We start from the raw sequence: 57,671 nt of genomic DNA, 5'->3' as shown, positions 1-57,671 counted from the left end.
TTATATTTCAACCGGTCTAAAAGAAAATAAATTCGGTATTCCATCTGATAGCGTATTTGCAACCTATCAATATGCGGCGTCACTGGCCAATCTGGATGTGGTCGGGATTGACTGTCATATCGGTTCACAGCTCACCGAAACCCAGCCTTTTGTTGATGCGCTGGATCGTGTCATTGTCATGATTGACCAGCTCAAAGAAATGGGTATCCACCTCAAACACATCGATATTGGTGGTGGTCTGGGGGTGACTTATAAAGATGAAACCCCGCCATCGGTTGAAGAATATGCCAATGCGCTACGTCCAGCATTAGAAAAATTGGGCCTGAAAGTGTATATGGAGCCGGGGCGTAGTATTTCTGCCAATGCGGGTGTATTGCTGACCAAAGTCGATCTGCTCAAACCGACCAATCATCGTAATTTTGCCATCATTGATGCGGCGATGAACGACCTGATTCGTCCGGCTTTATATGAAGCATGGATGGACATTCAGCCAGTGACGCCGCGTAATGATGCTGAAACTAAAGAATGGGATGTGGTAGGTGCGATCTGTGAAACCGGTGATTTCCTCGGTAAAGAGCGTGAATTGGCAATCAAAGAAAATGATGTACTGGCAGTCTTGGGCGCAGGTGCCTACGGTTTTGTGATGAGCTCAAACTACAACAGTCGCGGCCGTGCGGCTGAAGTGATGGTTGATGCAGATCAGGCACATCTGATTCGTGAACGTGAGACGATTGAATCACTCTGGGAACGTGAGCGTTTATTGCCTTAAGGACTAAATCGAGATGTTATTAGAATTTACCAAGATGCATGGTCTGGGCAATGACTTTATGGTGGTTGATCTGATCAGCCAGCGCGCTTATTTGGATCCGGTCACCATTCAGCGCTTGGCCAATCGTAACTTTGGTATTGGTTTTGATCAGCTGCTGGTGGTTGAACCACCAGACGTACCGAGTGCAGATTTTAAATACCGGATTTTTAATGCCGATGGTTCGGAAGTAGAACAATGTGGCAATGGCGTGCGCTGTTTTGCCAAGTTTGTACATGACCGTCAGTTGACCAGCAAAACCAAAATCAAGGTACAGACGAAGTCTGGTATTGTTGAACCGGAATTGGGTGCCAATGGCTGGGTGCGGGTCAATATGGGCTATCCGAAATTCCTGCCACAGGACATTCCATTTTTGGCCGATGCACCGGAAAGCCTGTATGACATTGAGCTTGCTAGCGGTGAAAAGCTGAGCATTGATGTGGTGAATATGGGTAATCCACATGCGGTGACGATTGTACCGGATGTGATTGCTGCCGATGTGGCACGTATTGGCCCACAAGTTGAAGCGCATGCGCGTTTCCCGGCACGGGTCAATGCTGGCTTTATGCAGATCATTGATGAAAAACATGCGCGTTTGCGTGTGTATGAACGTGGGGTCGGCGAGACTTTGGCCTGTGGTACAGGTGCCTGTGCCGCAGCCATTTCCGGTATGCGCCGTGGTCTGCTGTCGAGCAAGGTTGAAATCGAGCTGGCAGGTGGCAAGTTGCAGATCGAGTGGAAAGAAGGCGATGTGGTCTGGATGACCGGACCAACGGCGACCGTGTATGAAGGGCGTCTGGATTTGCGTTATTTTCAGGGTTAATCGGCATTAAGTTTTAAAAAAGCACCGTGCTCAGAACGGTGCTTTTTTTATGTTAGGATGAAACTGAAATTTAATATGCATGATTATGCCTTCATGAATCAGCTTGTATTTTTACCGGGTGCATCTGGCAGCCAAGGTTTTTGGCAGCCGTTAAGGGCAGCATTAACCGAATATCCAGATCAGCAGGTCATTGCCTATCCAGGATTTGATGGGGTGACGCCAAATGTAGCCATTCAAAACCTGTATGATTTGCAAGAACTAGTAAATAGGCAGATTCAGGATGACTCCATTCTGATTGCCCAGTCGATGGGCGGTGTACTGGCAGTTGGGTTAGCGCTTAAGCATCCGCAAAAAGTCAAAGGGCTGGTATTGTTGGCGACATCAGGCGGTTTAAATTTGAAGAGATTTCACTGTGCCGACTGGCGAACAGATTATCGTGAACAGTTTAAAGCAGTACCGAACTGGTTTGTACAAGATCACACTGAATTTAATCCTGATCAGCTCGCCGGTCTTGAAATTCCCATTTTGCTAATTTGGGCAGATCATGATCCTCTAAGCACCATTCAAGTAGGACAATACTTAGAAAAAATATTTAAACATGCAAAACTGCATATCATTCAAGGCGGAAATCATTTCTTTGCCAACACTCATGCAGATCAGGTGGCAGCACTGATTCAAGATTATCTGGAGCAATTTTAAATGGAGCATGCAGTGACTGTGCCCCCTCAACTTTTGCTCAATATGTGGCTGAAAGAACGTGAAATCCAGAACCAGTCTAAACATACCTTGCAGGCCTATGCTCGTGATGTCTCGGATTTTTTAGAGTTTTGCCAGCGTGAGCAGCTCAATTTAAATGATGTAGAAGCCACAGACCTGCGCCAGTTTCTGGCTGAAAAAGTCGAACAGCATCAGCTGAGTCCCAGCAGTCTTCAGCGCATGCTGTCGTCCATTCGCCAGTTTATGAAATGGGCAGAGCAGGCCCAGCATCTCGCTTTTAATCCGGCTGATGATTTTCAGTTAAAGCGCCAATCGCGTCCTTTGCCGGGCATGGTAGACATTGAAACCGTGAATCAGATCATCGATCAGCCTGCGCCTGAAAATGAAATCCAGCAGCAAATGTGGCTCCGGGACAAAGCCATTCTGGAGTTGCTGTATTCCAGTGGGTTGCGTCTGGCCGAATTACAAAACCTCAGAATCAAAGATATCGACTTTAACCGGCAGTTGTTACGTATTACTGGTAAAGGTAATAAAACCCGGATTGTGCCTTTCGGCTCCAAGGCCAAAGCAAGTGTCATGGCCTGGTTACAGCTTTATCCACGCTGGAATGGCGACTTTGTGCCAGAGGCGAATGTATTTATTACCCAGAAGGGCAATCCACTGGGTGCACGCCAAATTGAAAATCGGGTCAAGTTTCAGGCGCAGCGCGCAGGCGTCAATGTGGATTTACATCCGCATTTGTTACGTCACTGCTTTGCCAGTCATATGCTGTCGAATAGCCGCGACTTACGTGCGGTTCAGGAAATGCTGGGCCACAGTAATTTAAGCACCACCCAGATTTATACTCACGTCGATTTTGATCATCTGGCACAAATTTATGATCAGGCGCATCCGCGTGCACAGCATAAAAAGGATTGATCATGCGCCAAGTGGTAGAAAGTAAGAATCATGAATATATTTTTTTGGCATAAAACTTTCATATTTAAATTTTAAAATGGAATTGAACTGAAAGCTGGCGTTCTGTTGGGCATTTCACTATTGTCTTATTCGTTAAATGCGCCATTTCAGGTATAACAAGAACGAGTAATTAATATTTAAAATGAAGTATGACTGAGCAAAGTCTCAGCATTTGGCGGATGGGAATTGATATGGACACAATAGTGATTGCAGATATAGAACAAAAATATGCACAGTTAAGCGCAGCTCAAAAAGAAATGTTTGCAGGTTATGGTTTGCGACAAATCAAGCATTTTGTGGACATTAGCTTACCGAGTCTTGCAGCGACTTTACCTGAAGGTGCCATCATTCAAGGGATTAATGCCGATGGTAAAGTTCAGGCATTTAATGCAATGACAGGACAATACTATTTATGGATTTCTGATTTACAGTGGCAAGTGTCGAATCGTGCCACCCAAGCGGTCGATTTAAAAGAAGATGCGATTGCGATTTGGACAGTTTTTGAATTATCAGACTATGAATTGGTGGATTTAAGCCATATTCATCGTGATTTTTTAGCACAGGTAACTGCCTAAACTCCCTAGTATCTCGGCTTTACTCAAGAAAAAGGTTGTCTTTAAACAAGGCAACCTGATATTTTTCTTATCGTCAAACTTGCGATCTATCTATCTGCAACATAGCGGGTGCTTTAAGCTGGCTATGATTATTTAGCGCTGGAATTAAAAATACGCCGTCGCCATTCTTAATCCATTCGTTTATAAATCTTCTAAAGGCAATTGGAAACTCTGTTTAATAATCTGACTAGGTAAATCGGTTTTAACACTGGTAATACCATTTTTTTTAGTCAGATGTGTCGACTGGAATTTACGGTAACTTTCTAGATCAGGCACCACGACTTTCAGCAAGGCATCACTTTCCCCCAAAATGATATAGCACTCCATCACTTGAGGCAGTTCTTTCATGGCCTCAATAAAGGTGTCAATGGTTTCAGCATCTTGACCGACCAGCCAAATCCGTGAAAACAAAATCAGCTGAAAGCCAATTTTCTGTTGATCGACAATGGTGGTGTAATTCTGAATCACACCCGCATCTTCCAGTAATTTGACCCGCCGCAAACAGGAGGAAGGTGAAAGTCCAATTTCCCGCGCCAGATCATTATTTTGAATACGGCCATTGGCTTGTAAATGTCGAATGATATTTTTATCAATTCGATCAAGTTTTACCCGCACAGACTTGGTGGATATTTTCATAAATTAGAATAATATTCGAAAAATAAGACTTATTATAAAATAAATTGAAAGCCAATTTTGTAAAAAATCGCAGATACTTGTTTCACTTTCTGGAGTTTGAAAGGAAAAGGAAATGTCTGTATTTGTACTCTTTGCACTGACCGTGCTTCCCCTGATTTTTACGCCTGGACCCGATATGTTATTTATCCTGTCTCAAGTAATGGGTAAAGATGCAAAAGCAGGCATGATGGCGACTGTCGGTGTGTGTTGTGGTTATCTGGTACATTCGATTCTGGTCGCACTCGGAATTGCCGCGATTATTGTGTCCTTTCCGGTGCTGTTTGAAACGATTCGCTGGCTCGGAATTGCTTATCTGCTGTATCTGGCCTTTGGCCTGTTCAAGTCAGTATTCAGTAAAAGTGTGCTGAACATTGAGAAAAAGACATCAGCTAATCCGATTCAAAAAGGTTTTTTTACTGCGTTATTAAACCCGAAAGGCATGCTGATTTATTTTGCGATTTTGCCGCAGTTTATTGATAAATCGGCCAATACTGTCAGTCAAGGTTTGATTCTGTCCTTTATTTTTATTGGTCTGATTTTTGTGGTGTATTGTGGCTTAAGTATTTTGTTCAGCAAAATCAGCCAGAAAACCCAGATTGATGAACGTAAACAAAAATGGGTAGATGGAACTTCTGGTGGTTTATTGGCGCTTGCAGCAAGCTGGCTCATCATCAATTAAGCCCGATTCAAAAAAGCATACTTTTCACAGTATGCTTTTTTATGGTTAAAAGCATTTGAAAAAGAGATGACTTTCCTGGCGTATCTATAAGTGAGCGGGTTGCTTATTCAGTCAATTGGTCTTTTTAGTGGGCCAAATCCGTTTCAAAGAAGATTTCTGTCTAAAATGACAAATATGATTGTGGGTTCATCCTGCCAGTTTTGCTGCCAACTACTTTCATTTTATTTTGCGTACAGCTTTTCAATCAGAACTATTGATGTGACTAATCAAATAAAAAAATAATATAAATCAATGCTTAAATTTTAAGTAAATGTTTATACATTTCATTGTAATAAATGGATAACAATTAATTGTGAACGCATCGTTCAGGTAAATTTACGCATTTTTACAGCTCTTTGTTGAATTGTGACTTGACCGAAATGCCGTACACATTGCAAGATAGGGCACCTAAAAAAATTTAAGTGAAGAGTTACACTAACTTTTCTCAACATTTACATTTGCTAAAACAGCCGAGGATTACATGAAGGCTCTTGTTGCTGTAAAACGTGTGGTTGATGCCAACGTTAAAGTTCGTGTTAAACCGGACAACAGTGGTGTTGACTTAACCAACGTTAAAATGTCAATTAACCCATTCTGTGAAATCGCAGTGGAAGAAGCGGTTCGTTTAAAAGAAAAAGGAACTGTTTCAGAAATCATTGTTGTTTCTATTGGTCCTAAAGAAGCGCAAGAACAGATCCGTTCTGCAATGGCGCTTGGTGCTGACCGCGGTATTCTGGTTGAAGCTGATGACAGCCAGCTCGGTGCGCTAGAAATTGCTAAAATCCTGAAAGGTGTTGTTGAAGCTGAACAACCACAATTAATCCTTCTAGGTAAGCAAGCCATTGATGACGACTCTAATCAGGTTGGTCAGATGCTTGGCGCTCTAATGGGTGCGGGCCAAGGTACATTTGCTTCTGAAGTGAAAGTAGATGGCGACAAAGTACAAGTAACACGTGAAGTAGACGGTGGTTTACAAACTGTTGAACTTGCACTTCCAGCCATTATTACCACTGACTTGCGTTTGAACGAGCCACGTTATGCAGCGCTTCCAAACATCATGAAAGCGCGTAAAAAACCGCTTGATAACAAGTCGCCTGCAGATTTTGGTGTAACGACCACAACTAAACTGAAAACAGTAAAAGTTGAATCACCTGCAGAGCGTAAAGCTGGCGTACAAGTGAAGTCTGTAGACGAGCTTGTAGAAAAATTGAAAAACGAAGCGAAAGTGATCTAATACAGAAGGATAAAAATCATGAGTATTTTAGTTATCGCTGAGCACGACAACAAAGCATTAAACGCTGCTACTTTAAACGTTGTTGCTGCGGCGCAAAAAATCGGTGGTGATATCACTGTATTGGTTGCTGGTTCTGGCGCTCAAGCAGTTGCTGATCAAGCAGCGAAAGTTACGGGTGTAAGCAAAGTCGTACTTGCTGATGATGCTGCTTATGCAAACCAGCTGGCTGAAAACGTAGCGAAACTGGTTGCTGAATTAGGTAAAGGTTATAGCCATATTCTTGCTGCTTCGACTACCACTGGTAAAAACATTTTACCACGTGCAGCTGCGCTTCTTGATGTGAGCATGATTACGGACATCATCGCAGTCGATGGTCCTAAAACATTCAAGCGTCCGATCTATGCAGGCAACGCGATTGCAACTGTAGAGTCAGGCGAAAATGTCGTACTGGCAACTGTTCGTGGTACAGCATTTGATGCTGTTGCTGCTGAAGGCGGTTCTGCCTCTGTAGAAGCTGCGACTGTTGCTGGCGATGCAGGCATTTCTAAGTTTATCAACGAAGAAATCGTAAAGTCTGAGCGTCCTGAATTAACAGCTGCTCGCATCGTGGTGTCTGGTGGTCGTGGTGTGGGTTCTGGTGAGAACTATCACGCGATCCTTGATCCATTGGCGGACAAGCTTGGTGCTGCACAAGGTGCATCACGTGCTGCAGTAGATGCTGGCTTCGTTCCTAACGATATGCAGGTTGGTCAAACCGGTAAAATCGTTGCACCTGACCTGTACATCGCTGTCGGTATTTCTGGTGCAATTCAGCATTTGGCCGGTATGAAAGAATCTAAAGTGATCGTTGCGATCAACAAAGATGAAGAAGCGCCAATCAATGCAGTGGCTGACTACTGGTTAGTTGGTGACTTGAACACTGTTATTCCTGAATTGGTTTCTAAAATCTAATTCCTGAATACAGTTTAAAACGCCTCTTAGTCTCTGTACCAAGAGGCGTTTTTTATTGGAAAATTTTTAAAGATACTCGGCAGTCGAAACTAGAGTATGTGATTTGGATGAAAAGTGATAAAATCCTGCTTTGCTTTTTCTCCTGTTTTGATCATGTCCTTTTCCAGAACCGCTCATATCCTGTTTATTAGTTTCCTGCTGATTGCGCTCTATGTGAGTATTTGTGTGCATACTGCGTTGAATGCACCGCTGTCAGTAACCCAGTATTTATTCAGTGAGTCGGGCGCTTTTGAAGTGCTTAGTCCTTGGCTATGGTACTTGCTGGCCATGCTGTGTCTGCTAAATACTGAAATTAAACTGAATACCCGGATATTTACCGCTGCTGCTGCGATATTGTTGGGCTTCAGGGAAATGGACTTTCATAAGCGACTGTTTGACGACAGCTTTATTAAAACCAATTTCTATCGCAGTGCTGAAATTCCGCTCATAGACAAGCTGCTGGGCTTTATTTTATTGCTCGGCATTATTTTTGTCTTTCTGGTACTGGCAAAAAAATTGGTAAACACCATACGCAGCATGAAAGATTCTTTGAATATTGCGCATTTTTTTATCTTCCTGACCATTGCCTGTGGCGGACTGAGCAAGGTTCTGGATCGCACGACGTCAACCCTCAGGGAGGAATTCAATATTCAGCTCATACCACATACGCAGGTCATGATCATGACCATTGAGGAAGGGGTGGAGATGCTATTGCCGATTCTATTGATTGTGGCGGTGCTGACTTATCGCAAGGTACTGAATCAAGCGCATTAAAAGACAGATTAAATCTAAGGAAGATGCCCATTTTGTGTGTGCATCTTTTTTTTGCACTGCTGTTTTTATGTATATTTTGGGTGCAAAAAAATATGGATGTGGTGCACTTGTTTTTGACGCTGAAATAACAGGAAAATGACCACTAAAATGAAGATAATTAACAAGGTTAAGCTGAATATTTCGACACAAAAATACAAGTGTTTATGCTATAATTTAGGGCTGTATTTTAGTTTTTAACTCAGTCGTTTGAGTTAATGATTTTGCTAGTTTTACGACATATAAATACAAGCCAAAACTGGCTTGTAGAATAAGGAGTATGCATGAGCGTATCGGAAATTAGACCGATTGCCATTGAGGATGAACTTAAAAGCTCATATCTCGATTATGCGATGAGCGTGATTGTGTCACGTGCATTGCCCGATGTACGAGATGGTTTAAAACCTGTTCATCGTCGTGTGCTTTTCGCAATGCACGAATTAGGCAATGACTATAACAAAGCTTATAAAAAGTCTGCACGTGTCGTCGGTGACGTGATCGGTAAATATCACCCGCATGGTGACTTTGCCGTATACGAAACCATTGTACGTATGGCACAAGATTTCAGTTTGCGTTACCAGTTGGTCGATGGTCAGGGTAACTTTGGTTCGGTCGATGGCGACAGCGCAGCAGCGATGCGTTATACCGAAGTGCGTATGCGTAAACTGACCCACGAACTCTTGGCGGATCTTGAAAAAGATACCGTCGAGTGGGAAGACAACTACGATGGCTCTGAGCGTATTCCTCAGGTGATGCCCACCCGTGTACCGAACTTACTGGTTAATGGTGTAACCGGTATTGCAGTGGGTATGGCGACCAATATGGCGCCGCATAACATGACTGAAGTTGTGAATGCGTGTCTGGCCTATGCCAATGATCCCCAGATCAGCATCGAAGGGTTGATGGAACACATTTCTGGTCCGGACTTCCCGACAGGCGGTATTATTTACGGTAAATCGGGCATCGTGGATGCCTACCGTACCGGTAAAGGCCGTTTACACATCCGTGGCAAGTATCACTTCGAAGAAGATCCAAAGAATGGCCGTACCACGATCGTGTTTACGGAAATTCCATATCAGGTCAATAAAGCAAAAACCATTGAGCGTATTGCTGAACTGGTTAAAGAGAAAAAACTGGAAGGTATTTCCGAGCTGCGTGACGAGTCGGATAAAGACGGTATGCGTATCGCGATTGACTTGAAACGTGGCGAAAATGCCGAAGTGATCGTGAACAACCTGTTCCAGAACACGCAACTTGAAAACTCTTTCAGCATCAACATGGTCTGCCTGGATAATGGCCAGCCTAAACTGATGAACCTGAAAGATATTATTGCAGCGTTTATCCGTCACCGTCAGGAAGTGGTAACGCGCCGTACCATGTTCGAATTACGCAAAGCGCGTGAACGTGGTCATATCTTGGAAGGTTTAACCGTTGCTCTGGCGAATATTGATGCCATCATCGAAACTATCAAGAGTTCTGCAAACCCGGCTGAAGCACGTGAGCGTTTGCAGGCAGGTGAGTGGACAGGTGGCGGTGTATTGGCATTGCTAGAAAAAGCTGGCTCAGTTTCTGTACGTCCAGATGAGATTGAAGGTGAAGACCCAAGTCGTCCGTTTGGTCTGGATGGCGATATTTATCGTCTGTCACCCACCCAAGTCAATGCGATTATGGAACTGCGTCTGCATCGTTTAACCGGTCTTGAACAAGACAAGTTACATGCTGAATATAGTGAAATTCTGGCGCAAATTGCTGAACTGACTGCAATTTTAAATGACTTTAATCTGTTGATGAACGTAATTCGTGAAGAATTGGCTTTGATTCTTCAGCAATATGGTGATGCACGTAAAACCTCGATTGTTGAATCACGTATCGATTTCTCTCGTGAAGATCTGATTCCTGAAGAGCAAATGGTGCTGACGGTTTCAAAAACAGGTTATGCGAAAACTCAACCATTGTCTGACTACGCCGCACAGCGTCGTGGTGGTCGTGGCAAGTCTGCAACCAGCATGAAAGAAGACGATTACATTCAACATCTGATTGTGACGTCAAGTCATGCGACGGTACTTTGCTTTACCAACGTTGGTAAAGTCTATCGTCTGAAAGTGTATGAAGTGCCACAAGCATCACGTGGTGCCAAAGGTCGCCCAATGGTGAACTTGTTGCCATTAGACGAAAACGAGACCATTACCGCAATTTTACCGGTGATTGATGCACCGAAGAAATTCAAAGAACGTCTGGCGGACTTCAAAGCCTTCGTAAAAGCCAATGCTGCACAACTGCAAAGCAATGAAGTGATTAATGGTCACTTTACGGCACTTGAAGCGGCACTTGCTGAATCTGAAGAGGGTGCGGATGATATTTCTGATGCACTTCGTGTTCAATTGAAAGAGCTAGGTTTAGAACTTTCAACGACCGATCTTGATGATGACATCATCAATGATTTTGCACAGCAGGCTGAAGCGGTTCGTAAAAACTTCTATGTGTTTATGGCGACTGAATACGGTACGATTAAACGTGTAGAACTTGAACAGTTCTCGAATGTGCGTTCAAACGGTTTACGTGCGATTGAACTGAATGGCGATGACACTTTAATTGGTGTTGCGATTACTGACGGCGAACAGCAAATCATGTTGTTCTCGAACGAAGGTAAAGCCATTCGCTTCGCAGAGACTGATGTACGTTCAATGGGTCGTTCAGCCAAAGGTGTGCGCGGTATGCGCGTGACCATCGGTGCAGCAGCCTTGCTGGAAGAAAGCGAAGAAACTGAGATTGAGTCTGATGATGAAGATGCTGCAGATTCAGCATTGATCAGCCGGATTGTGTCTTTAGTCGTTGTCCCTGAAACTGGTGAAGTATTGTGTGCTTCTGAAAATGGTTATGGTAAACGTACCCCGGTGGATGACTTCCCGACCAAGAAACGTGGCGGTAAGGGTGTGATTGCACTCAAGACCTCAGAACGTAATGGTCAGTTGGTCGGTGCAGTAGCGATTGATGCATCTAAAGAGCTGATGTTAATTTCTGATGGCGGTACTTTGGTTCGTACCCGTGCCTCTGAAGTGGCTCAAACCGGTCGTAATGCACAAGGTGTTCGTCTGATCCGTCTCGGTAATGAAGAGTTACTGGTTGGTGTGGTTTCAGTTGAAGCTGTTGAAGAAGATGAGTTTGTTGAAGCGATTGAAGGTGAAGAATCTTTAGTAGCAGAAACAGATGTAGCGACTGAAACAGATACAGTAGCTGAACATGTTGAAAAAGATGGTGAAAACTCAGTAGAAGAATAAGTGTTCTATTGATAAAAAGGGCGCTTCGGCGTCCTTTTTTATAAATCTTGACTGAATGAAGGTAAGCGATGAAAACCCAATCAATGTTGTTAGCGGCAGCAGTTGCATTAAGTGGCTGTAACTCAATGGACAATATCCCAAACCCAAGTCCTGAGCAGGAACAGGCAGCACAGCTGGCCTATGAGGATTTGCGTGATGGGAAGTATGACGAGTTTCTGGATCAGCTAGAGCCGCAATTGCAAACACAGTTTAAGGACAACGAAAAGCTGATGAAACGCTTTTCACGTTCAATTCCGCAAGGTGAATATAAGTCTAAAACTTTAATGACCAAGCAGATTGAAGAAGCAACCAACCAGCCTGGCCAATATAAGATCAGCTATGAAATTGCCTATCCAAATAATCTGGTGCAGTATGATGTCAGTTTCGACCAGCCGAATGGTAGCAACAAGATTCGTAATTTTAATATTCAGGTCTTTGGCGAATCTTAATCCATAAGTTGATGACAGCATAAATCCAATGCTTTATCTGCTTTGACTCACTTGAATCAAACGTCGATAAGCCAAGAAAAAACATAAACTGCCTATCAGCCCCAGATATATCAGTTTAGGCAAAATCAGTGCGGTCGGTACACCCATCTGATTCAGTTGAATAAACATCTGCACCATTTGGGTAGAAGGCAGTATCTCAGCGATCACTTGCATCCAGATGGGCATAGCTGCATGTGGCCAGGCAGCACCGGATAAAAAAAATAGAGGGATAGAAGTAAAAACAATTACATGTCCAGCGCGTTCCGGCATATCCAGAAAACTGGCAAATAGGCAGGTGATTCCAATCACAGTATAAACGAAAACCGGCACAGCCAGCAGCATGCCGAATAGGTTACCCCCTCGCGGATAATCAAATAACCAAAAGGTAAATCCAAATAAATAAAAACAACCCAGACAGCCAATGCTCAATATCGCTAAACATAGCCCAATCAACGCATTTGAGTTTAACTGCACTTTTCTTTCGCGGTACACCAGAATCAGCATATTCAAACCTAAAAAAATGGTCTGATGAATGATGAGAGGGGCGACCGCAGGAAAGACATAACTGCCATAGCCGGAGAGCGGATTAAACAATGGAATCTGATGCACTGATAGGGCAGGAGAAAAATCTGAAACCTGGCCAAAACGTTCAGCATAGTCTGCCAAGGTCTGCTCAAGAGAGGTCGCTAAACCGATCCCCATCTGTTTGGTGACTAAAAAATTGGCAGCACTTAAGTACAGTCCTATTCCACCCGTTTCACCATGCCTTAACGTTTGCGATAAATTGTCCGGTAGCAGCAAAATCCCATCCGCTTGTTGCGATTCAACCCATGTTTTGGCTTCGGCGAAATTGCTGGTAATCGCCTTGATTTCAACATCCGGGCTTTGACGGACTTGGCTAATAATCCGCGCGCTCAAGTGACTTTGTTCTGCATCAACAATAATAATCGGTAAGGCTTCGGCTTGCTGTGCCTGATAAGCAAAGGGATAAAAGAAGCTATAAAACACCACTGATAAAATCAGCGTGGTAAAGATAGCGCCGTGGCTGGCAATATCTTTAAAGCTGCGCAGATAATAAAACCAAAGGGATTTCATCAGGCTGCTCCTTTGGCTATTTTCTTGAGAAAAATATAGGCTAGCAGTGCGTACACCACCACATAGGCCAGCAAGATCCATACAGCTTGCAGTGAGATCTGCACTGGACTGCCAATCATCCATTGTTCAGTTTGTAATTTGGCATAAGGAGTAAAGGGGATAATATTGGCCCAAAACTGGGTGAATAGGGGTGCATTATTTAAAGGTAAAGTCACCCCGGCAAAGCTCAATGATGACCCACCATATACAGCAATCAAGCCGAAAGATTTACTTAAATCTTGGGTGGTCAGCACCACCGCAGCGCTTAAAAATGCATAGGCGCTATACAGCAGCAATTGTGCCAATAAAATCAGACCAAGCGAACCGGCAACAAACCAGCCGCGAATTTCAATCATCCAAAACATCCACGCCCAAGTCCATAGACTAAAAATAGCCACATAGACCAGATTTTTAGACACTAAAGCCATCCAAATGGATGAGTTGCTAATCCAGCTTGTTAAGGTCTGCCGCTTCAGTTCCTGACCGACGGAAAATGCCACACAACAACACAGCAGTAAATGCAGAACTGCGAGAATGACATAAGGTTCTAGATATAACTCATAATTCAATTGCGGATTATACAAAGGTGAGATTTTGATCTGTGGTGTCGGTGCTTGGATATAGGGCAGTCGATTCACCAGATAGTACTGTTCGGTAAACCCAGCCAGGGCTTGTAAGGTACTCACCAGCATGGCTGAAGAAATTGTATTGCCGACACTGAAATAACTCTGGTTAAAGGCAATGCTAATTTCTGCATCCTGAGCACGAACAAAACGTTGTTCGGCACCATTTGGAATATGGATATAACCCCAAATTTTATTTTCATTCAGTAGGCGTTCAACTTCAGCAGCTTGCTCGGATACCGTTTCAATTTTAAGGGTATGATTGAGCGAGACATGTCGATAGATGCTTCGGCTGAGTGCACTTCGGTCTTGATCAATAATGGCAATCGGTAAATGAGTAGGCTTGCCCTGCGCAAACATGCTGCTGAATAAAATAATTACTAGAGCAGGTGCCAGCGTAACCAGGCACAGATCCCATTTTTCTCGGAGCAAATAGCGTAGTTCGCGCCATATACCCAGCCACATTAGGGTGTCTCTTTAAGTTTAAATAATACGCTCATACCGACTTTCAGTTCAGGCATGGTTTGTGTCGGTAGCAAATGCAGTTTAAAACTTCTCACATCATAGCCGCCGGTTTGGCGGGTGGTTTTAATGGTGGCAAACTCACCTTCAGCGCTAATACTTTTGATCTGAAAACTGGCTGTTTGATCCAAGGCTGGAATATAACCTTGAATGCTTTCTAATTTTTGAAATGGAGCATACTGGTCTTCGCGAATATTCAGGCTTACCCACATCTTCTCTTCAATCAGGCTGACCACGGGCACTGCGGTTGCGACCAGCTCAGATATTTTGCCATAAGTTTTAGACACCGTTCCATTGACGGGGGCCAGCAATTCGGTTTCTGCTTCTAGCGCATTGGCTTCGTTTAGAGCAGCCTGGGCAATGTCTACTTGTGCATCGGCTGAACTCTTTTGCTGCGGGGTGCTGCCACGCTTGGCACGTGCATATTGCTGATAGGCGGCCTCAGTCATTTCTAGCGCAGATTGACTGGCTGCATACAGTTCATCACGGCGCTGACGTGAAATCACACCTTCCTTAAATAGATTTTCCCCACGCTGATAAGATACTGTGGCGAGATTTTGCTGTGCTTTTAGCGATTGCCAGTTGGCATACAGACTCGCGACATTTTCTTCCTGCGAGCCACGTTCAGCTGTGGACTGTAAGGCCAAAGCCGATTGTAAGGCTGCTGTAGCTTGCTGTTTTTTGGCTGCAATTTCCGGGCTATTTAAGCGAACCAGAACATCGCCTTTTTTAACTCGCTGACCTTCTTCCACATAGATTTCTTCAATCCGGCTTGGCACTTTGGTGGCCACCTGAATCGTTTCAGCCTCGACACGACCTTGCAATTCAATCGGCGTCGGTTGATAGCTTTTCCATAATCCAAAAATAATCACGGCCAGCAGAATAGGCAGCAACGCCAGCAGTAGATATTTTTTCTTTTTGGAGATTTCAGGAGGCTGCTCATCGGTCGAGGTCGTCGCGTGATTTTCCTCTAGCGTTGCTGATTGGGTCTGTGGAGCGGGAGAGCTTTCTGTTTCGGTAGATGAAACCGCTTCATTCACAGGATCATTGGGTTTTTGATCGTCGTTCATGTTCGGCTCCATTAGCGAATATAGTGGGTATTGGTGTGTTGAATATAATTGGGAAATTCTGCAATCGAGCCATGGCTTTTTAACAGGGTGGCCAGTGACATCACATATTTATAGGCATTCAATGCAGTTTCGGCTCGTAGCCCGCTAAGCATGTTTTGGGCATCAATGACCTGTGTTGCTGTTCCGATATCCTCTTTAAAGGACAACTCTTGAATGCGTAAATTTTCCTGCGCAGCTTTTAGATTTTGTTCCAACAAAGCATGACTTTGCTGTGCACTCAAGGCTTCGCTATAAGATTTATAAATCAGGTTTTCAATCTCTTGCTGGGTGCGTGAGGTGAGCAGTTCTGTGGCATAGCGTTTGAGCTCGGCCGCCTGAATATTTTTGTTTTTATCAATCCCTGAAAACAGGTTATAGCGTGCGGCAACACCGACAATCCAGTTTTGATTCTGATCCAAACTATATTCACCAAAAGCAAAGACATTGGGTTTTTTTGCTGCTTGCTGAGCTTTGACATTGGCTTGTGCTAATTGGGTATCTAGCTGCATTTTTTGAATCAGCGCAGAGTTTTGACTAAAGGTTTTCAGTAGTTGATTTAAAGCCTGTGGCTCGGTCTGATTGACAAATAAAGGTGTCGACAGTTCAGTGATACTGCTTTGTTGCAGCAGATTATTCAGTTGAAATAGACTGGCATTTAAATTGGTTTGCATATTTTGCTGGCTGCGCTCGGCATTATTACGCGCCACTTCAAACTGCATGCGCTGGCCTTTGCTAATAAAACCTTGCTGTTCCATTTTTAAGGCATTGCGATAATGCTGTTGCATGGCATTCAGATTAAATACTGCTGCTGCATGGAGTTGCTTTTGCAGTTGCACATTAAAATAACTTTGAATCAGTTCGAAACGCTGCGTGTCTTGTTGCTGTTGATTACTGAGCTGACTGCGACCGACCTGAATATTGGTAATTTCCTTGGCGCTATGAGTCAAACCACCGGTATAAAGCGGCATCATCATGGACACGGTAGGACGAATCACTTGATCTTCGAGTACGACCTTGGAGGTATCGGGAATTAAGCCTACACCAGCATGAATCGGTTGTTGTAAACCTTCTTTTAAAGGATTGGCAATATTCGCAGCTAAATTAAACTCATCAATTTTATTATTTAAGCCATTGGTGAGAGATTGCTCCAGGTTGTTTTTAAGAGCACCCAAAGGAATATCTAATTCATTACGAAAGGCATAAGCACGCACATTCAGATCGACACGTGGTAATCCCAAACCTTTTACCGCTTCAGCTTCAAGTTTCGAGGCTTGTTCCAAGCTTTGATAGGCCTGACTGCTGTAAGAAGACTGCAATAACTGTTTTTCGGCGTCTTGAAAACTCAAAGTCTGGGCGTATAGACTCTGGCTATTCAACCATAGGCCTGACAATAATCCACACCCCAAAAATAATTTACTTTTATAGTTCGTCATATTCATGCAAGCAGATGGCCAAAGTGAAGAATAAGTTGATTTGTGTACATTATAAATCAGTGGTTTGCAGCTCAGTAAGGGGCATGGTTGTAGTATTGTTTATTTTACATCTGTCTAGCATCAAGGACGCTTGCGCGTCCTGACTAACTTAGAGCGGTTCTTTTGAAATTTTCATCATTCATGCAAAAATCTAAACAATCTTTTAAAACCCCTACGGCTCTATAAATATGCTCCGGTTTATCCAGATAAATTTGTCCATTATTTAACACTTCTAGACCAGCTCTATTTAATTCAAGTTTATGTCTCTCATCAATGGGAACAATAAATTGAACAGTAGGACGTTTTCGGTTCACATCATAGCGGAATAACCATCTATTATTTTTACTTTGATACAGAATGGAATAATAGCTCTCCGTATCTTTTCCGGTGAGTTCATGGTCTGGAAAAAGTTCATGGATAATATTTTGTAAGCTTTGTTCATCTACCGTGGTAACAATTCTTTGATTCTGAGGATTTATAATGTCTTGTTGAAGATTTGAGGGAGTCGGCTCTTCTGAAACTTCATCAGTCCTTAATTCAGTTTGTTGCTCAATGGGTTGTGCTGTAATGACGGTGGGTGCAGATAAGCCTTTTAAAACCGTATCGCTAATTGCACGTTCGACTGCTTGTTTAACGAAGGGTTGAATTGATTCAAGGAATTTTGTATTGAGCTGTCTTGGAATATTGGCTTGCTGAGCAACATAACGTACAAAATCAATATCGACTTCATTAATTGATTTTTTGATTACCGCTTTAAACTGTTGGATATACTGATTCTCTTCGGCAAAAAATCGTAATTTTTCTACATGGAAATTATCATGTTTGAATTCTGCTAATTGAGTCAGTTCTTCGGCTTGATGTTTAGTGAAATCAACAACCAGAAAAGGTTTTTCATCCATAATATTTGGATTAATGAGGTCAGTGAAAAAACGCCATTCACGTCCATTGGTAATGACGCCAATGGTCACTCCCAGAGTAGAGTTAAAATATCGGGAGAGTTGTGGTGCGTAATTTGTTAAATTACTTGCATAAGATTTGGCTTCAATTAACATAACCGGTTGACCATTACAATATAGGGCGTAGTCAACGCGCTCTGTTGATTTGACACCAGGAAAATCAGCGGCAAACTCTGCCAGTACTTTCGTTGGATCATAAGGACTGAAGCCTAAAATATCCAGAAGTGGCAATATAAGTGCTTGTTTGGTGGTTTCTTCAGTTGAGCAATGCGCACCGACACGTTTAACATGCTCAATATGTAATTTGAGGCGATTAATAAAGTTATCCATTTTTTCCCTACTTATAATTTTTCAGATTATTTTTTAATCATTGTGAGTTCATCATAATAGTTTTATTTTTAAACTCAAACATTTAATAAAAATAGGCATAATAAGTTTAATTAATCCTATAAATGGTCAACTTATCTTGTGAATCTACATTGATTTTTTGACTGTAATTACAGTTCGAGATTGAAATAATTTTGTGCAAGACCTTGCCAGATATGGTTAAATGCCATCATTTTATTGTGTCTCACATAGATAAGGAAAACTCATGCGCGCGTACAACTTCTGTGCTGGTCCTGCTGCATTACCGACTGCCGTACTTGAAAAAGCTCAAGCTGAAATGCTTGACTGGCATGGCAAAGGTCTTTCGATCATGGAAATGAGCCACCGTAGTTCCGACTATGTGGCCGTGGCTGAAAAAGCGGAAGCAGACCTACGCAAACTCATGAATATTCCCGAGAACTACAAAGTATTGTTCTTGCAGGGTGGCGCATCCTTACAATTTTCGGCAATTCCATTGAACTTGCTGGGTAAAAATAACAAAGCGGACTATATCCATACCGGAATCTGGTCTGAAAAGGCATTGAAAGAAGCGCAACGCTATGGCGATATCAATGTCGTAGAAGCAGGTATCAAAATTGATGCTAAACACGCGATTAGTGCGCAAAGCGAATGGAAGCTGTCTGCCGATGCCGCCTATGTGCACTATGCAGACAACGAAACTATTGGTGGTCTGCAGTTTGCCTCTATTCCTGAAACAGATAAGCCCCTTGTTTGTGACTATTCGTCAAGCATTTTATCTGCGCCACTTGATGTATCAAAATTTGGTGTGATCTATGCAGGTGCGCAAAAGAATATCGGCCCAGCGGGTTTAACCCTGGTGATTATTCGTGAAGATTTACTGGATCAAGCCAAAGCTGAAATTCCAAGTATCTTAAAATACTCAGATCAAGCCAAAAATGGTTCTATGGTAAATACGCCGTCGACTTATGCATGGTACTTGTCTGGTCTGGTATTTGAATGGTTGCTGGAAAATGGTGGTGTAGAGGCCATGCATAAAGTGAACCTGGAAAAAGCCAATCTGCTTTATGGTTATATCGATCAAAGCGATTTTTATGCCAATCCAATCTTCAAAGAAAATCGTTCAATCATGAATGTGCCATTTACTTTGGCCAATGCAGATCTTGAAAAACAATTCCTGAAAGAAGCAGAAGCCCAGCATTTATTGAATCTTGCGGGTCACCGCTCTGTCGGTGGTATGCGTGCCAGTATTTATAATGCAGTGCCATTAGAGGGCGTACAAGCCTTGGTGAATTTTATGGATGACTTTGCAAAACGCAATGGTTAATCCCTGAAATGTAAAAACCCAGCATAGGCTGGGTTTTTTTATGCATTCGGTTATGTCAGGGAATTTAAAAAATAAAAGTATGCAGGGTAAAGCCGCAGATCAGCATTCCCAACATGAAAAAAAGGCATGACATCATATCAATATTATAGCGAGAGCTAAGATGATGCTCGACCTGGTCTAATGTTTCTTCTTGCACGATTTTCATAGATATTTATTGTCCGATCTATTTATCGTTAATACTATTTGTTGTGAGTATTTTTATCATAAAAAATTGATTAAATAAAGTACATTCTTGATTAAAGTTCATAAATTTTCATTTTATTTAAATATCAGCTTTGGATTTGTCTGAACTTATTCGTATGCGAAATCAAAGTCTTATTTTTACAAGATTTTTAGGATTCGATTGCATGTATAAAATGAATTCATGTGAATTTAACAATGTGGATAACTCGATTTTTTAAATGATTTAAATAGGTTATTAAGCTAGAAAAAATGGGTAAAAAATAATCAAAAAAATAAAATTAAAAACAGAAAATACGGATTAAACAAAGAAGATCCCCATCAAAAAGAAGACCTTCTTTGTTTATTTTAACTTAAGCCGATTTTCTATAAATATTGGCCTGAATCCACAGATTTCCACGAATATATTGACCAATCTGGAAATTTTTATGCTGCTCATTCCGCGTTGCAATCCGGATCAAGGTGGCTGGTTGACCTTCATCATGAATCAGCGTGACATCATACAGGGTATAGTCCTGATCCATAAACTGCATGGCAGTTTTACCGACAATATTGCCCTGAAACCAGGCTTCATCTTCCTGGCCCATGGTTTCACCATAAAGATAAGCCACCATTTTAGAGAAATCTACAGTAACAGGTGCTTTATCTTCTTCTGAGTGTGGCTGCCAGGCATCAATCTGTTCCTGCAAATTATCGGGTGCCACGCCCTGGTTGGCTGCCAGAATATCATTCAAGGCACGGTGATGCTTGATCGAAGCCGGATCATCCACCACCAGATGTTCATGGTCAGCCACTGCTTCAAGCTCATAGGCCCAAGCATTCAGATTCACCACATAGGACTGGTCTTTTTCATAATGCGGATGATTGACGCTATACAGACTATCGAAAGCATAAATAATATTGTTGGCACCCAGATTCAGACGTAATACCGCCTGAGTATTGGATTTGCAGGAAATAATTCGGTCGATGGTCGCTTTGACCTGATAAGGACTATCAAAGCAGGGGAATGCAGTTTTTACTGCTTGCGGCTTATTATTTTCTATGGCGATCACTTGGCTCAATTGCACCGCAGCTTTGCTCGGCCCCTGAATCAGCCAGGTATTTTCATCCATATCATATTCTTGTGTGCAAATGCCCATCGGCATAATAGGCGCATCAAGAGCTTTGCCTAACCACTGTGGCACATCTGTACCTGGATTCTCGGTGAGTAATGTCCAGTGTTCGACGTGACTACCGAAATTCTGATCATCAATGGTGATGATCTCTGGGCTATTCTGATTTTTCATATGCACAATTGATCTTGGATGACTTATTTATAGTTAATCGAGGGTCATTGCGATTTTTCAAGTCAATCGAATGAATTTTCAAATTAAATGCAGCCAATTTTTTTCTAGACTAAATCACAGTCGTTGCTCAAATCAAATAGATTCAAAAAAACATGAGCGACAGCAGCGATGAAAATGCAACGATTTAATCATCAACCTGATCCTCTCAATTTGCTAGAATACCCAGGATTTATACCTTAATGGGAAACCCTGTGTTGCCATTCAAACTTTGGGTCGATGCTGATGCATTACCCCGTATTTTAAGAGATGTGATTATCCGTGCGTCGGATCGCTATCAGTTGGAAGTGACTTTTGTGGCTAATCAGTCGGTGGGCATTACGCCTTCAGTCCGGATTAATTCAATTCAGGTGATGAGTGGCGCTGATGCTGCAGATAAAGAGATTATTCTGCGCATGAAAGAGCATGATATTGTCATGACCCAAGATATTCCCCTGGCGGCAGAAGTGATTGAAAAGGGCGGGATTGCCATTCATCCACGCGGTGAAGTGTATACCACGGCCAATGTCAAAGCACGTTTACATCTAAGAGACTTTATGGATAGTTTGCGTGGTGCCGGTGTACAAACGGGTGGGCCACCTCCGATTTCAGAGCGGGATAAGCGTGAATTTTCAAGCGCACTGGATCAAACCATTCAAAAACAAAAACGTAAAACATCTGCACTTTAAGAGCAATCGCGCATGCCAACACACACCAATATGGTTGTGACCTATCTTTTATTGGTTTTTATCTGGGCCACTACACCGCTAGCCATTGTCTGGAGTGTAAGCGATCTGCATCCGCTCTGGGCACTGGCACTGCGATTTTTTCTGGCATTGCCTTTTGCATTTATCTTGTTGTGGCTGTTTAAAACCCGTTTTCCTGTCGATTCTCTCTCGATGCACAGTTATCTGGCTGGAGCTTGCAGTTTTATTGGCTCGCAGATTTTTACCTATCTGGCCACGGATTATCTCAGCTCAGGCATTATTGCGCTGATGTTTGGTCTGGCACCTATTATTACCGGATTGATTGGCCGTTTCGTGTTTCAGCTCAAGCTCTATCCTTCACAGTGGTGCGGGATGGCGATTGCCCTGACTGGTTTGGCGGTGATTTGCCTCGGTGGCAAAGACCAGCACATTCAGCCAATCGGTATTGGTCTGATGCTACTGAGTGTGTTTATCTATTGTGTTTCGATGTTTTGGGTCAAAAAAGTCAATGCACCCTTACAACCGATGGCGCAAGCGGCCGGTTCCATTGCAGTTTCAGCAGTCATGGCCTGTGCCATGTTGCCATTTATCTGGCAATTTGCGCCAACCCAAATGCCTCAGGCAAAATCACTGATCGGGCTAGGATATGCCGTGGTGATGGCTTCGCTGATTGCCATGTTCTGTTATTTTAAACTGGTACAGAAAATCAGGGCGACCACCTTGTCTTTGACGACGGTATTGACTCCAATGCTTGCTTTATTCGTAGGTGTGCTTTTGAATGATGAGAGCTTGTCGGGTGAGGCCTTAATCGGTGTCGGTATTTTGTTGACGGGTTTATTGTTGTATTTTTCCAGAGAAATTAAAGCGAGCTATGCAGCTCGCCTTCCATCCAGTATTCACAATGACTAAATCAGTGATTTAAGCAAAGTTGGCTTTGACACATTCACCCAGTTTGACACGGTCTTGTGGGTGCATGGTAATGAAATAAGCACCGGTCCGGAATTTGCTATTTTCTTCTTCACGACTGTAGGCCACCTGGGCGGTTGCCGCAATATGGAAGAAATTTTCCGGGTGGCTTAAAGTCACGTGCAGATAGGTGCCTTCAGTGATGGGGCGGTCACTAAAGAAACTAAAACCGGTTTCCGAAAAGTTCACCTGCTCTGGTACAGGTAACATGCTTTGTACAATTGCGTCATACAAAGAACCGGTAATAAGGTTTAATTTTTGGTTGAATAAGGATAAGATTCGAGCAATTTGTTGATCTTTTTCAGATAATTGTTCTAATTCGTAGTTAACCGCATGATCAAATTGATCTAGCTCTGCAAGTAGTAGAAAATAGCGGGGCAAGACAAAGTTAGAGTCATAAGGATCATTTAAGGCAACATCATCGGAAATAATCTGATAATTAATTCGTAAGGCAGCATCGATGCGAGACATAACGCGTCTTTCCGTGTATCCGTTTGGATGCTGTACATTTTCCATAATTTATTACCTCGGACTAGATGGTTATGTTTAAACCAATCTCGCTGTATATAGGGTTGAAATATACTCGCGCACGGCGTAGTAACCACTTCATTTCTTTTATTGCATTGGTCTCAATGATCGGTCTCACGCTCGGTGTAGCAGTCCTCATTACAGTTTTGTCTGTGATGAATGGGTTTGACCGAGAGTTGAAAAATCGTGTCTTGGGAATGATACCTCAAGCTACTGTTTCTTCAACGCAAATTCTAACAAATTGGCCCGAACTTGCAAAGCAGATTGAGCAGCATGAGCATGTCCAGGGGGTTGCACCATTTACCCAATTACAGGGCATGCTGACGGCACAGGGACAGGTTGCCGGGATTATGGTCAGCGGGATTGAACCCGAGTATGAGAAAAAAGTATCCATTATACAAAACCATATGGTCGAGGGCAGTATTGATAGCCTGAAAAAAGGTGAATTTGGTATTGTTCTGGGCAAGCAGATGACCGATGCCATGGGGGTCGGTTTAAACGATAATATTACTCTGGTATTGCCAGAGGCGACCCCTTCACCAGCAGGTGTGGTGCCTCGTTTCAAGCGCTTTAAAGTGGTGGGAATTTTCAGTATTGGTGCTGAAGTCGACTCGATGATGGGATATATCGCTTTAAATGATGCTTCAACTTTATTGCGCCTACCAGATGGTGCACAAGGCGTGCGTTTAAAACTGGATGATATTTTTGTCGCACCGCAAGTGTCTCAGGAAATCGTACGAGATTTACCAGCCAACTTCTACGCATCTGACTGGACTTATACTCATGGTAATCTGTTCAGCGCGATCCAGATGGAAAAAGCCATGGTCAGCTTGTTATTATTCCTGATTGTGCTGGTTGCGGCATTTAATATCGTTTCATCACTGGTGATGGTGGTGACGGATAAAAAATCGGACATTGCGATTTTACGGACTTTGGGTGCTTCGCCTGCCACCATTACCAAAATCTTTATGGTGCAAGGCACGGTGATTGGGGTGATTGGGACATGTGCCGGCGCAATCCTCGGGATTATTGCAGCGACCAGTATCAGTAGCTTTATCGGCTGGTTAAACAATACTTTGGGTCTGAATATGTTTGATGCCTATTTTATCAATTATCTACCTTCTTATTTACGCTGGCAGGATGTCTTGGTGATTGTCGGCTTGTCATTGGCCTTAAGTTTTGTCGCGACGATTTACCCCGCTTTACGTGCAGCAAAAATTCAACCGGCAGAGGCTTTGCGTTATGAGTAATCTGATTTTAGATGCCCAGAATATTCACAAATCCTTTACCGATGGCAAAGCCACCGTCGATGTGATTCGAGGCTTGTCGCTGCAGGTCAAAGCAGGTGAGTTTGTCTCGATTGTCGGTTCGAGTGGTTCTGGTAAAAGTACCTTATTGCATGTTTTGGGTGGACTGGATCGACCAACATCAGGGCAAGTGATGGTCAATGGTCGCCGTTTCGATACCTTGTCCGAAGCAGAGCGTGGCTATGTGCGCAATGAGCATTTGGGTTTTGTGTATCAGTTTCATCATCTGTTGCCAGAATTTACGGCACTGGAAAATGTAGCCATGCCCCTGATGCTCCGCGATAATGTGAAGTTTAAAGAAGCCAAACAGCAGGCTGAATACTTGCTGGAGCGGGTTGGTCTTTCGCATCGTCTGACACATAAGCCAGGTGAATTATCTGGAGGTGAGCGCCAGCGTGTGGCCTTAGCGCGTGCAGTGGTGGGCAAACCTAAACTGATGATGGCAGATGAACCGACCGGAAATCTGGATCGTAAGACTGCAGCAAAGATTTTTGAACTGCTCACCGAATTGCAACGTGAATTCAATATGGCGATGCTGATTGTGACGCATGATGAACAACTGGCACATGCTGCAGACCGAATTTTACATATGCAGGATGGTCTTTGGGTCACACCCTAAATCAAGAGAATATTCGCATTTGATTGAAGCTCACTCCGGTGGGCTTTATTATTGGGTGAAATAATAACCATAAAGAATAAGATCCAATGTTGCAGTGGCTGTGTATCGGCTGGATTTTAGGCCTGGCCTGTATGGGGAAAAGTTTTCTGTCTGTTCAACTGGGCAGCACGGTCGTTCTAATCGCGGTATTACTGTGGTATCTGGGTTGCCGTAAATTAAAGCACATTTTCAACACACCATTACGCAATTTGGTCATGACTGGTTCAAGCCTGCTGTTAGGATTATTTCTAGGCCATGGCTATGCCAATCTGCAACTGTCTGAACGCTTGTCGACGCGTGAACATGAAGTCTCCGAAAAACAGATTGTGGTGCATATCAAAGACCTGAATAAACTTGGTGAGCAGAATATCCAGCAAGCTCTGCATGTGCTCAGCCCTGATGGCAGTACAGTTAAATGGATGGGCTTTTTGCCTGTCCAAGAACCCGTGACTCAATCCAGTTTGATAAATGCGCAGATAAAGCAGCACCTCCTTGAACTTGGACGATATTACTTAATTCAAGGCCAAATCCGACCTCATCATAGTTATGCCACCCCCGGATCTTTTGACGCTGAAAAGTGGGCATTACAGCAAAATATCATGGCCGGTTTCCGAATCAAGAGCATTCAGGAGTTACAACCGCAACAACTTTATGCGCTTGGTCATGGCAAATATTTACGCCAGCAGCAAAATTTAAGTCCGCGAATTTTACTTTGGGTAGAGCGGCAGCGACTGGCATTAAGAGAATTCGTAGCCAGGCAACCCGTACAGCATAAAGGTTTGTTATTGGCCTTATTAAGCGGTGATGAAAGCCTGTTAGATCCAGCGACAGAGCGACAATTCCAGCGTTTTGGTATGAGCCATTTATTAGCCATTTCCGGGCCGCACGTTCTGATCTTTGCCTTGATGGTCTGTGGTACTTTGCAATATCTGATTTCAAGATTTATGCCGCATATTTATCTGAAATGGCCAAGGCAGTATTTTTTGAGCCTGCCTTTTTTACTATGTGTCTTGCTGTACTGCGCCTTTGTGGGCTTTGAAATTCCAGCGCTACGCACTTTATTGATCTGCGTGATTGTGACCTTTACCTTGTTGCTCAGGCAAAATGTGCAAGCTTTAAAATTACTGATTCTGAGTGCTGCCTTATTATTGCTCTTTGATCCTTTCAGTATTTTGTCGGCTGCGTTCTGGCTGTCTTATGGGGCCTGTTTTGTTTTGCTGCGAATCTATCAGACCATTCAGCAGCAACCGCGTCAGATAGAACAAACCTTATTACAACGGCTATATTTTGCGTTGAAAGTGCTGCTGGAATCACAATGGAAAATCTTTCTGGCACTATTTCCCTTGATGATGCTGTTTTTTAAGCAGATCGCCTGGATTACCCCATTCAGTAACCTGGTCGCGATTCCATGGATTGGGCTGCTAATAGTTCCAGTCGATATTCTGGCGGCTTTGTTGTTTTTTATTTCAGAGCCACTTTCCAGTGTGGTATTTCAATTGAATAATGTTTTCATTCACATGCTGCTGGCATTTCTGGATCTGCTTGATCGGCTGTTTGCTCCACAACTGATTCCGGTGGCGATGAATGTCTGGATGATTGCGCTGTGTATTCTGGCCTTAATGATTGTATTTTTACCGCGTGGCCTATTGCCCAAAAGCTGGACGGCACTTGCCTGTGTGCCGCTGTGTATTCCTCAGCTCAATCAGCATGCATTTCAGCTCTCTATTCTGGATGTGGGGCAGGGACAAGCAATTTTTCTTCGGGATGGAGCGCGTAGCATGATGATCGATATGGGTGGCTATTATGATGAAGAAAAATTTAGTATCGGTCGACAGGTGATTCTGCCATTTCTGTCTGTGCAAGGTGTGGGTAAGCTGGATCAACTGATTTTAACCCATCTGGATCAAGATCATAGTGGCGCTTATCACAGTATTAAACATCAATTGAAAATTAAAGAGGTATCGTCCAATCAGATTCCTGAAATAGCGCACTCCTCCCGTTTTCAGTTCTGTCATCAAGGTCAGCAGTGGCAATGGTCTGAAGATATTCAGTTTAAAATTCTGGCACCTCGGCAGCAGCAGTTAAATACAGCCCATTTCAATAAAAATGAACGGTCTTGTGTGGTATATCTGCAAGTTAAAAATGCGGGGCCTTATCAAAATTTTTTACTCATGGGCGATGCGGGTTGGGAGACTGAGTATCAGCTGCTCCAAGATTATCCTGAGCTTAAAGTTGATGTGCTGGTGCTTGGACATCATGGCAGTCAGCACAGCTCAGCCTATCAGTTTTTAGAAGCTTTACGGCCCAAACTGGCAATTGCTTCGGCAGGAAAATTTAACCGTTATGGTCATCCGAGCCAACTGACGCAGCAACGGCTCAAAGCACTCAATATTCCATTACTGACTACAGCCGAACAGGGCAGTTTGCACTTTCAGCAACAAGGTTCCAAACTGATACTTTCTGCCGAACGGCATCAATGGCAATGGTTATATCGTCAGTCTTTAAATTACTGATTCTAGAGCAGGCTGATCTTTAGGCAGAGCTTGCATTCTCAAGGCGTTCACTTTGGCCAAAGCCTGTTCATGCTCCAGTGTATAAAGATTACCCAAATCTTGATGCGCATTGAAGCGTTTATAGCTCCAGTGATAATGTTCAGGATGGCGGCGGATTAAATCCTCAATACTGTTGATAATAACTTGCGTACCCTGATTGGCATTGCCACTATAAATTTTCTCATCAACTGCCTCGATGAAGATATCAAAACCATCTTCGGTATTCCGCAGGGCATATAGAAACAGGGCGCGGGCTTTGGTCTTTTGAATCAGCTTGGCACTTAAATTACTGGTGGCCAAAGGCACGCCAAAATACGGTATATATTCACCACCGACATTTGGGGTATGGTCTGGCAAGATCACGGTGGTGCCACCTTGTTTTAAGGCCTTAAAAATCTGACGGACGCCAGATTCATCGGTCGGCACCAGATGTGCCTGTTCGCGGCTACGCGCAGCCCGTACAAACTGATCCGCTGCCTGATTTTTTACAGGTTTATACATAATGGTCATGGAAGTAAACTGGGCGACATAGGCATTCATGATTTCCCAGGTACCAAAATGTGGCACGATTAACACCAGGCCTTTATTTTGTGCCAGTGCATCATGCAGTAGATCTTCGCCAATGACGCGATGCACCCGTTTGATATTTTTCTGATTAGTTGAGCCCCAAATGGTAAAAAACTCGAAATATGACATTAATTCATTGCGAACCGCGGCACGGTTAATACGTTCACGTTCATTATCAGACAGTTCAGAGAGACTGATTTCTAGGTTCAGGCGAATGACTTCCGAGGTTTTCGTGACTTTGAAACTGTTTACAATAAAGGCCAGGATGCGAGCCATCCATCGAGAAACTGGAAGCGGTTGGCGGCTAATGTATTTGAGTAAACCGTAAGCTGAATTCCGTGAGTCCTGTTTCGTCATTGATTTCGTCTAAGTACAATAAAAAGAGAACAAAATTTATTATAGGCGAAAACGTTTTGTTTAGACAGAATTACCCGATTCAGTGTATATAATGGGTTCAATATAAATCAATTTATTGGATTATTTATGTCCGATTGGCCACCAAAACCTGAAAATCAAATACAAAATACACAACAGCCAGTTCAACCGACTGGTCCGGAGTGGAAATTGCTAGAAAAAGCGGTTTTAGCTTCGGTTGAAGAGCAGCGTCGTGCGCGCCGTTGGGGAATTTTCTTTAAATTCCTGACTTTTGCTTATCTGCTTGTGGTGATTTTGGCACTCGGCAAGAGCTGTAGTTCAGTTTCCTCAGATGCCAGCGCTGGCGCAGGTGCTCATATTGCCGTCGTCGATATTATTGGTACGATTGCTGCCGACAAGCAGAGTGTCAACAGTAGCAATACGATTAAATCGCTGAAAAAAGCTTTTGAAAATAAACAGAGTAAAGCCGTAGTGCTGAATGTCAACTCGCCGGGTGGTTCACCGGTACAGTCCGATGAAATCTGGCAAGAAATTCAGTATTTGAAAAAGCAGTATCCCGAGAAAAAACTCTATGCAGTGATCGGTGATACCGGTGCTTCAGGTGCTTATTATATCGCTTCTGCTGCGGATGAGATCATTGTCAATCCATCGAGTTTAGTCGGTTCGATTGGTGTGATCATGCCAAATTATGGCGTGAGTAATTTGCTGCAAAAGCTTGGTGTTGAAGATCGCACCATGACTTCAGGTGACAATAAAGCCTTGCTGTCGATGACTCAACCAGTCGATCCTGCACAAAAAGCCCATGTACAAGGTGTCTTGGATAATGTGCATAGTCACTTTATTAATGCGGTAAAACAGGGGCGTGGTAATAAACTGAAATCAACCGATCCTGCGATTTTCTCTGGTTTGTTCTGGACCGGTGATCAGGCGGTGAAATTAGGAATTGCAGATCGGATTGGAAGTTTAAATACCTTGAAGCGCGAACTGAAAACTGAAAAAGCCTTGAATTATACGATTGAATATAGTCCATTTGAGTCCGTATTGGGTCGCATGGGCTCATCGATTGGTGACGGAATTGCCACTTCAGTTGCGCAGAAACTTCAGTCAGAAAACAGTACGACATTGCAATGAAACCATTGATTCATTTCGCGCACGCCAATGGCGTGCCATCGAAAGTCTATCAAAAGCTGTTTGATGGACTGCAAGATGATTACGATATTATCTATGTGCCGCTCTTAGGGCCTGATAAACGTTATCCAGTGGATAACCATTGGAAAAGCCTGACTCAGCAAGTGATTGACAGTATTGTGCGTCAGTCAAAAGGTCGACCGGTGATTGGTTTGGGACATTCTCTAGGATCAGTATTAACTTTCCAGGCTACCTTGCAGCGTCCTGAACTGTTTTCGCAGATGATCATGCTGGACCCGCCGATGATTATGGGTAAAGAAGCCTTTGCCTTGCATCTTGCGAAAACTTTGCGCTTAAAAGCTTTGGACAGAATGTCTCCGGCAGGCCTGTCCAAGCGCCGTCGTGATCATTGGGATTCACGTGAACAGGCAGCAGCGTTGTTGCGTCCTAAAGGTTTTTATCAAGACTTTGATGCAGATTGCTTCCAGGCCTATATTGAGCATGCCTTGCAAGATGATCCGATTCGGGGCGGAGTAGAACTCACCATTCCTAAAAAGGATGAAGTGGCCGTGTTTAGAACCAATCCGTCGCTATGGTGGTTGCCTCAGGCGAAACCGAAAGTTCCGGTACATTTGGTCGTGGCTGAGCAAGGTCCATTTCTGGCCCGCAAGTTCCCGCAGCAGGTCGAAAAGAAATTTGGTATTCCTTTTACCGTGGTAGAGGGAGGACATATGTTTCCCTTGGAACAACCCGATCAGGTAGCGGACTTGGTAAAGCAATTGATTCAGCAACAATCTGTTTGAATCATTAAAAAGAGAATATAAAAAACGCATCCGAGGATGCGTTTTTTATATTTAAATGATGTTAAAACTTGCAGAATTGAACAGGTTCTTGCATTTTCTCGTTTCGATATAGCACACCGTCTTCAGTGTATTGAATGGTACCGCTACAAATCCATTCTACGACTTGAGGATAGATTACATGTTCAAGGCTATGCACACGCATTGCCAAACTGTCTACCGTATCGTGGTGAGAAACCTTGAGCACACCTTGAGCAAGCGCTTGGCCTGCGTCAAGTTCAGCCGTGACATAATGCACCGTGCAGCCGTGCAGAACATCACCGGTATTGAGTACACGCTGATGGGTATGCATGCCTTTGTAATAAGGCAATAGAGAAGGGTGAATGTTCAACATTTTACCTTCCCAGGCTTTTACAAATTTTTCACTTAAAATTCGCATAAAGCCGGCAAGTACCACCAGATCCGCATCCCAGTCCAGCAGTTGCTGATGCATCACATCATCAAACGCTTCTCGGTTTGGATATTGCCTGTGTTCAATAACTGCAGTGTGAATTCCTGCTTGTTGCGCACGCGTTAAAGCAAAGGCTTCAGGTTTATTGGAAATCACGCCGACAATTTGCCCTGAAAGATTGGCATCAATCAAGGCTTGTAGATTTGATCCGCTACCTGAAACAAGTACAGCAATTTTAATCATGCGGAATTATGCGAAGATCACACGAATTTTTTCGTCTGCACCTGCAACCGATTCAGCATTGTCTTGAATCTGCCCCATTGTCCATGCTTTCTCACCAAGACCGTTGAGTAATTCAACAGTTTTGTCAGCTTCATTTGCATCAACCACAAGCACCATGCCGACGCCACAGTTAAAGGTACGATACATTTCAAACTGCTCTACACCGCCTTCACGTTGTAGAAGTTTGAATAGCTCAGGCCATTCCCAAGAAGATTCATTCACAAGCGCTTGAGCACCATTTGGAAGGACGCGAGGTAAGTTACCTGGCAAACCGCCACCGGTGATGTGTGCCATTGCGTGTACATCGACATGTTTAAGCAATTCAAGAATCGATTTGACATAAATACGGGTTGGTTCCATTGCAACATCTGCAAGTGGGCGACCATCAACGATTTGAGTTAAATCAACATTTTTCACGTCTAGAATTTTACGAAGCAGTGAGTAACCGTTTGAGTGTGCACCTGAAGAAGCAACACCAATTAAAACGTCACCGGCTTTGACTTTAGAGCCATCAATAATTTTGCTTTGCTCAACGACACCGACACAGAAACCTGCAAGATCGTAATCTTCGCCTTCATACATGCCTGGCATTTCAGCAGTTTCACCGCCGACCAGTGCACAGCCAGCAAGCTCACAACCAGTACCGATACCAGTGACAACATTTGCAGCAACATCCACATTCAAATGGCCAGTTGCATAATAGTCGAGGAAGAACAGTGGTTCAGCACCACACACGAGAAGGTCGTTAACACACATTGCCACCAGGTCTTGACCAATTGTGTCATGACGGTTCAAATTCAATGCTAAACGTAATTTTGTACCCACACCATCTGTGCCAGATACGAGAACAGGTTCTTCATAACCTTTAGGAATTTTACAAAGTGCACCAAAGCCACCTAGACCGCCCATAACTTCGGGACGTGAGGTACGCTTAGCGACAGATTTGATACGATCGACTAACGCGTCGCCCGCTTCAATGTCGACACCTGCATCTTTGTAGCTTAAACCAGTATTTGGGGTAGAAGTTGAGTTGCTCATAATGAAGTCTCCGCATTCGCGGTGGCGATTATAACCTGAATATATAAAACTCTTATGGTATTTCTGATCTAAAATGCTATCTTTATTGAAATATTTTAATTTTTAGAATGATTAATAGAGAAAAGGCGAAACTTTATGGTAGATCGCACATTGCGTCGCGTGTTTATCCTAGCTGGGATAGCTTTATTGTTATGGACTTTATACTTATTAAAACCCGTTGTAATTCCATTTGTTGCAGCACTTTTAGTGGCTTATCTATTTAGCCCGCTGGTGGATAAATTGCATGATGTGGGTCTGCCGCGTTGGCTTTCTATTAGTATCGTTTTTATCGGAATCGGAATTGTACTGACCTTGGCCATCTGGTATTTAGTGCCACTGATCTGGCAACAGTTGATGTATGCACGTGACAATATACCCGCGATCATTGGATGGATTAATTCGACCTTTTTACCATGGTTGTCCAATACCTTTAATGTCGTTGAAATGGAAATTGATACCAATCAGATTTCTGATGTGGTCATGAATTATGTACAAACCAATTATAGCGCAGACAGTATTCAGGCATTCTTGTTACGCCTTGCTCAATCCGGAATTAATTTTCTCCAGATTGGCGGTACGATTGTCTTAATTCCCATCATTGCCTTCTATTTTCTGCTGGATTGGGATCGTATGCTGGGGAGTTTGCGCCGCCTGATTCCACGTCCTTATGAAAAAAGTACACTAAAAATTGTAGGCGAATGTCATAGCGTGCTGGGTGCTTTTGTTAAAGGGCAGTTTCTGGTCATGATCTTGCTGGGAATTGTCTATGCGGTGGGCTTGCAACTGATTGGTCTTGAAGTTGGATTGATTATTGGTATGGTGGCAGGTCTGGCCAGTATTATTCCTTATCTGGGCTTTGCAGTCGGTATTATTGCAGCGGTGATTGCGACCTTACTGCAATTTGGGATTGACTGGTGGCAACTGGTATTGGTCGGCATTGTGTTTATGGTCGGACAGGCAGTTGAAGGTTATATTCTGCAACCATTCTTGCTGGGCGATAAAATTGGTCTTTCTCCTGTTGCCGTAGTATTTGCCGTATTGGCAGGTGCACAGCTGGCAGGCTTCCTGGGAATGCTGATTGCATTACCGGTGGCAGCCGTGATTGTGGTACTACTGCGGCATGTACGCGAGTACTATGAACACACAACATTTTATGGCGATCGGGCCATTGTGATGCAAGATGCCTCTACTGGTTCAATCAATATCGAAACAGCAGACTTAGATGTTGATATTGAAATGAAAAAGCCAGAGAAAAAACCGCTGCAAGCAGAGGAGAACTCAAGTAAAATTCATGATCCCCATGGTAGAGACTCATAAGGCCAAAAAATCATATGCGTCAATTGCAGTTAGATATAGAACCTCAGCTCGATGCCCGAATCAGTGATTTTTCAGGGCCAGGTTGGGGGCATGTGATTGATGCAGTGCGTCAATTACATGCAGGCTTAATCAGCCGTTTTTATGTCTATGGTGGGGCGGGTACAGGGAAAAGTCATTTATTGTCTGCTATCTGTGACTCTTATCTTGAAGTAGGGAAATCTGCGATTCAGGTATCTTTACTTGAGCTTCTAGATGCCCCGACCGAGGCGATTACCTCGCTGGATCGTTTTGATCTGGTCGCACTCGATGATATTGAAGCGATTAGTGGTGTGCCGCATTGGCAGCGCGCAGTCTTTCATCTGATTAATTATAATAATGAAGGCGGCGGACAGTTGGTATTTTCTTCACGCTTTGCGCCGATTGAACTTAAGCTTGAGTTACCAGATCTACAGTCACGCTTAACACAAGCGGTGAGTACCCGTGTGCCGAGTGGTAGTCTCTATGCTGATCGTTATGCGCTGGTTTCATCCGTACTAGATCGTCGGGGGATTCATTTAGATCCTCAAATTTTTGACTATTTACTGAGTCATGGGCCACATCAAACTTCGGTACTTCTTCAGAGATTAGAGCAAATTATTCAACTGCTTAAAGGAGAAAAACTGAAGGTCAGCAATGCCAATCTGCGACAGATTTATGCCTTGATTGACGAATATCGGTAAATCATAAAAATTCTTGAGTAATTACTCAGTCTATGCCACAGTAAGGCAAAATAATTCACAGTTGCAAGGATTCTGCAACTTTAGAAGAAAAAGAAAGAAATAAAAATTAAGGAGAAGGTTATGCTCAAGAAGAGCATAGGCATGGCTTTGCTGTGTATGGCAGGGCAGGCGTATAGTGCAGATATTATTGTAACCACGACAGAAGATATTGAAAAAGATGACAAGGAATGTTCACTTCGAGAAGCCGTTGGATATATTAACCGGGGCTTAGCCAAAGAAGGTTTTATGGGATGTGGTGGAGAAAACTCATCCAGTACCATTATTTTAAAAGAAAAAAATACTTATGTGCTCAATAAGCATATAGCAATCAAAAAATCTCTAAGCATTCGGTCTGTAGCTGATAGCGATGAAGAATTCAGTACAACTGAAAAAACACTGGGTCTGCATAATGCCCATATTCAAATGCAAGGAACTGACAATCTATTTCGCCTTAACAGCACAGATACACTGGTTCAGCTTAACTTAAAAGAACTAGACCTCGAAGGCTGTGGCAAAGTCAGTTGTGCTGAACAAGGTGGTCTGATTCATAATAAAGGCCAAGTGGTGGTTGAATATAGCCGTTTATTTAATGGTGCAGCCAATTTGGGTGGGGCAATTTATAATACGGGTCAATTTGGTCAGAACTTTCTCAGTCGTGTTGAAATTAAAAATAGCCTGATTGAAAATAACAAAGCACAACGAGGTGGCATTTTATATAGCGAGTTGCCCGCTTTCCTTATCAGGCAAAGTGTCCTTAAAAATAACCAGACCTTAAATAACTCGGCGGCCAATATTTATAGCGCCGGGCAGTTTGCTGACACAGAGAATCTTCAAAATATTAGTGCCGAAGTATTAAGTAGTACCCTATTAAAAAATAAGGGGACACTCATTAATGTCATGGACGGGATGGGATTAAATAACCTAACGATCGTTGATAATGCTGATACTGCTTTACGTACGAATGCCCCGGCTGGCAGGGCTTATGTGGCAAATAGTATTATTTTAAGAAATGGTGCACAGGACTGCCAAATTGAAACCGGCGATAAAACCCTGATTCAAAACAATCTGCTGACTGTGTCCTGCGGTACAGGGGATGCTGTTGCTCCAAATGAGCTCTGGAATGGTACACAAATCTTAGCCGAAGCTTCAAATAAGAGTGAAGGTGTTTGTCAAACCTTGAGTGAAAATAGCACAGCCATACTTTGTCCATACAGCGTTGCTAAAGGGCAATTTCTTGGTTATATGCGTCCACGTATTTTATTAAGTCATAATCAGGTCAGCGACTCATCTATTGTAAATAGAGGTACAGCGCTTAATCTTGCAGCCCCGACAGTGGCATGTGAAGCTGCTGACCAGCGTGGTATCAACCGTTTAATGGATAATCTGTTCTGTGACCGTGGTGCGATTGAAATCACTGTGCCAACCTCAGGGAGTCTGGTTGGACAAGACCTGTTAAAAGGTGAAATTGCCAAATTTTCAATTGAATCCTTTTTGGGTGATAGTGATTTAATTCCAAAAGAACAATGCAATGTCATAGTTGGTCAACAGCCGACAGGTGAGCCTTGGCAAGATGGATGTTTGAAAGTTGTGCAAACTAAAACAGAGTCCAAAGGTAAAACACGTATCGATATTCATGGCAATGTGGTGTATACCCCAGATTCGACTTGGCATGGGGCAGATATCTTCGAGCTGCAAGTGGTAACCACATCCACGCGATTTAATAAAAGTAAACCTTATCTGACCATTACCACTCAAATCGTGCAGGAGCCAAAAAATGAAATGGAAGACAAATCAGTCAAAACTTCAGGTGGTGCATGGGGCTTTGGTGGGCTACTGATTTTAATTGGGTTAATGGGTTTGCGCCGTGAATTAAAAGATTAAGGAAAAATCATGAAAAATTATAAAAAAGGACTGCTTGCGGCCATGATTTTATCTGCCATGAGTTTGATGGCAGCCGAAGATAAAACCATCTATGTCACCACTTTGGTGGATGAAGACGGAGAGAACAGTAATGCCTGCTCTTTGCGAGAAGCGATTAAAACTGCAAAACTAGATAAATCCTATGGCGGATGTAACGTCGGCCGTACGCTTCGGCTGGATGGTTCAGCCCCAGACGTGATTCAGCTTGAAGCGGGTGAATACAAATTAGACAGCGAACTTGTCATTGAGTCCGCGCTCAAAATTTATGGAAAAACGCCCTTTAGTTATACCAGTCGTAGTCCGATTACGAATTTATACCCAACCCGTGATGCTTTAAAAACCACGATTTCAGGTCAGGGAAAAACCCGTCTCTTTAACAGTATGGCCAGTCAATCCAGTCTGGAAGTCTATCATCTCATCTTAAAAGATGGTTATGCGGCAAAAAATACACAGGATAAGGGCAATGGCGGTACCTTTTATGTCGCGGGCCCCTTAAGCATTAATAGCAGTGAAATCGTAAATTCTCGGGCAGATGCAGAAGGGGGGGCTATTTATACGGTGGCGATGAATACCGAAAGGAGTGTGATCATCCAGGATTCGCTGCTTCACCAAAATAAGGCAAGTTCATATGGTAGTGTGTTGGCTATGGATTGCCAGGGGAATTTAGGGACGACTCAAACCAATGTAAAAGTTAGTTCTAGTAGTATTGTTAAAAATGGGTCAGAAAATACGGCCAGCATTCTTGATTTTTGTGGTTATGCAACCGTAGAGTTGAATAATTCTACCATTGCCAAAAATACTGCGAGTCAGACAGGGCATATTTTGCGTATGACCAATCAAGCCAATCGCCCTCTCAGTGCCTTTTCCAGTTTAACTGCCTTAAGTAATACTATTGTTGAGAATGCAGCTCAATCTACTTTATTTTATGACAAAACAGGTTCTAAATATTTCTATTTTAATGTTTTAGCATTTAATCAGGGCTTATCTTGTGAATATGCCTTAAATCAGGGGAATCCGACTAAGGAGCAAAGCGTCGTATTTACTACTGTTAAAAATGCCATACAAACCACTGGACTATCACGTTGTGTATTGCCAGAGTTAGATGCGGATGAAACTTCAAACAATCTTGACGTTTCTAACAGCACGATAAACAACTTATTAACAGCTTATATTGAGCCTGCAATTGATAACCGTTTTCTAGGCATGTATTACCCACGTGATAATGGAACAGCTACAGATTTGGTAGATGTGGGGGTAAGTGGCTGTGCTGAACAGGATCAACGTGGCATTGATCGGGTGGCGGGATCTACTCTTACCTTAAATCCAGATGCAAAAAATAGCTGTGAAATCGGTTCAATCGAAATCCGACGTCTGACCGCAGCAGATATCACAGATCTGAAAAATAGCAGCTTGGTCGATTTGAATAATTTTTATCAGGACAATATAACTGACATCAAAAGCATTATTGCAAATAAGAATACGGCAGCAGAGGAAATACCTGGGTTAAAGCAAGAGTTAAAAGAATACGAAGATTTACTTAAATATACCAAGCAATATCAGCAATACCGTGCAATTTATGTCAATCCCTTTGTGCTGGCCATGCCTCAGGAAACCTTGATGGGTAATACGGTTCAAACCAAAGTCTTGAATGCACAAAATTATGATATTAGTGTTAAGTCTTTAGGAGTAGGTGAGTTAATTGGTACGGGTAGTTCGACCAGTGTGAAGGGTGATCCGAATGACCCCAATCTTAAGTGTGAATGGAAGCCTGATCTCAACCGGATCATGATGTATCGTACCGATGGGAAAATGACCAAGGCAACAGATATGGAATTCTGTAGCTATACTCTCAAAGATAAGGCCACGGGGATCAGCAGTGCTGGAATTTTAAAAGCAGCTTTTAACAATATTGCACCGATTGCCAAGAGTGATGAATATTGGATTAGCCCAGAGAATAATCTGACAGTGACTGTGAATCCACTTGAAAATGATAGTGATGATGGTGATGGGCCTCTACCTTCAGGAAAGTCGGCTTTTTATCAGGATAAAGAGGGAAAAGAGATTCCAATTCGTATTGTGAAGATTCCTGCCGGAGTTTCTCTTAATGCAGAGCGACAAGGCCCTTGTCCTGATACTTATCAGCGCGAGACCTGCTATGGTGGAAAGCTGACATTTAGTGTGAGAAATAACTTAAGTCAGGCAGATTACAGCATGCAGTATACGATTTTTGATGCAGATGAAAAAATGTCTGAAACAGCAACGATCCTGCTACGAAATACGGTAAAAAATGCCAATACGTCATCAAGTGGTGGTGGTTCATTCGGAATTTGGGGACTATTCGGATTATTTGGGCTGGTCGTTTATCGCCGTCTAAGAAAATAAAACCTAATTGGAAAATTCAAAAGCCTCCATTTGGAAGAATGCTGATCAGTTAAGGAGTTTAGAAATAGACGCTTTAACTTTTTAGTGGTTCACGATGGAGTCTTAAGGTTTTAAATCAAATATTTGTCCTATCATTTGTGACTTTGGTTTTGCCCAAATGAGAAGCGGAGTTTCACAAGGAAGGTATCTTGCGGAGCAATACACCTCATGCATCCAACAGTTGCGGATGACTTTTCTACCTGGCAAATATGATCATGAATTTAAAAAAGAAAATGCCAGTCAATTGCTTAACTGACTGGCATTATCCATTTAGAGGCTTTTTATATGGGTCGCTTAATGCGAGCTAGAGGGTGGTTGAGTCGTTTGCTGGTATTTGAGAATGTACTCTTCCCGAATGGCAAGTCGTTCTTCAGGTTTGGCATTTTGCATGCGTAAGCCAAGTTCTCGACGTTCCTGACTGCTCATCATTTGCCAAGTCTCACGCATTCTTTGTTTTTCAACCTCAGGAAGCTGGGTAAACCAGTCCATACGCTGCTGTAAGCTGACGCTCTGCTGTTCTGGAATTTCCTTGAGGGACTGATAGCGTTTAATAAGTGCCAACTGTTCGGAATCAGAAAGACTATCCCAGGTATCAGAAACCTGAGTATTTGCATCTTTAGAAAAGATCCAAAAACGTTCAAATCCTGCAAAACTGGTTTGCAGAAAACTGAATGCACAAAAAGCAATTGCCAATCTTTTAGCTGCCATGTGGAACTTTGTCCTCACCTAGAACCATTAGCATTTCTAAATCTTCAAGCATTTGTGGGGACAGTTTCGGTACTGACACCATTTGGGTTTGCGGCTCATTGTGGCTAGAAATATTGGGTAATACTACAACACCTGCAATTGCTGCTGCCAAGGCAAAACCTGACATTTTTAAAAATGCAAAACGTGAATGTTTAGAATCCTGAATTTCTTCAAGAACATGGTGCATGACAACAGGTTTGTGTTTATGTTGTTGTGCCAGTCCATCGAGTTTGGAAGTTACTTGTTTTAAGAAATCATCTTGATTCATTCGGATGACCCTCCCAGATATGGATTTAAATGTGCCAAAGAGGCACGTAAGCCTTGAATAGCACGGTGATAATGAGTTTTTACACTGCCTTCTGAGCAGTCCATAATTTGTGCGGTGGTATGCGTATCAAATCCTTCCCAAGCTCTCAGCATAAATGCCTGCTGCTGACGTACAGGTAGTTTGGAAATAGCTTCCTGGATTTCTTCAGCTGTCACTGCCTGATCCAGAAAGTCCAAAGGCGTCGGTGTAGCTTCGTCCACGATATCCTCAAGTTCAATTTCGTCATCATCCAGACTGACTTTCTTAAAAAATGAAAACATCTGACCACGCCGTGCTTCTTTACGACGCCAATCCTGTAATTTGTTGTTCAGAATTGTATAAAATAGGGGATACCATTCTTCAGTACTTTTTTCCGCATAGGATTTATGTAAGGAAATGAAAGCTTCCTGAACCAGATCCATGGCAATACCATGATGACCTTGAGTTGCACTTTCCATCATCACCAAGGCGCGTCCAGTCACATCTTGCATAAAATTCTTCAGACGTGCTTCAGCCGTACTCTTCAGAATACTTACATCGTGTGATTGCAACTGTTTTGGTGCTAAATCCATAGAGATGGAAAATCCTGTCATTGGACACCCACCATGATTCCCAAGTTCATAATCATATAACGTTGGGAATCATGGTTTGGTTGACAATTAAGTTTATTATTTTTGTAGTGTAATCTATTTTATAAACGGGCAGGGCCGAATTAAAACACTGTAACCTAAATCCCTAATTAGATACGTTGACGTACCATTTCAAAGAAACAGATCGATCCTGCAATCGCAACATTTAAGGATTCCTGACCACCCGGCTGCGGAATACTGACAGCTTCTGCGTGTTGCATTGCATAATCAGAAACGCCTTGACCTTCATTGCCCAAGATCCATACGCAAGGTTTACCTAAATTTTTTGAGTACAGACTTTCGGCACGATGTGAGCTGGTGACGTATACAGGAATTTGAAATTGCTCAAGAATTTGTTCAAGTGCAATATTTTCAAAAGTTTGCAGCGTGAAGTGTGCGCCCATACCGGCACGTAATACTCGTGGTGACCAAAGTGATGCAGAACCTTTGGTGCAGACAATCTGTTCAATACCGGCTGCTGCTGCAGAGCGAAGCAGGGTACCAACATTACCCGGATCCTGTACATTTTCCAGAATTAAAGTGTCGGCTTTAAAATCCAGTGCATAATTTGCTGTCGGTAAAGTGACCACAGCTAAACAGGCTAAAGACGTTCCTAAGGTGCTTAAATCTTTGTATAAAGATTCGCTTAAAACAAAGACCATCCCTGTGTATTTTGCGAGAATTTTCTCGAAATCAGGATGCGAAAGTGCATGTTCAGTGGTAAAAATCGAATCAATTTTACGGTTTTCATGCAGCCAGGCGAGAGACAGATGCGTGCCTTCCAGCACAGTTTGCCCCTGTTTTTTACGATAGGTGTTTTGTTCAATCAAACCACGTAAGTGTTTAATTTTTGGATTGTCTTTTGAATCAAGAAAAAAAGTTGGCATGGGAGATATAATCCACGGTAGCCGATTCAATATCGGCTACCGCTATAAAAAATTAGTTATGATAGCTGGTCACAAGATCAACTTCGTTTTTAGAACCGATAATCACTGGCACACGTTGATGTAGATCAGTTGGTTCGATCTCCAGAATACGGACACGGCCTGTGGTGGATGCGCCGCCAGCCTGCTCCATGAGCATACTCATTGGGTTGGCTTCATACATTAAACGCAGACGACCAGCTTTAGCCGGATCTTTAAAGTCGTATGGATACATGAAGATACCGCTACGACAAAGAATACGGTGAATATCGCCCACCATACAGGCAACCCAGCGCATATTGAAATCTTTTTCACGAGGACCGGTTTTGCCTGCCAATAATTCATCGATATAACGTTGTACTGGTGCTTCCCAGTGGCGTTGATTCGAGGCATTGATCGCATATTCTTTGGTATCTGCAGCGACTTGAATCGCTTCAGAAGTTAGCAGGAATTCTTGAGTTTCCGGGTCAAAGGTAAAGAACACTACGCCTGCACCGACAGTCAATGCCATCATGGTCGATGGACCATACAGTACATAACCTGCAGCCACTTGATTGACACCGGCTTGCATAAAGTCTTCGGCCTGAGTCACGGCATTTTTCGCAGGAAGAATCGAGAAAATCGTACCCACACACATATTGATATCGATATTACTTGAACCATCGAGTGGGTCGAACAAGACCAGAAATTGACCATTTTCTTGTGCAGGGGTGAATTCATCCAGTTCTTCTGAGGCCAAACCACCGACATTCGGGTGTTGCTGTAAAGCATCAATCAGATAATCATTGGAAATGACATCCAGTTTCTTTTGCTCTTCGCCTTGAACATTTTCATGCTGTGCACTTCCCAATACACCCGCTAAAGCACCTTTTTGCAGCAACAGATCGATGTCCTTGCAAGTGTTTGCAATCGTTTCAATAACTTGTGCAAGTTCAGGTGTGAGATTCCCGCTTTGTTGCTGTAAAAACTGGGATAGGGTGCGGTATGACATAAGGGAAAACTCCAAGACTTAAATCGGGAAAAAATGATCAAAACGATATGCGGCTATATTTTAGATGAGAACGTACTAAAAGAAAAATCAAACTGGATTATTTGTATCGATTTTGCCCTTGCAACTCCTGTGGAAAGTGCTATGTTGAATGCAAGGGAAAATTGAGAATAGGAGCACAGATATGACAACATTAAAGTTTGATGCGACTCCAACGCCAAGTGAAGGCATTACTTTAGATGATATCTCTGAAGACAAGATGAAAGAAGCCTGGCGGGATTATGAAGCAAAACCAGAGTACAAACAATTCAATAAACACGACCTGATTGAATCGATGCAAGCAGTTGAACCAGGCCAGACCGTAGAATAAACAGATTTGTTCATTCAACCCAATAAAAAGCACTCAATCATGAGTGCTTTTTATTTGATACGCCAGCATTGAAAGTTATTTCAACAATGGTGGTACCGCTTCATAATTAATTTCAACACGGCGGTTTTCTTTCCAGGCATTTTCATCATGACCTGGATTGATTGGCATTTCCTTACCATAGCTGACGGCTTCTAATTGAGCAGCATTTACACCAGTGGTCACCAGGAAGCTTTCAACAGCTTTGGCACGACGCTCACCAAGCGCCATGTTGTATTCACGGGTACCACGTTCATCGGTGTGGCCGGTGAGTGCGACACGTGAGTTGGCATTGGCCATCAGGAACTGTGCATGTGCTTGTAGTGTACGAAGATCTTCATTGCTGAGTTCAGTACTGTCATAGTCAAAATGTACGACACGTTTTGCCAAGAAAGCCTTGTTTTCCGCAGTGACACCCTTTGCCGATGCACCCGCCATGTTTTGTGCATTTAATGCAGCATCTTCACTCAGACCTTGGGTATTTACTGTGGTTGAACCAGTGGTATCTAAACCACCCGTTTGAACTTCAGCGGCAGGTTTACGGCTCGCACAACCTGTCATGACGACAGCTGCTGCTAAAAGTGGTAAGGCAAATAATTTTACTTTGTTCATCTTCATCTCCATGAAGTTTGATTATGGGGTAAAAGGTTTATACAGATACCAATGTTATTTTGGTGCCCAAGCCGGTTCACGGACTTCGCCCGTTTCACTTGGCAAGTTCATACGGAAACGACCATCTAGTGACATGATCGACAGAAGTCCGCGCGCGCCTTCACGTGTGGCATACACCACCATCTGGCCATTTGGCGAGAAACTTGGTGATTCGTCTAGAGTTGTTGGCGTCAGAATATTATTTACACCAGAGCTGATATCCTGAACGGCAACCCGATAGTTACTGCCGCTTGGACGATGAACCAATGCAAGTTTTTTGCCATCTGCGCTCAGCGTACCACGTGCATTAAATGCACCACGGAAGGTCAGACGTTTATTGCTACTTGAAGCGAGATCATGGCGATAAATCTGTGGAGATCCACCACGATCAGAAGTAAAGATAAAGGATTTTCCATCTGAAGCATAACGTGCTTCGGTATCGATCGCACTGTCATTGGTCATACGTTGTAATTGACGTGTTTCCAGATTCATCTGATAGATTTCCGGATTGCCATGCATGGATGCAGTAAACAGCATGCTCTTGCCATCTGGAGAGAAACTTGGTGCGCCATTTAAGCCACGGAAACTGGCCAGTTTTTCGCGTTGTCCTGTGGCCAGATCCTGTACATAAATTGCCGGACGTTTGGTTTCAAACGAGACATAAGCAATTTTTTTGGCATCCGGTGTCCAGGCTGGAGAAAGAATCGGATCACGCGAAGTCAAAATTGTTTTTGGCTGTTCGCCATCGGTATCAGCAATTTGCAAGGTATAACGTTGTTCTGGTGTTGCTGGATTACGCAGTACATAAGCAATACGTCCAGTAAAATCACCTGGAATGCCAGTTAATGCCTGATAGATGGCATCACTGATCATATGCGCTGCCTGACGGGTACGTGAGGCTGGAACAGTTAGTAATTCATTTAATAGATATTGTTTTTTTTCGATATCGTATAACTGATACTGGATTTCAAAAGAACCATCCGCTGTGGTTTTTGATGAACCGGTCACGACATAGGGAACGCCAGCGGATGCCCAAGCTTCTGCATTCGGGTTATTTAATGTGGCAGTCGCAGGCAGGTTTTTTGAAGCACTGGTAAATCTGCCTGAACGATTCAAGTCATTTTCAACAATAGGATAGATGCTCTGATCCTGACTGAATGGCACAATGGCGATTTTAGGTGCTGCCTCAGGTGCCTTGGTAATTTCCAGATGCAACTGGGCATAGGACTGAGTTGCCAATACAGGACTTAAAGCGCCAATGATTGCGAGGCAGAGTAGGTGTTTGCGAGTCTTTTCCATCATTCGTTATTTACTCAAATCAACGGATTTATTGTATAGGTAGCTTGGGCTACATCATCGCATGGATTTAATAGAATAAAACCAGGATTTTATGACCAAACTGTTATGACACTGTGAAAAATGAATATTATTTAATCATATTAAAGTGAAGTTTAGCTGAAAAAATCAAAGCCATCACCTCAATAATGTGTGATGGCTTGGTTTTTATTGTGCAGTAAAGGTTGATGTAAAACTTCGTGCTTCTCGGCGTGCATCTGGATCTGAAGGCATCGGATAAGGCGCAGCAGCCCGCACCGCAGCTTCGACACTGGCTTTCATGTCTGCATCACTTGAGTTCACGATGACAGAAACCACACCCCCATTATCATTCAAGGTTACTCGTGCATTTGCAGTTTTACCGGATGAACCTACTGGGGTATCCCAAGCGCGTTTAATTTTATTGGTAAAATCGCGTTTTGCAGTAGACGCAATCCGTTTTGATTCCGCTTTTTTCTGAGCAGCTTCTTCAGCGGCCTGTTTGGCTGCTGAAGCCTTGGCATCTGCCTCAGCTTTGGCTTTTGCATCGGCATCTGCCTTACGTTTTGCATCCGCGTCTGCTTTTGCCTTTGCAGCAGCATCGTTTTTGGCTTTTGCATCGGCATCCGCCTTACGTTTTGCATCCGCCTCAGCTTTTGCTTTAGCTGTCGCCTCAGCTTTTGCCTTTGCAGCAGCATCGTTTTTGGCTTTTGCATCGGCATCCGCCTTACGTTTTGCATCCGCCTCAGCTTTTGCTTTAGCTGTCGCCTCAGCTTTGGCTTTTGCATCCGCATCAGCTTTACGTTTCGCCTCCGCATCTGCCTTACGTTTTGCATCCGCCTCAGTTTTTGCTTTAGCTGCCGCCTCAGCTTTGGCTTTTGCATCGGTATCAGCTTTACGTTTCGCATCTGCCTCTGCTTTGGCTTTCGCAGCGTCATCGGCTTTTTGTTTGGCGGCCAAATCCGCTTTTTTCTGAGCATCTAATTTGGCTTTCTGTGCAGCATCCGCTTTACGCTGTGCATTTGCTTCAGCCTGACGAGCAGCTTCGGCATTTGCCTTGGATTTTTGTGCTGCCTCCGCTTTTGCTCTGGCTGCTGCGTATTTCGCCTGTTCGGCAGCTTCGGCACGTTTCGCTGCTTCAGCAGCTTGTTGTACAGCCTTGGCTTGCGCTACCTCTTTGAGTTCCTGCTGGGCTTTTTGTGTATCCACTTTCGGTGCAGGCGGAGCAGCAGGTGTGGCAGGCGCCGCTGTCGGAATGACTGGCGCAGGCTCAGGAATAGGTTCAGCTGTTTGAGTAATTTCTTCTGCGACATTTTCATGTGCAGTTTCCTCAAACGGCGTTTCTTCTCGGGTGACCGGTTTGAGGTCCTCAGGTTTGATCAGGACCGTTTTAATCTGCTTCGGCGGTTCAGGTGGTTTACTCATGCCAAGATAAAGTAAACCCACCAAAGCCACGGCATGGATTCCTAAGGTGAATCCAATCGCGATGGCTTTTTTCTGAAATGGTGGCTTTTTATAATCTTTCATACATTATTCTAATGGCTGGGTCAGTAAACCGACCTGAGATAAACCGGCATCCTGCAGGCTGGACATCAAGGCCATGACATCGCCATAAGGACGGGTATTGTGGCCATTGATCACGACATTCAGCACTTTATTGTCATTTTGTGCCTGTGTTTGCGCTTCAACAAGGGCAGCAGTCAATTCATCCAGCGTGACTGGGCCAGTGGCCTGATTTTTATGTTCTAAATAATATGAACCATCTTCTTTCAGGGTGACAATGGTCGGTGCATCTTTAGATTCAATCGGTAGCCCATTGGCCTGAGGTAGGTCGACCTTGATGCCACTGGTGATCATGGGTGCAGTGACCATAAAGATCACCAGAAGCACCAGCATCACATCAATATAAGGTACGACATTCATGTCACTTTTCAGTGGCTTTTTAATACGCTGAAAGCGTCCTGAACCTTGAATCGCCATTAGTCTTTGTCCTGAGTTATGCCCACGGACTGACGTTGTAGCAGTGCCACCATTTCTTCGGCAAACAGGGCACGATCAGAGTAAACGGTTTCACCTTTGGCCGTGAAATGGTTAAAGGCCAACACCGCTGGAATAGCTGCGAACAGGCCAATGGCAGTTGCAATCAGGGCTTCAGCAATACCAGGTGCAACCGTCGCCAGCGTCACCTGATCGACATCTGCCAGGCCAATAAAAGCGTTCATGATGCCCCAGACGGTACCGAACAGACCAACATAAGGTGCAACCGAACCAATACTGGCCAAAGCACCGAGTCCTTGCTCCAGATGACCTTGATCACGGCTCAGGCCGACACGCAGAATACGCTCTGTTCCTTCAATGGATTGGGCAGTCGGTGCATGGCGTTTTTTCAGTTTCAGGAACTCACCCAGACCCTGATAGAAAATATCTTCAAGGCCAGTGCGTTTAGAATTGAGCTGGGCATTGTTATACAGGGTATTCAGTTCAGCGCCAGACCAGAAGATTTTCTGGAAATGTTCATCATCGGCCTGGGCTTTTTTATAACTCATATAGAGTCTGGCAATCAGATACCAGCTATATATTGAGGCTAACAGAAGAGAAAGCATCACCAGTTGTACGACAGGGCTTGCTTGTAAAATAAGATCTGAAACTTGAAGAGATGATTCTAACTGAGTCGCCATAGTTGTTACGTGTGCCAATAAATTTTTTAGTCTTGTTCCAATTCTTTTTGAATTAGTTCGCGTATTTCATCCGGGAGTCGACGTGGTCGCATCTCTGCACTGATACATGCCAACTCAACCTCACCCGATGCAAGCATGATTTCACCACGATAAATATTTTGTTGCAATACAAATGATGAAGCTTTACATGAAATCACACGTGCAGTAACAGTAATTAAATCATCCATCAGGATGGGGCGCATATATTTGACATTAATTTTGTGTACCACAAAATTATATTCTGCCTGTTGCCAGTAATGACTGACTCCGGCAGCACGCAGCCATTCGGTACGGGTACGTTCCATATAGCGAATGTGGTTAGCATGGTAGACAATACCACCTAGATCAGTATCTTCAATATATACGCGGATATTGAATTCAAAATGATTCGCCATAGTTTTGTTCCATGCAGATGTTCGAAATTTTTGCTTGTTTTTTGGAGAGAGGAAAATCCTTGAATTTGCCGGATTCCTGTCCAAAGTCAAGCAATTTAGCGGGACAAAGTTTAGCATTTTGAGTTTTGAGACCAATGGCACAAGATGTCAAATCTGGCTAGAAATAGTCAAGAGGAAGCGCAGAGCACCTGATAGCTCATTTATAAAACAGCAGAAGATGATGAAATGCGCGAGCTCATCAACTCGCGCATTTTTATAGCAGGCAATTAACCTTTATTGTTCTGTTTCCAGTTGGCCTGAACCTGTTCAGCCACTTTTGGATAATCCAGAATAAAGCGCACATGACTTTCGACACCGGTTTTTAAGGTCGCATCATCGACAATAAAGTTCGGATTATGGTTTGGCGCGGCTTTAGCCGGATCTTGATCGGCCGGCGTGGCACCGACAAAGACAAACAGGGATGGCATGAGCTGGCCATAGTAAGCAAAGTCTTCACTCGCACTGGCATTATTATCCAAGACATGCAATTTATCTTCACCATGGACTTTGGCCAGGGTCGGTTGCATCAGCTTGGTCAAAGTTTTGTCATTGGTGGTGACCGGGGCATAAGGCGCAATTTCGACTTTCACCTTGACATCGTTGGCTGCTGCATTGTGTTCTAGCATCTTCGGTAAGTCTTTTAAAATGCCTTGACGAACGTCTTCACTATTGGAGCGAATAGTCCCGACCATATTGACCTGATCTGGAATCACGTTACCGGTGGTACCACCCTGAATGCTACCAATACTGACCACGCCCATTCCTTTGGTCAGATCCGCTTTACGGCTGATCAAACTTTGCAGATTGGTGACCATCTGGGCAGAGGCATAAATTGGATCTTTTCCTGCCCAAGGCATCGAACCATGAACCTGACTTCCATTGACCTGGATGCGTAAATGATCGGCACTGTTTAAAATGGCACCATCTTTGTAGAAGATATTGCCACTTGGCATACCGGCCATGACATGCATACCGAAAATGACTTCAGGTTTTGGATTTTTCAGAGCGCCGTCCGCAATCATTTTACGCGAACCAATCTGATCGCCTTGGGTAAAGTTATCAATATCTGCACCACCTTCTTCGGCTGGCTGGAACACAAATACCACCGTTCCTGCAATTTTATCTTTGTTGGCGGCCAGAACTTTGGCTGCACCCAGTAACATGGCGGTATGCGCATCATGACCACAGGCATGCATCACATAAGACTCTTTGCCCTGATAAATGGCTTTTTGTTTGCTGGCGAATGATACCGGTGCAGTTTCCTTAATTGGTAATGCATCCATATCTGCACGCAATGCCATGACCGGGCCGGGTTTACCACCTTTTAATACACCGATCACACCCGTTTTGGCATAACCTTTTCGTACTTCAATCCCATAGGATTTTAATTCTTTTTGAACCAGTTCCGAGGTTTTAAATTCCATATTCCCCAGCTCAGGATATTGATGAATATGCTGGCGTAATTTTATGGTGTGCGCTTCAGCCGTTTGTACAGAATCATCAATCCAGTCGGCCAGACTGAGTTGGCTACAGAAAAGAAGAGGAAGACAAAGGGAAATCTGCTTATACATATTCATACTTGGGGAGAACCTTAAGAAATTGAAATGGTTAAAGTGATTCTCTAGGATTGCATATTGATTTAAATTTGACCAAAACTCTCTAAGTATTATGATAATACCTTTAAGGTATATTGCTTGTTAGACCTTGTTCTAAAAGAGCTTTATGAATGCTTTTACATTGTAAAATTATGTACCCTTATTTATTTTCTATATGTTAAAGGTATCAAAATTATCAATAAGACAAAATAAAAACAAATATCAAAAATAGATCAGGACAAGATTCCGCGACAATCATTAACGCAACCTTTGGGCGAAAATGATGAGTTCTAGATTACTCCAGGTTTAGATGAAGACCTTGATGAAGCCATGCGTAAGTCTACGCGTGAAGCAATCCGTTTTTTGGTCAATGAATACTGAATTTCAGAAGAAATTGCTTATACATACTTAAGTGTTGCAACGGATTTTGAAGTATCGCAAGTGGTAGATAAAACCAAAGGTATTCACGCGATGATTCGTAAAGCGGACTTTTAGGAGTTTAAGAAAAAAGAGAAGTAATTTTTTTATTTAGTTTTTTGTTTTGTGCTTTTGCCAACTGATTTAGACATGTCAGTTGGCTTTTTCTTTTTGTAATGGTTTGAAAATTTTTAGAATATCAATAATAAAAATTTATTGAAATGAAATGGGGAAATTGTGGCAGAGCAGAATAATAATGCAGTGATGATTCAATTGCCATGGACAGTGCCACAGCAACCTTTTGATCAAACGGCAAGTGTTGTAGAGAATCCAAATAGAAAGATGGAGCTTGATCTCAATCATTCGACAGATACGACAGCAATTTCACCATTTACTTTATCTGTCATTATTGCGCTTATTTTAGGTAGTTTCGCAACTTGGCTTGCTTATTGGTATGGACGTAAGAGTTTTCAACTCACAGAACTATCTTTTAAAGTAGTAAGTGAAGATATTAAAGAAGCAGCAGAATCTCATAGAAATATGACTAAACAACTTATAGAAAGTCAAGAAAATTTAAAAAGAGTTGAATTACAAGAAGAATTTTATAGAGGTTGGAAACTTAAGTTAATAGACGATCTTGCTGTATTGAAACCATTAGTGCATAAATACATTACATTGTTAGGCTCTGTAGCTTTAGTACTAAATGATGTGAAAGACTGGTTCAAAAATAATGAATACGAAGATATGCGTTCAGAATTAAAGAGTTTAGAAGATGATATATTCCCTTTAATAGCTCGTATTAGTACTCATTTAAAAATGTTAGTAGAGGAAGATCATGAATTAGTATCTGAATGGGACGAATTTGAGCGTTATCTCACTCAGCTACAAATCATGTGTATTACCGCGGTAATTGATAAAGAAGGTATTGCTGATAGTTTCAAAGCTCTAAACATTGTAGTAGATTCTCTTATTCAAAATTTGAAATCTATATTCAATAAAAAAGCAGCCTAAGCTGCTTTTTGAATCACTTTTCTTTTGGCTCAGGTGGTGTCAATCCAAACTGTAAATAGGCCATATTGGTGGCAATACGGCCACGTGCAGTACGCATCACATAACCTTGCTGAATCAAATATGGTTCAATCACATCTTCCAGCGTACCAGAATCTTCTGCCATGGCAGCAGCCAACGCTTCAACACCAGCAGGGCCACCATCAAAACGTTCTAATAACATCGATAGATAACGGCGGTCTAAAGTATCTAAACCATCTTTATCGACTTTGAGCATGTCCAAAGCACGTTGCGCCATATCCTGATTAATTTCACCAGTGCCTTTGACCTGAGCATAGTCACGTACACGACGCAATAAGCGGTTGGCAATACGCGGTGTACCCCGTGAGCGACGGGCAATTTCTTTTGCGCCATCACCGGTCATGGGTACATCCATCAGGTTGGCTGAACGTTTGACAATGTGGGTCAAATCTTCAACTGAATAAAATTCTAAACGCTGTACGATGCCGAAACGGTCACGCAAAGGAGAGGTAAGCAGACCTGCACGTGTGGTTGCTGCAACCAGGGTAAAGGGTGGCAAATCCAGTTTGATTGATCGTGCAGCAGGCCCTTCGCCAATCATGATGTCGAGCTGGTAGTCTTCCATCGCTGGATAGAGAATTTCCTCAATCACCGGTGAAAGACGGTGGATCTCATCAATGAACAGGACATCACCTTCTTCCAGATTGGTCAGCATGGCGGCCAAATCACCGGCACGTTCTAGCACCGGACCTGAAGTCGACTTAAGATTACCGCCCATTTCGCGGGCAATAATATTCGCCAGCGTGGTTTTACCCAGGCCGGGCGGGCCAAAAATCAATGTATGATCCAGCGCTTCTTCACGGCCACGGGCGGCACCAATAAAGATTTCCATTTGCTCTCGAACCACAGGCTGACCAATATAGTCATCGAGTGAGGTTGGACGGATGGCACGATCAAAATGATCTTCTGGTTTTTCAGAACCACTGATGAGACGGTCTTGCATATCTTTTGAGTTAATCTCTATGGTTTATTTGAGGTGAATAAAGTCATAGCCTCAAAATGCTTTAACAATTCGTATGCCATTGTGCAGGCATGCTCTTACTTTTGACAGGGCAAAAGTAACAAAACCCTTTGCAAAAATAATGGCACATCCTATGCCATATTTCTGCGGCAGCATCCATGCTGCCTTCTCATCTTCATTTTGCAGCGAATATTTAAATCAGTATTAACGATTCATCGATTTTAATGCGGCACGAATAATGTCGCTGGCTTCAGTGTAATCTGCTTTAACCGCATTAATCAGTTTTTGCGCTTCAGCAGGTTTATAACCCAAAGACTGTAATGCAGCTTCTGCTTCAGCCACGGCTGAATTGCCCATAAACTGAATCTGTGGTGCAGTTGAATTGCTTGGCGCAGCACCTGAAGCCATGGCTTTAAAACGGTCACGTAATTCAATCATTAAACGTTCAGCGGTTTTTTTACCGACACCGGGAACTTTGACCAAGGTATTCACATCTTCATTTTCAACGGTATGAATCAGCATTTCCACACTTAAAGTCGAAAGAATACCCAAGGCCATTTTGGGACCCACGCCGTTGACTTTGAGTAAGGTGCGGAAAATGGTTTTTTCCTGAGCATTGATAAAGCCATACAGCAACTGTGCATCTTCACGCACGGCCAGATGGGTCCAGAGTGTGACTTGTTGTCCTTTTTGCAGCTGGCAGAAAGTCGTCAGCGGCGTATCAATTTCATAACCGACGCCATTTACATTTAACAGTACGGTCGGTGCTTCTAAAGCCAGTACTTCACCAATCAGACATCCAATCATCTTTTATCATCACTAAATTCAGTTTTGCTGCATAGTAGTCAGCATTTTCCGGAAAGGCAAAATCTGCCGCTGTAAAATAGATGATTTTATTACAATCATCCTCCTATACAGCAGAATATTTTATAACAATCCGGCTTTATTGCCTTGTAATTCCTGCGACAGGTTATAAGCCTGATGATCAGAAAATTTCGAAACAATATCCAGCACCTGCATGATATTGTCATAATGGCTGGCGCTAAAATTCGCCCCTGAACGTTGCAGAATCGACATCAAGCGCTGTTCTTTAAAACTCAGGTTTTTATGCGGCGTTGTTAAGGGAATAAAGGCATCCAGAATATTTTGCAAACATTGATGCGCGATAATTTCCAGTCCTGCTTTTTGCGGATGCTCAAAAATTTTATCCCGTGCCAGTTCTTTGGCGCGATTAATCCCGATTTCAATGTCCGCAGTACAATATTGCAATAAAGTACCTTGTAACTGACCCGATAAAATCTGGTCATGATGACGGGCAAAAGCCGTTGTCACTTCATCGACCAGACGTTTCATGACCCGACCACGCAAGGCGGCAATTTTTTGCTGCCAGGTGGTATTGCTCATGGCGATTTCAGAAGGAATACCATAATCACCGAGCAGATTTAAAAAGACCGGCTCAACTTCGTCATAACTGAGCATATTCAGGCTAATACCATCTTCAAGGTCAATCAGGGCATAACAGATATCATCAGCCGCTTCGAGCAGATAGGTCAGTGGATGACGGCAGTAATGATATTCAGCTAACTGAATCAGTCCGAGTTGTTCTGCAATCTGCTTTAAAATCTCTTTCTCGGCCTGATAGCAGCCAAACTTGGCCCGATTGCTGGCAGGTAAATCGACTTGAGATGCCATGGTTTTTGACAGCCACGGATATTTTAAATAAGCCCCTAACGTGGCATAAGTCAAACGCATGCCGCCATCATTGGGATGGTAATCGATTTTGGTCAACAGGCGCAGACCTTGGGCATTGCCTTCAAACTGACGTACATCGGCTTCTTGTTCAGGACTGAGATCTTTTAAAAAATCGGTATGCGATGCATCGTCGAACCATTCTCGAATGGCGTATTCACCGGCATGGCCAAAAGGGGGGTTGCCAATATCATGTGCCAGACAGGCAGCCTGAATAATAGCACCGACATCGGCCGGGGAAATCCAGGGCGGTAACTGATCTTTTATTTTCTCTGCGGCCAGCATCCCGAGTGAACGCCCAATACAGGACACTTCAAGTGAATGTGTGAGTCGTGTATGAATACCATCGTGCTGGGTTAAAGGGTGAACCTGAGTTTTACGGTTCAGCTGGCGGAAACTTTGTGAAAAAATAATACGGTCATAATCTTTGTGGAACGGGCTACGTGCCAGTTCAGTACTTTGCTTTTTACTACCAATCCGAACTGTCGAAAGCAGCTCTAACCAACGCATTTGAGTCATTTATCATTATTCAATTCTTTGCTAAGTGCATCATGCCAAAAAAGTAGCAACAGCACTAGAGTGCTGCGACATGAATTGTCGGAACAAACAAAACCCTGTGGAAATTTCAGCTGAACAATCGCTATAAAAAAACAGGTCATATTGACCTGTTTTTATCTCATGATAGAAGTGGACTAAAGCAAATCTTCACCACTGATCTTGGCTTCCTGGATGTCTTTATAGACCCCCATGCAAATGACGAACAAAATCATCGTCGCCACCAATGGCCAAAAAAGTACATATAGGGTCATAAATTGACTACTCATCTGAAATCTCCTTATTTACTTTTCTCAGATACCTGGTGAAATTCAATCACCATCTTATTGATTTGTTTAAAATCAAATCGTTCTTTGCTATTCATTAAAGTCAGTACGGTACAGACAATGGCGCTGCTGCCGTAGGCGGTCAGGGAACTCAATAGCGTGCCATAATCACGCAGGAAGCCGATGGTCCATGGAAGGAAGCCGATACTGGCCAGAATACCGACCACCAGGCCGACTTTCTTGCCAAAGAAGCCAAAGCTCATCAGACCCAGTACCACACCAATACCGATGGTGGCCATAAGCTCAAAACTGAGTGCGATCAGACCCTGAATTGGCAGCCATTCAAATCGAACCACCAGAAAGCTTAAAAATGCGATACCGACAGACCAGTTAAAGGCACGGGCATTGACCTTGTCCCAGTACAGGCTGGCAATCACCGGGAATACGATGGCACCCCAGAGTGCACCGACGAAAATCAGCATCGCTAGAATGTCGAATTTAAGCGTGGCAATTAAAATACCGAGCATGGTGGCTACAATCATGGTCATCCGGCCAATAAACAGCATTTTCTTCGGATCAGGACGATTTTTAGCAATCTGTTTGCCATAAATATCGGTCATTACGATGGCAGACAGGGCAGATAAATCCGAATCCGCCGTTGACGAAAGCGCGCCAATCACCATGACAAAGAGTAAGGCCACCATAAATGGAGACAGATACGTTGCTGCCATTTGTGGAATCAGGTTGTTCAGGTTGCCATCAATCGGCTGAATCCCGGCAAATAGTGCCAATAATCCGAGCATTCCCAAACCGACGACAATCGCGGCATAACCGATGGTTGCAGTAATGAAGCTGGGTTTGATCAAGTCTTTACGCACTGCAAACAGGCGTTGGGCGATGGTCTGGTTACCAATTGCATAAGCCAGTACCGCCACAAAAAATGGTGCACCCTGTTCTAAAAATGCGGTTTTCGAAAAGAAATCCAGTTGTTCCGGTTGCAGATTATGCATGCCGGTCTGGAACAGTGAGGGGCCGCCCAGGGTGAAAAATAGCGTCGGAATAATGATCACTGCCGCCACAATCATGGCGACCAGTTGACCAAAGTCGGTAAATACCGAGGAGCGGAAACCTGACCATAAAGTATAGGACAGGACGCCAATTCCGGTAATCAAGACCCCATGGATAAAGCTGAGGGGAGACAGAATTTCAACCAGCGCACCTGCTGCGGTAAAGTTTACCATCAGACTGATCACGCTTCCGACAATATTGGAGCCTGCCAGAATCATCTGGCTCTGGTTGCCATGCCGTGCATGCATGATTTCTGCCAAAGTGTGTGCATTGGGTGCCAGGTCGCGGAAACGTTTGCCGAATGGGTAGATAAATAAAATCATCAGTGCACCCCACAAACCATAGTGTAAGGCACCGGAAACACCGTATTTATATCCGGACGAAGCTGCTGCATAAAATGAAGCGGCCCAGATCCAGGTGGCGGTCATACTGGCCGCAGACATTCCAAATCCGATGGAGCCATTCGAGACCATATATCCATCGACATTTTCATTTTTTTGCTTAATGCGTAACGACAATAGAAAGGTGATGCCATAGAAAAGCACCATCAATAGTACAGTTGCTGTACTAGTGAATTGAAACATACATACTCCTTAAGCGGGTCACCTTTTGTTTTTGAAAATTAAATCATTGGCAACAGATTAAGGCTCTAGATTAGACAGAGCAGTGAAGCTACAGAAAATAAAAAAACCAGCGTCTGAATATCAATTGGATATTCATATCTGCAGCAGAAAAGAGGATGATTCATGCGTCCTGAATGTGGACATTTCCTCAGCAATTGGCGTAGAGGTTAACATAAAATCATCAAATTTACTGATGAAGTCATTAATTATGTAGATTCTTTGCTGATATAAGGCTATTTTTGATTTCAACATCTTATAAAATGTAGATCTGTTGGTTATATATTTTTATAGGAATTACAGGTATTTATTGCATGGTTTTTTATTAGAATAAAGATGGATGTCAGTCAGAAAATGAAAAAGTAACAAAATTTTAATATTTCTTATTTTCTTCATTATGAGTAGTGATTTTTTTCATAATAGCCTAAAAAACTTTCATTAATTCATGTCTGATGATGCTTATATATTCTGAATTTTTGCATAAGAATAGAGGCCGAGAATCAGTTTGAATTTAAGCTTTATATTTTCAATTGATTAGCATGTAATTTCGCTCTTTTTAGCGAAGAATTTAAGAAATATTTGAATCAATATTTTTGGTTAATATATCGGTGAAAACAGACTTAATATCCTGGAAATCCATTTACTAAAGTAGATCTATTGATTTTAATTCTCACTCTTTATTAGAAACTATGGTGGGGTCTTATATGTGAGATTTAGGTATCTTTGAATAGAGTTCATATATTAAGATGAGTGATCGGAGTAATCTGGGCTACCGGATATTACTGGAAGTCGATTGAAGCAGGCGATATAGTTTGCTCATACAGACAGGCTCGAAAAGGGAGAACAGCGGGGCAGAGTCTTAAATCCTGCAATGGAGCCCGGAATGGGGATAGCTGGATACAAAATTATTTCAGTAGTGCAACTCGCCGACAGAGAGATGAGCTAAAAAATGAACTCGACTGTTTCAGTCTATCTGTAAGTGAAAGAGGACTCCACCCGACAGTCAGGGTGGAGGTGAATTTCACAGATTTTAACCTTGTTGGTTTTGAATGTATTTCTTAATAATATCTAAGGGCGCACCACCGCACGACCCTGAAAAATAAGATCGTGACCATAAAACAGGTTTTGCATAACTACCACGTAAATCTAAAAATTCATTCCGCATTCTTCTGCTTGTTACCGATTTTAAATTATTCACCAACTTACTAAGCTGAACAGTTGGT

At 43.1% G+C, this 57,671-nt stretch carries 54 protein-coding genes and 1 pseudogene (1 of these 55 running past the window's edge); 26 read left to right on the top strand and 29 right to left on the bottom strand.

From position 1 onward, the window contains the following. From lysA to FTT73_RS04815, 5 genes are all read left to right on the top strand, one after another. Positions 1-769, top strand: partial view of a diaminopimelate decarboxylase gene (gene lysA / locus FTT73_RS04835; RefSeq protein ID WP_005097661.1) — the 3' portion only. It extends 476 nt beyond the left edge of the window; the window shows 769 of its 1,245 coding nt (coding positions 477-1,245); its start codon lies off the left edge, out of view; the stop codon is at positions 767-769. Positions 770-782: 13 nt separating this feature from the next. Continuing rightward, positions 783-1,628, top strand: coding sequence for a diaminopimelate epimerase (gene dapF, locus FTT73_RS04830; protein WP_100534855.1), 846 nt, complete (start codon positions 783-785; stop codon positions 1,626-1,628). A gap of 93 nt (positions 1,629-1,721) precedes the next feature. Continuing rightward, the gene (locus FTT73_RS04825; protein WP_227523632.1) at positions 1,722-2,327 is read left to right on the top strand and encodes an alpha/beta fold hydrolase; all 606 of its coding nucleotides are present in this window, start codon (positions 1,722-1,724) and stop codon (positions 2,325-2,327) included. Continuing rightward, the gene (xerA, locus tag FTT73_RS04820) at positions 2,328-3,263 is read left to right on the top strand and encodes a site-specific tyrosine recombinase/integron integrase (RefSeq protein WP_005097658.1); all 936 of its coding nucleotides are present in this window, start codon (positions 2,328-2,330) and stop codon (positions 3,261-3,263) included. 230 nt (positions 3,264-3,493) lie between these two features. Continuing rightward, positions 3,494-3,877, top strand: coding sequence for a hypothetical protein (locus tag FTT73_RS04815; RefSeq protein ID WP_034608955.1), 384 nt, complete (start codon positions 3,494-3,496; stop codon positions 3,875-3,877). A 180-nt stretch (positions 3,878-4,057) separates the two neighbouring features. Here the strand turns inward: FTT73_RS04815 and FTT73_RS04810 are convergent, their stop codons facing one another. Then, complete coding sequence (locus tag FTT73_RS04810) at positions 4,058-4,552, bottom strand: Lrp/AsnC family transcriptional regulator (protein ID WP_005265834.1); 495 nt, start codon at positions 4,550-4,552, stop codon at positions 4,058-4,060. 112 nt (positions 4,553-4,664) lie between these two features. Here FTT73_RS04810 and FTT73_RS04805 point away from each other — a divergent pair, with 112 nt between their 5' ends. From FTT73_RS04805 to FTT73_RS04780, 6 genes are all read left to right on the top strand, one after another. Further along, complete coding sequence (locus tag FTT73_RS04805; protein ID WP_100329074.1) at positions 4,665-5,270, top strand: LysE family translocator; 606 nt, start codon at positions 4,665-4,667, stop codon at positions 5,268-5,270. 520 nt (positions 5,271-5,790) lie between these two features. Further along, complete coding sequence (locus FTT73_RS04800) at positions 5,791-6,543, top strand: electron transfer flavoprotein subunit beta/FixA family protein (protein WP_005097655.1); 753 nt, start codon at positions 5,791-5,793, stop codon at positions 6,541-6,543. Positions 6,544-6,561: 18 nt separating this feature from the next. Further along, positions 6,562-7,494: an FAD-binding protein gene (locus FTT73_RS04795; RefSeq protein WP_005169982.1), complete on the top strand. Its 933-nt coding sequence runs from the start codon at positions 6,562-6,564 to the stop codon at positions 7,492-7,494. A gap of 153 nt (positions 7,495-7,647) precedes the next feature. Next, positions 7,648-8,307, top strand: coding sequence for a hypothetical protein (locus tag FTT73_RS04790; protein ID WP_005097652.1), 660 nt, complete (start codon positions 7,648-7,650; stop codon positions 8,305-8,307). A gap of 320 nt (positions 8,308-8,627) precedes the next feature. After that, positions 8,628-11,621: a DNA gyrase subunit A gene (gene gyrA / locus FTT73_RS04785; protein ID WP_180040018.1), complete on the top strand. Its 2,994-nt coding sequence runs from the start codon at positions 8,628-8,630 to the stop codon at positions 11,619-11,621. Between the two features lie 68 nt (positions 11,622-11,689). Further along, entirely contained in the window at positions 11,690-12,109 is a 420-nt protein-coding gene (locus tag FTT73_RS04780) for a hypothetical protein (protein ID WP_005097650.1), read from the top strand. Positions 12,110-12,142: 33 nt separating this feature from the next. Here FTT73_RS04780 and FTT73_RS04775 read toward each other — a convergent pair whose 3' ends face one another. From FTT73_RS04775 to FTT73_RS04755, 5 genes are all read right to left on the bottom strand, one after another. Continuing rightward, entirely contained in the window at positions 12,143-13,243 is a 1,101-nt protein-coding gene (locus FTT73_RS04775; protein ID WP_100329070.1) for an ABC transporter permease, read from the bottom strand. Beyond that, entirely contained in the window at positions 13,243-14,370 is a 1,128-nt protein-coding gene (locus FTT73_RS04770) for an ABC transporter permease (protein WP_180191100.1), read from the bottom strand. Before FTT73_RS04770 ends, FTT73_RS04775 begins: the two co-directional genes overlap by 1 nt. Continuing rightward, entirely contained in the window at positions 14,370-15,497 is a 1,128-nt protein-coding gene (locus tag FTT73_RS04765; protein WP_005170000.1) for an HlyD family secretion protein, read from the bottom strand. Before FTT73_RS04765 ends, FTT73_RS04770 begins: the two co-directional genes overlap by 1 nt. An 11-nt stretch (positions 15,498-15,508) precedes the next feature. Beyond that, positions 15,509-16,975 (bottom strand): TolC family protein, encoded by a 1,467-nt coding sequence (locus FTT73_RS04760; protein ID WP_180191099.1) that lies wholly within the window; start codon positions 16,973-16,975, stop codon positions 15,509-15,511. 137 nt (positions 16,976-17,112) lie between these two features. Then, positions 17,113-18,294 (bottom strand): type I restriction endonuclease, encoded by a 1,182-nt coding sequence (locus FTT73_RS04755; RefSeq protein ID WP_180191098.1) that lies wholly within the window; start codon positions 18,292-18,294, stop codon positions 17,113-17,115. Positions 18,295-18,556: 262 nt separating this feature from the next. Here FTT73_RS04755 and serC point away from each other — a divergent pair, with 262 nt between their 5' ends. After that, entirely contained in the window at positions 18,557-19,636 is a 1,080-nt protein-coding gene (gene serC, locus FTT73_RS04750) for a 3-phosphoserine/phosphohydroxythreonine transaminase (RefSeq protein ID WP_100355607.1), read from the top strand. A 593-nt stretch (positions 19,637-20,229) separates the two neighbouring features. Here serC and FTT73_RS04745 read toward each other — a convergent pair. Beyond that, complete coding sequence (locus FTT73_RS04745; protein WP_180191097.1) at positions 20,230-21,162, bottom strand: hypothetical protein; 933 nt, start codon at positions 21,160-21,162, stop codon at positions 20,230-20,232. 239 nt (positions 21,163-21,401) lie between these two features. Here FTT73_RS04745 and FTT73_RS04740 point away from each other — a divergent pair, with 239 nt between their 5' ends. Together FTT73_RS04740 and FTT73_RS04735 are read left to right on the top strand one after the other, a co-directional pair. Further along, positions 21,402-21,887: a YaiI/YqxD family protein gene (locus FTT73_RS04740; protein ID WP_005097638.1), complete on the top strand. Its 486-nt coding sequence runs from the start codon at positions 21,402-21,404 to the stop codon at positions 21,885-21,887. A gap of 12 nt (positions 21,888-21,899) precedes the next feature. Further along, a complete protein-coding gene (locus FTT73_RS04735) occupies positions 21,900-22,814 on the top strand; it encodes a DMT family transporter (RefSeq protein ID WP_074383367.1) in 915 nt (304 codons plus the stop codon). Between the two features lie 9 nt (positions 22,815-22,823). Here the strand turns inward: FTT73_RS04735 and FTT73_RS04730 are convergent, their stop codons facing one another. Next, positions 22,824-23,387, bottom strand: coding sequence for a PilZ domain-containing protein (locus tag FTT73_RS04730; protein WP_005097634.1), 564 nt, complete (start codon positions 23,385-23,387; stop codon positions 22,824-22,826). 26 nt (positions 23,388-23,413) lie between these two features. Between FTT73_RS04730 and FTT73_RS04725 the strand changes: the two genes are divergently transcribed. The 3 genes from FTT73_RS04725 to FTT73_RS04715 all read left to right on the top strand — a co-directional run bounded on the left by FTT73_RS04725 (position 23,414) and on the right by FTT73_RS04715 (position 27,877). Then, on the top strand, positions 23,414-24,649 hold the full coding sequence (locus FTT73_RS04725; protein WP_005097633.1) for a lipoprotein-releasing ABC transporter permease subunit: 1,236 nt from the start codon (positions 23,414-23,416) through the stop codon (positions 24,647-24,649). Then, a complete protein-coding gene (gene lolD, locus FTT73_RS04720; RefSeq protein ID WP_005097632.1) occupies positions 24,642-25,325 on the top strand; it encodes a lipoprotein-releasing ABC transporter ATP-binding protein LolD in 684 nt (227 codons plus the stop codon). The genes FTT73_RS04725 and lolD overlap by 8 nt, the downstream gene beginning before the upstream one ends. An 86-nt stretch (positions 25,326-25,411) precedes the next feature. Next, positions 25,412-27,877, top strand: a complete 2,466-nt coding sequence (locus FTT73_RS04715; RefSeq protein WP_180191096.1) for a DNA internalization-related competence protein ComEC/Rec2 — start codon at positions 25,412-25,414, stop codon at positions 27,875-27,877. Here FTT73_RS04715 and FTT73_RS04710 read toward each other — a convergent pair. Beyond that, a complete protein-coding gene (locus tag FTT73_RS04710; protein WP_180191095.1) occupies positions 27,866-28,840 on the bottom strand; it encodes a lysophospholipid acyltransferase family protein in 975 nt (324 codons plus the stop codon). The genes FTT73_RS04715 and FTT73_RS04710 overlap by 12 nt on opposite strands. 126 nt (positions 28,841-28,966) lie before the next feature. Here FTT73_RS04710 and sppA point away from each other — a divergent pair, with 126 nt between their 5' ends. Both sppA and FTT73_RS04700 read left to right on the top strand, forming a co-directional pair. After that, on the top strand, positions 28,967-29,989 hold the full coding sequence (gene sppA / locus FTT73_RS04705; RefSeq protein WP_180077706.1) for a signal peptide peptidase SppA: 1,023 nt from the start codon (positions 28,967-28,969) through the stop codon (positions 29,987-29,989). Continuing rightward, positions 29,986-30,789 (top strand): alpha/beta fold hydrolase, encoded by an 804-nt coding sequence (locus tag FTT73_RS04700; protein WP_005170030.1) that lies wholly within the window; start codon positions 29,986-29,988, stop codon positions 30,787-30,789. The genes sppA and FTT73_RS04700 overlap by 4 nt, the downstream gene beginning before the upstream one ends. Positions 30,790-30,850: 61 nt before the next feature. Here the strand turns inward: FTT73_RS04700 and purN are convergent, their stop codons facing one another. Further along, positions 30,851-31,480 carry a phosphoribosylglycinamide formyltransferase gene (gene purN / locus FTT73_RS04695; RefSeq protein WP_180077709.1) on the bottom strand — a complete coding sequence of 210 codons (630 nt, stop codon included), beginning with the start codon at positions 31,478-31,480 and terminating at the stop codon, positions 30,851-30,853. Between the two features lie 6 nt (positions 31,481-31,486). Then, entirely contained in the window at positions 31,487-32,557 is a 1,071-nt protein-coding gene (gene purM / locus FTT73_RS04690) for a phosphoribosylformylglycinamidine cyclo-ligase (RefSeq protein ID WP_100357838.1), read from the bottom strand. 135 nt (positions 32,558-32,692) lie between these two features. Here purM and cxpE point away from each other — a divergent pair, with 135 nt between their 5' ends. The 4 genes from cxpE to FTT73_RS04670 all read left to right on the top strand — a co-directional run bounded on the left by cxpE (position 32,693) and on the right by FTT73_RS04670 (position 38,973). Further along, a complete protein-coding gene (cxpE, locus tag FTT73_RS04685) occupies positions 32,693-33,913 on the top strand; it encodes a chloramphenicol efflux transporter CxpE (protein ID WP_005097625.1) in 1,221 nt (406 codons plus the stop codon). Positions 33,914-33,927: 14 nt separating this feature from the next. Continuing rightward, complete coding sequence (hda, locus tag FTT73_RS04680; protein WP_005097624.1) at positions 33,928-34,632, top strand: DnaA regulatory inactivator Hda; 705 nt, start codon at positions 33,928-33,930, stop codon at positions 34,630-34,632. A gap of 120 nt (positions 34,633-34,752) precedes the next feature. Then, a complete protein-coding gene (gene rbtA / locus FTT73_RS04675) occupies positions 34,753-36,552 on the top strand; it encodes a rhombotarget A (protein ID WP_180191094.1) in 1,800 nt (599 codons plus the stop codon). 9 nt (positions 36,553-36,561) lie between these two features. Further along, on the top strand, positions 36,562-38,973 hold the full coding sequence (locus tag FTT73_RS04670) for a CSLREA domain-containing protein (protein WP_180191093.1): 2,412 nt from the start codon (positions 36,562-36,564) through the stop codon (positions 38,971-38,973). Positions 38,974-39,306: 333 nt separating this feature from the next. Here FTT73_RS04670 and FTT73_RS04665 read toward each other — a convergent pair whose 3' ends face one another. From FTT73_RS04665 to FTT73_RS04645, 5 genes are all read right to left on the bottom strand, one after another. Beyond that, complete coding sequence (locus FTT73_RS04665; protein ID WP_005097618.1) at positions 39,307-39,720, bottom strand: DUF3106 domain-containing protein; 414 nt, start codon at positions 39,718-39,720, stop codon at positions 39,307-39,309. Beyond that, positions 39,710-40,027, bottom strand: a complete 318-nt coding sequence (locus tag FTT73_RS04660; RefSeq protein WP_005097616.1) for a hypothetical protein — start codon at positions 40,025-40,027, stop codon at positions 39,710-39,712. Before FTT73_RS04660 ends, FTT73_RS04665 begins: the two co-directional genes overlap by 11 nt. Next, positions 40,024-40,638 (bottom strand): RNA polymerase sigma factor, encoded by a 615-nt coding sequence (locus FTT73_RS04655; protein WP_074383360.1) that lies wholly within the window; start codon positions 40,636-40,638, stop codon positions 40,024-40,026. Before FTT73_RS04655 ends, FTT73_RS04660 begins: the two co-directional genes overlap by 4 nt. 167 nt (positions 40,639-40,805) lie before the next feature. Then, the gene (locus tag FTT73_RS04650; protein WP_180191092.1) at positions 40,806-41,582 is read right to left on the bottom strand and encodes an RNA methyltransferase; all 777 of its coding nucleotides are present in this window, start codon (positions 41,580-41,582) and stop codon (positions 40,806-40,808) included. A gap of 52 nt (positions 41,583-41,634) precedes the next feature. After that, positions 41,635-42,609, bottom strand: coding sequence for a class 1 fructose-bisphosphatase (locus FTT73_RS04645; protein WP_005097611.1), 975 nt, complete (start codon positions 42,607-42,609; stop codon positions 41,635-41,637). 181 nt (positions 42,610-42,790) lie between these two features. On the opposite strand from FTT73_RS04645, the gene FTT73_RS04640 reads away from it, so the two are divergent. Continuing rightward, entirely contained in the window at positions 42,791-42,976 is a 186-nt protein-coding gene (locus FTT73_RS04640; protein WP_005097610.1) for an NF038105 family protein, read from the top strand. A 75-nt stretch (positions 42,977-43,051) separates the two neighbouring features. Here the strand turns inward: FTT73_RS04640 and pal are convergent, their stop codons facing one another. The 7 genes from pal to FTT73_RS04605 all read right to left on the bottom strand — a co-directional run bounded on the left by pal (position 43,052) and on the right by FTT73_RS04605 (position 49,699). Continuing rightward, positions 43,052-43,624 carry a peptidoglycan-associated lipoprotein Pal gene (pal, locus tag FTT73_RS04635; protein ID WP_180191091.1) on the bottom strand — a complete coding sequence of 191 codons (573 nt, stop codon included), beginning with the start codon at positions 43,622-43,624 and terminating at the stop codon, positions 43,052-43,054. A 54-nt stretch (positions 43,625-43,678) separates the two neighbouring features. Continuing rightward, positions 43,679-44,962 (bottom strand): Tol-Pal system beta propeller repeat protein TolB, encoded by a 1,284-nt coding sequence (gene tolB, locus FTT73_RS04630; RefSeq protein WP_180191143.1) that lies wholly within the window; start codon positions 44,960-44,962, stop codon positions 43,679-43,681. A gap of 204 nt (positions 44,963-45,166) precedes the next feature. Then, positions 45,167-46,504, bottom strand: coding sequence for a cell envelope integrity protein TolA (gene tolA / locus FTT73_RS04625; protein WP_180191090.1), 1,338 nt, complete (start codon positions 46,502-46,504; stop codon positions 45,167-45,169). A gap of 3 nt (positions 46,505-46,507) precedes the next feature. Next, entirely contained in the window at positions 46,508-46,957 is a 450-nt protein-coding gene (gene tolR / locus FTT73_RS04620; protein WP_005170046.1) for a protein TolR, read from the bottom strand. Next, entirely contained in the window at positions 46,957-47,655 is a 699-nt protein-coding gene (gene tolQ / locus FTT73_RS04615) for a protein TolQ (protein WP_004279111.1), read from the bottom strand. The genes tolR and tolQ overlap by 1 nt, the downstream gene beginning before the upstream one ends. Before the next feature lie 26 nt (positions 47,656-47,681). Next, positions 47,682-48,089 (bottom strand): tol-pal system-associated acyl-CoA thioesterase, encoded by a 408-nt coding sequence (ybgC, locus tag FTT73_RS04610; RefSeq protein ID WP_004731733.1) that lies wholly within the window; start codon positions 48,087-48,089, stop codon positions 47,682-47,684. A gap of 266 nt (positions 48,090-48,355) precedes the next feature. Then, entirely contained in the window at positions 48,356-49,699 is a 1,344-nt protein-coding gene (locus tag FTT73_RS04605; protein WP_167381270.1) for an amidohydrolase, read from the bottom strand. 249 nt (positions 49,700-49,948) lie between these two features. On the opposite strand from FTT73_RS04605, the pseudogene FTT73_RS04600 reads away from it, so the two are divergent. Continuing rightward, positions 49,949-50,218: pseudogene (locus tag FTT73_RS04600) on the top strand (acetamidase); the annotation flags it as partial. 159 nt (positions 50,219-50,377) lie between these two features. Further along, positions 50,378-51,151, top strand: a complete 774-nt coding sequence (locus FTT73_RS04595; protein WP_180191089.1) for a hypothetical protein — start codon at positions 50,378-50,380, stop codon at positions 51,149-51,151. Between the two features lie 13 nt (positions 51,152-51,164). Here the strand turns inward: FTT73_RS04595 and ruvB are convergent, their stop codons facing one another. The 6 genes from ruvB to tnpA form a co-directional block, all read right to left on the bottom strand. Continuing rightward, complete coding sequence (ruvB, locus tag FTT73_RS04590) at positions 51,165-52,172, bottom strand: Holliday junction branch migration DNA helicase RuvB (protein WP_005097600.1); 1,008 nt, start codon at positions 52,170-52,172, stop codon at positions 51,165-51,167. 222 nt (positions 52,173-52,394) lie between these two features. After that, positions 52,395-52,997, bottom strand: coding sequence for a Holliday junction branch migration protein RuvA (gene ruvA, locus FTT73_RS04585; RefSeq protein ID WP_005097599.1), 603 nt, complete (start codon positions 52,995-52,997; stop codon positions 52,395-52,397). 120 nt (positions 52,998-53,117) lie between these two features. Next, a complete protein-coding gene (locus FTT73_RS04580; RefSeq protein WP_005097598.1) occupies positions 53,118-54,458 on the bottom strand; it encodes a deoxyguanosinetriphosphate triphosphohydrolase in 1,341 nt (446 codons plus the stop codon). 173 nt (positions 54,459-54,631) lie between these two features. Further along, the gene (locus tag FTT73_RS16175) at positions 54,632-54,763 is read right to left on the bottom strand and encodes a putative transporter small subunit (RefSeq protein ID WP_005097597.1); all 132 of its coding nucleotides are present in this window, start codon (positions 54,761-54,763) and stop codon (positions 54,632-54,634) included. An 11-nt stretch (positions 54,764-54,774) separates the two neighbouring features. Then, the gene (locus tag FTT73_RS04575; protein WP_005170049.1) at positions 54,775-56,412 is read right to left on the bottom strand and encodes a hypothetical protein; all 1,638 of its coding nucleotides are present in this window, start codon (positions 56,410-56,412) and stop codon (positions 54,775-54,777) included. 1,066 nt (positions 56,413-57,478) lie between these two features. Continuing rightward, a partial coding sequence (gene tnpA / locus FTT73_RS04570) for an IS200/IS605 family transposase (protein WP_180191088.1) occupies positions 57,479-57,671 on the bottom strand: 193 nt, incomplete at its 5' end.

This window comes from Acinetobacter sp. YH01006 (assembly GCF_013420445.1).
GTDB classification, from domain to species: Bacteria; Pseudomonadota; Gammaproteobacteria; order Pseudomonadales; family Moraxellaceae; genus Acinetobacter; species Acinetobacter pseudolwoffii.
This window is presented reverse-complemented; position numbering and strand designations above follow the sequence as displayed.

Excerpts from the sequence above, each read along its gene's own strand:
- ruvA (WP_005097599.1), bottom strand. The coding sequence starts at position 52,997 with ATGATTGGATGTCTGATTGGTGAAGTACTGGCTTTAGAAGCACCGACC.
- serC (WP_100355607.1), top strand. The coding sequence starts at position 18,557 with ATGCGCGCGTACAACTTCTGTGCTGGTCCTGCTGCATTACCGACTGCC.
- FTT73_RS04740 (WP_005097638.1), top strand. The coding sequence starts at position 21,402 with ATGGGAAACCCTGTGTTGCCATTCAAACTTTGGGTCGATGCTGATGCA.
- FTT73_RS04645 (WP_005097611.1), bottom strand. The coding sequence starts at position 42,609 with ATGTCATACCGCACCCTATCCCAGTTTTTACAGCAACAAAGCGGGAAT.
- tolB (WP_180191143.1), bottom strand. The coding sequence starts at position 44,962 with ATGGAAAAGACTCGCAAACACCTACTCTGCCTCGCAATCATTGGCGCT.
- FTT73_RS04725 (WP_005097633.1), top strand. The coding sequence starts at position 23,414 with ATGTTTAAACCAATCTCGCTGTATATAGGGTTGAAATATACTCGCGCA.
- gyrA (WP_180040018.1), top strand. The coding sequence starts at position 8,628 with ATGAGCGTATCGGAAATTAGACCGATTGCCATTGAGGATGAACTTAAA.
- sppA (WP_180077706.1), top strand. The coding sequence starts at position 28,967 with ATGTCCGATTGGCCACCAAAACCTGAAAATCAAATACAAAATACACAA.
- FTT73_RS04745 (WP_180191097.1), bottom strand. The coding sequence starts at position 21,162 with ATGAAAAATCAGAATAGCCCAGAGATCATCACCATTGATGATCAGAAT.
- FTT73_RS04780 (WP_005097650.1), top strand. The coding sequence starts at position 11,690 with ATGAAAACCCAATCAATGTTGTTAGCGGCAGCAGTTGCATTAAGTGGC.
- purN (WP_180077709.1), bottom strand. The coding sequence starts at position 31,480 with ATGATTAAAATTGCTGTACTTGTTTCAGGTAGCGGATCAAATCTACAA.
- FTT73_RS04605 (WP_167381270.1), bottom strand. The coding sequence starts at position 49,699 with ATGTATAAGCAGATTTCCCTTTGTCTTCCTCTTCTTTTCTGTAGCCAA.
- FTT73_RS16175 (WP_005097597.1), bottom strand. The coding sequence starts at position 54,763 with ATGAGTAGTCAATTTATGACCCTATATGTACTTTTTTGGCCATTGGTG.
- FTT73_RS04795 (WP_005169982.1), top strand. The coding sequence starts at position 6,562 with ATGAGTATTTTAGTTATCGCTGAGCACGACAACAAAGCATTAAACGCT.
- rbtA (WP_180191094.1), top strand. The coding sequence starts at position 34,753 with ATGCTCAAGAAGAGCATAGGCATGGCTTTGCTGTGTATGGCAGGGCAG.
- FTT73_RS04735 (WP_074383367.1), top strand. The coding sequence starts at position 21,900 with ATGCCAACACACACCAATATGGTTGTGACCTATCTTTTATTGGTTTTT.
- FTT73_RS04755 (WP_180191098.1), bottom strand. The coding sequence starts at position 18,294 with ATGGATAACTTTATTAATCGCCTCAAATTACATATTGAGCATGTTAAA.
- FTT73_RS04575 (WP_005170049.1), bottom strand. The coding sequence starts at position 56,412 with ATGTTTCAATTCACTAGTACAGCAACTGTACTATTGATGGTGCTTTTC.
- FTT73_RS04800 (WP_005097655.1), top strand. The coding sequence starts at position 5,791 with ATGAAGGCTCTTGTTGCTGTAAAACGTGTGGTTGATGCCAACGTTAAA.
- cxpE (WP_005097625.1), top strand. The coding sequence starts at position 32,693 with ATGGTAGATCGCACATTGCGTCGCGTGTTTATCCTAGCTGGGATAGCT.
- hda (WP_005097624.1), top strand. The coding sequence starts at position 33,928 with ATGCGTCAATTGCAGTTAGATATAGAACCTCAGCTCGATGCCCGAATC.
- FTT73_RS04660 (WP_005097616.1), bottom strand. The coding sequence starts at position 40,027 with ATGAATCAAGATGATTTCTTAAAACAAGTAACTTCCAAACTCGATGGA.
- FTT73_RS04805 (WP_100329074.1), top strand. The coding sequence starts at position 4,665 with ATGTCTGTATTTGTACTCTTTGCACTGACCGTGCTTCCCCTGATTTTT.
- FTT73_RS04765 (WP_005170000.1), bottom strand. The coding sequence starts at position 15,497 with ATGAACGACGATCAAAAACCCAATGATCCTGTGAATGAAGCGGTTTCA.
- lolD (WP_005097632.1), top strand. The coding sequence starts at position 24,642 with ATGAGTAATCTGATTTTAGATGCCCAGAATATTCACAAATCCTTTACC.
- FTT73_RS04580 (WP_005097598.1), bottom strand. The coding sequence starts at position 54,458 with ATGACTCAAATGCGTTGGTTAGAGCTGCTTTCGACAGTTCGGATTGGT.
- tolQ (WP_004279111.1), bottom strand. The coding sequence starts at position 47,655 with ATGGCGACTCAGTTAGAATCATCTCTTCAAGTTTCAGATCTTATTTTA.
- FTT73_RS04775 (WP_100329070.1), bottom strand. The coding sequence starts at position 13,243 with ATGAAATCCCTTTGGTTTTATTATCTGCGCAGCTTTAAAGATATTGCC.
- FTT73_RS04790 (WP_005097652.1), top strand. The coding sequence starts at position 7,648 with ATGTCCTTTTCCAGAACCGCTCATATCCTGTTTATTAGTTTCCTGCTG.
- FTT73_RS04715 (WP_180191096.1), top strand. The coding sequence starts at position 25,412 with ATGTTGCAGTGGCTGTGTATCGGCTGGATTTTAGGCCTGGCCTGTATG.
- FTT73_RS04700 (WP_005170030.1), top strand. The coding sequence starts at position 29,986 with ATGAAACCATTGATTCATTTCGCGCACGCCAATGGCGTGCCATCGAAA.
- FTT73_RS04760 (WP_180191099.1), bottom strand. The coding sequence starts at position 16,975 with ATGAATATGACGAACTATAAAAGTAAATTATTTTTGGGGTGTGGATTA.
- FTT73_RS04670 (WP_180191093.1), top strand. The coding sequence starts at position 36,562 with ATGAAAAATTATAAAAAAGGACTGCTTGCGGCCATGATTTTATCTGCC.
- xerA (WP_005097658.1), top strand. The coding sequence starts at position 2,328 with ATGGAGCATGCAGTGACTGTGCCCCCTCAACTTTTGCTCAATATGTGG.
- FTT73_RS04650 (WP_180191092.1), bottom strand. The coding sequence starts at position 41,582 with ATGCCAACTTTTTTTCTTGATTCAAAAGACAATCCAAAAATTAAACAC.
- FTT73_RS04770 (WP_180191100.1), bottom strand. The coding sequence starts at position 14,370 with ATGTGGCTGGGTATATGGCGCGAACTACGCTATTTGCTCCGAGAAAAA.
- FTT73_RS04825 (WP_227523632.1), top strand. The coding sequence starts at position 1,722 with ATGAATCAGCTTGTATTTTTACCGGGTGCATCTGGCAGCCAAGGTTTT.
- FTT73_RS04665 (WP_005097618.1), bottom strand. The coding sequence starts at position 39,720 with ATGGCAGCTAAAAGATTGGCAATTGCTTTTTGTGCATTCAGTTTTCTG.
- dapF (WP_100534855.1), top strand. The coding sequence starts at position 783 with ATGTTATTAGAATTTACCAAGATGCATGGTCTGGGCAATGACTTTATG.
- pal (WP_180191091.1), bottom strand. The coding sequence starts at position 43,624 with ATGAACAAAGTAAAATTATTTGCCTTACCACTTTTAGCAGCAGCTGTC.
- tolR (WP_005170046.1), bottom strand. The coding sequence starts at position 46,957 with ATGGCGATTCAAGGTTCAGGACGCTTTCAGCGTATTAAAAAGCCACTG.
- FTT73_RS04810 (WP_005265834.1), bottom strand. The coding sequence starts at position 4,552 with ATGAAAATATCCACCAAGTCTGTGCGGGTAAAACTTGATCGAATTGAT.
- ruvB (WP_005097600.1), bottom strand. The coding sequence starts at position 52,172 with ATGCAAGACCGTCTCATCAGTGGTTCTGAAAAACCAGAAGATCATTTT.
- FTT73_RS04815 (WP_034608955.1), top strand. The coding sequence starts at position 3,494 with ATGGACACAATAGTGATTGCAGATATAGAACAAAAATATGCACAGTTA.
- FTT73_RS04730 (WP_005097634.1), bottom strand. The coding sequence starts at position 23,387 with ATGGAAAATGTACAGCATCCAAACGGATACACGGAAAGACGCGTTATG.
- ybgC (WP_004731733.1), bottom strand. The coding sequence starts at position 48,089 with ATGGCGAATCATTTTGAATTCAATATCCGCGTATATATTGAAGATACT.
- purM (WP_100357838.1), bottom strand. The coding sequence starts at position 32,557 with ATGAGCAACTCAACTTCTACCCCAAATACTGGTTTAAGCTACAAAGAT.
- FTT73_RS04655 (WP_074383360.1), bottom strand. The coding sequence starts at position 40,638 with ATGGATTTAGCACCAAAACAGTTGCAATCACACGATGTAAGTATTCTG.
- tolA (WP_180191090.1), bottom strand. The coding sequence starts at position 46,504 with ATGAAAGATTATAAAAAGCCACCATTTCAGAAAAAAGCCATCGCGATT.
- FTT73_RS04640 (WP_005097610.1), top strand. The coding sequence starts at position 42,791 with ATGACAACATTAAAGTTTGATGCGACTCCAACGCCAAGTGAAGGCATT.
- FTT73_RS04710 (WP_180191095.1), bottom strand. The coding sequence starts at position 28,840 with ATGACGAAACAGGACTCACGGAATTCAGCTTACGGTTTACTCAAATAC.